Origin of the sequence: Agromyces sp. GXQ0307 (assembly GCF_044769845.1) — a bacterium.
Lineage (GTDB): Bacteria > Actinomycetota > Actinomycetes > Actinomycetales > Microbacteriaceae > Agromyces.
On sequence record NZ_JBIZVY010000001.1, the window covers coordinates 624,228 to 680,176 of the forward strand.

A 55,949-nucleotide genomic window follows, 5' to 3' on the forward strand; every position below is an offset into this window, starting at 1 on the left:
ACGCTCGGCGCCGGACAGTTCTGCACGAACCCCGGCGTCGTGCTCGTGCCGGCCGGGTCGGGCTTCGGCGAGCGCGTCCGCGCCGCGCTCGACATGGCCGCGGCCGGCCCGGTGCCGATGCTCACGGACGGCATCGCCGCGGCCTTCGCGGCGGGTGTCGCCGGAGTCGCCGGCCGCGACGACGTCGAGGTGGTCGCGGGCGACCCGGCCGCGCAGCAGGCCGGCACCGGTTCGCCGGTCGTGCTCCGCACCACGACGGCGGCCGTGATCGCCGACCCCGGCGCGCTGTTCCACGAGTGCTTCGGGCCGTCGACTCTGATCATCGAGTACGCGGATGTCGCCGACGCCCTCGCCGCCGTCCGCGCCGTGGGCGGCAGTCTCACGGCGACCGTGCACGCCGAACCCGGCGAGGAGCTGGCGCCGATCGTCGAGGTGCTCTCGGAGATCGCGGGCCGCGTGCTCTTCGCGGGCTGGCCGACGGGCGTCGCCGTGAGCTGGGCGCAGCAGCACGGCGGGCCGTGGCCGTCGACCACGACGATCCACACCTCGGTCGGCGTGAGCGCGCTGCGCCGGTTCCTCCGCCCCGTCGCCTACCAGGACGCACCGGATGCCGCGCTGCCGCCCGAGCTCCGCGACGGCAACCCGCTCGGCATCCCGCGTCGCGTCGACGGCGTCCTGGTGGCTCCGAGCGGCACCGCGGGTGACGCCGCCGGGGCCGCGGGCGACACCGGGGCCGCGCCAGCGGCCGGCTGAGCCGCCGCGTGGGCGTCGCCTCCTACCTCGTCGCCGCGACCCCGCCGCGGCTCGCCGTCGGCGGGATCACGATCGCGATCCCCGTGCTCGCGGTCGAGCAGGGCGTCGGCGTCGCCGTCGGCGGGCTGCTCGCCTCCGCAGCCCTCGGACCGAGCATCGTCGCGGCCCCCGTCGCCGGGGCGATGCTCGACCGCAGCCGCCGCCCGGGCGCGCTCGTCGCGGGTGCCGGCCTGGTGATCGCGGCCGCGTACGCGTTCGCGGCCTTCCTCGGACCGATGCCCGCGTGGGCCGTCGCGATCGCGCTCGTCGTCGCCGGCACCGTCACACCCTTCGTGTTCGGGGGACTGTCGAGCTTCGTGACCGAGGGCATCCCCGACGAACGCCGGGCGTTCGCGATCGACGCGCTCGCCTACAACCTCGGTGCGGTCGCCGGACCGGCGGTGGTCGCCGCGGCCGCGGCACTCGGCTCGGCGCGCATCGCGACGATCGTGATGGCGGCGAGCGCTCTCGCGGGCGCCGTCGGCACGGTGCCGCTCCGGCTGCATCCGTCCGCGGCATCCCCCCACGACCGGCCGTCGTTCCTCGGCACGATCGTCGCGGGGTTCCGGCACATCGCGACGCACCGACCGCTCGCGGTCATCACGTGGAGCGGCACGCTCAGCCAGTTCGGCTCGGGCGGGCTCGCGATCGCCGCCGTCGCCCTCTCGGTCGCACGCTCCGGCGACGCCGGCGAGGGCGCGATCATCGTCACCTCGTTCGCGATCGGGGGCCTCGTCGGCGCGCTCTGGAACTCCCGCCGTCCGCCACGTCGCTCACCCGAGTGGGTGATGGGCTGGGGCTTCGCCGCGACCGGCGTCTGGACGGTCGTCGCCGCCGCCGACCTGGGCCCGGCCTGGGCGATCGCCGCGATCGGCGCCTCGGGGCTCTTCACGGCGCCGAGCGCCGCCGCGATGCTCCTCATCCGCAAGCAGCAGAGCCCACCCGCGCTCCGCTCGCAGGTGTTCACGGTCGGCGCGGGCCTCCGCGCGGCGGCGGCCGCGGCGGGCGCCGCGGTCGCCGGCCTCGCCGCGGGCGTCGGCGCCGAGACCCTCATCGTCGCGATCGGCGTCGTCTGGATCTCCTCCGGCGCGCTGCTGCTCGCCTACCCCAGGCACGCCCCCGCGATCGATGGGAGCGCCGAGAACGCATCACCCCTCACGTGAGGTGGAAAGGTGAACGCGGAATACCTTTCTCCCTCCGCCACGGAGGGATGATCAGCGACGATCGGCGACGACCTCCCCTGGCTACTGCGGCACGTTCGTGAAGATCACGTCCTCGTACTCGAACGACGGCGCGGTCTGCATCGTGAGCGACGTGGGATCGGCGACCGACCAGGCCTCGTTCCACGTGATCGACGAGCCGGGCAGGATCGCCGTGGTCGGCGGGATGCCGACCTGCCCGCCCTCGGCACCGACGTCGAAGATTCGCGTGGCCTCCGTGCCGCCCGACGAGAGCTGCGAGAACACGACCGGCTGCACGTTCTCGGTCGAGTCGTTCGTGATCGTGAGCGTGAAGACGAGGTTCGCGGCCTGATCGGCGCCGGCCGAGAGGTCGGAGGGTGTGAACGGCTCGGGCGCGGAGACGGTCATCGAGACGTCGTTGCTCCACACCATGGTCTCGCCGAACCGGAGCACCTGCCCCTCGACGGACTCGTCGCCGGGTTCCTCGGTGGCGGGACCGGTGGGCTCGCCGAACTCCTCCTCGAGCTGGCGGTCGATCTCGTCCTGGATCACGCCCGAGTCGACGATCTGCCCGAACACCCCGAGCGCGACCACGGCGAACACGATCGTCCCGATGATCCCGCCAACGACCGAGAGGATCAGGCCCGTGATGGCGGGCCACTTCCGGCCCTTGAGGAACAGGGCGATGATCGCGAGCACGAACGCGATCGGCAGCAGGATGAGCCCCACGACCTGCACGAACGGGATGACCGCGAACACGAACCCGACCGCCGCGATCACGAGCGCCACGATGCCGAGCACGTTCGTGCCGGCCGGTTCGGGCGGCGCGCCGGGCGCGCCCGGGGCGCCGCCGTACGCGGCGTATCCCGTGTACTCCGCGGGCGGCGCCCCGCCGGATCCCGACGGGCCGTTCGTCGGCAGCCCGGCGAACGGCGTCGTCTCCGCATACGGCGAGGAATCGCGCGCGCCCTCATCGCCGAGGGTGGCCGCGTCATACGGCCGGGTGGCGCCGTCGGCGCCGGGGAGCGGCGCGGTGTGCTCGGTCCACTGCGTGCCGTCCCAGTACCGTTGCTGTCCGCGCCCGTCGTCGTACCAGCCCGGAGGCGCGCTCGTCGGATCGCTCATGATCGCGATGATCCCAGCACCCCGAGGCATCCGTGGGGTCCAAAGGCCCGCGCAGCGGGCCCCCGCGCTCGTGCGGCGACGCGGGCGAGCGGATGCCGCGGGGCGGCTCAGGCGCCGAGGTCGAGATCCGCGATCCGCACGGGCTCGCCGGTCTCGAGCGACCGGTTCCCGGCGATGCCGACCGAGACCGCCCGCACGCCGTCGGCGTAGTCGGCGACGCGGCCGAGCGGCGCGTCATCCGTCACCCGGTCGAAGAGGTGCTGCAGCAGGTAGGCGTCGCCGCCGCCGTGGCTGCCGATGCCCTCGGGGATCGGCACGACCTGCGCGCCCTCCCAGTGCCGCTGCAGCACGAGCCGCTCGGAATCGGGGCGCACCTCGTCGACCGGAGAGTGGTCGGGGTGCATGCTCGGGTCGACGACCACTCGGCCGTCCTCGCCGATCAGTACGGCGCCGCGCTCGACGACCTCGAGCTCGGCTCGGCCCTCGGTGCCGTTCACCGTGACGCGGTACCCCTCCCACGGCGCGTGCGCGTTGAGCGAGTAGCTGAGGGTCGCACCCGAGTCGTAGTCGACGAGCGCCGCGAGGTTGTCCTCGATCGTGATGCCGGGATCGAACACGTCGCGGTCGCGCAGATAGCCGTCGTGGTGCTCCTGGTCGAGGTAGAGCTCCCTCATGCGCGGGTCGGCGGCGAGGTCGAGTGCGAAGGGTCCGCCCGCCTCGCCCGCGCCCGTGCCGCGCGCCGGGCGTGCGCCGAGGCCGCGCGCCGCGGCGTTCTCGGCGCCGTAGAAGCGCAGCCCTCCGCTCGCGAACACCCGCACGGGCGCCGCGCCGATCCACCAGTTCACGAGGTCGAAGTGGTGCGAGGCCTTGTGGATGAAGAGCCCGCCCGAGTTCGCCTTGTCGCGGTGCCAACGGCGGAAGTAGTCGGCGCCGTGCACCGTGTCGAGCGCCCACTCGAAGTGCACGCTCGTCACCCGCCCGATGCGCCCGTCGGCGATCACGCGTCGCAGGGTCGAGTTCCGCGGGCTGTAGCGGTAGTTGAACGTCGTGATGACCTCGCGGCCGGTCTCGCGGATCGCGGCGCCGATGCGGCGCACGCTCTCGGCGTCGATCGTGAGCGGCTTCTCGACGACGACGTCGGCGCCGGCGCGCAGCGCGCGCACGATGTAGTCGGCGTGCGTGACATCGGGCGTGGTGATCACGACGCGGTCGAGGCGCTCGTCGGCGATCATGCGCTCGAGGTCGCCGACGGCGTACCGCACGGGGGCCGGATGCCCCGCCGCGACCACCTCGCGCTCGTACACGTCGAGCCGGCCCGGGTTCACGTCCGACCACGCGACGAGCTCGGCGACATCCGGTACCCGCTCGGCGCCGATCACGGTGCCGCTCATCGCGCCGATGTACATGCCGGCGCGGCTTCCCGCTCCGATGAGTCCGTACCGTTCCCGCTGCGCCATCGCTGCTCCACTCGTGCGTCGTGCCTCCCGCCCGAACCGATGGGAAAGCGCTATCTCACTACGGTAGCATTGCGTCATCCGGGCACTCCGCGGCCGCGACGTCCGCGGCATCCGTCACCCTCGGCGATAGCATGGGGCGCCTGCCAGAGCCTCGCGAGAGTGCCTCACGGATACGGAGGACGCATGACCGACGACGCCGTCGAGACCCGGCGCACCGCGCCCGCGACCCTGCACGACGTCGCCCGCGAGGCGGGTGTCTCCCTGGCCACCGCGTCCCGCTCGCTGAACGGCAGCACGCGCAAGGTCAACGAGGAGTACCGCCAGCGCGTGCTCGCAGCCGCCGCGAAGCTGAACTACTCCCCCAACCTGTCGGCGCAGGCCGTCGCGCGCGGCACGACGACGACGGTCGCGCTCCTCGTCGCCGACATCGCCGACCCCTACTTCTCGCAGATGGCGGCCGGCGTCGTCCGCGAGGCCGACCGCGAACGGCTCATCGTCACGATGGCCGCGACCGAGCGCGACACCGAACGCGAGCTCGACCTCGTCCGCACGCTCCGCGGCCAGCGCCCGCGTGTCATGATCCTCGCCGCCTCGCGCCGCGAAGACGACCCGAACAACGACGCCCTCGAGGCCGAGCTGCGGGCGTTCGAATCCAACGGCGGGCGCGTCGCCTTCGTGAGCAGCGCCGCCGGGGGCTTCCAGGCCGTGCAGCTCGACAACCGCGCCGGCGCCGAGGCCCTCGCGCGCGAACTCATCGGGCTCGGCTACCGCCGCTTCGCCGCGGTCACCGGCGCCGAGGGCATCCGCACCGCCGACGAGCGCCTCGCCGGCTTCCGCGCCGGGCTCGAAGCCGGGGGCGGCACGCTCGAGCGCATCGTGCGCCCCGCGTTCACCCGCGACGGCGGCTACGAGGGCATGGCGCAGCTCATCGAGCAGGGCCTCGACGGCATCGAGCTGGTCTTCGCCGGCAACGACGTCATGGCCGTCGGCGCGATGTCGGCCATCCGCGACGCGGGCCTCACGCCCGGCACGGATGTCGCGGTCGCGGGCTTCGACGACATCCCCACGGTTCGCGACGTCACCCCAGCCCTCACGACCGTCCGCATCCCGCTCGAGGAGGTCGGCCGCCGCGCCCTGCGCCTCGCGCTCGACGAGGGTGGCGAGGTCGACGAGTCACCCGTGCAGACCGAGGTGGTGCTGCGCGAGTCGACGCCGCGACGCGGCTGAGGCGCACGGGCTGACGCGGCGCGGGTGACGCCTCGGTCACGAAAACAGGACCAGCCGCCCGATACCCCCGCATCGGGCATCATCACTCGTCTCATCCTGCGTACTCTGCCGGGCCCGCAGGATCCGCCCGCCGTCACGCCACCGCCGCAGGCCGAGCCGGGCACGAAAACAGGACCAGCCGCACGATAGCGCGGTCACGGGCCCCATGACCCGTCTCATCCTGCGAACTCGACCAGGCCCGCAGGATCCGCCCGCAGTCCCGCCACCGCCCCAGGCCGAGCCGGTCACGAAACGCAGGACCAGCCGCACGACAGCGCGGTCACGGGCCCCATGACCCGTCTCATCCTGCGTACTCGACCAGGCCCGCAGCATCCGCCCGTCGCGCCGCCACCGCCGCAGGCCGGACCGGTCACGAAACGCAGGACCAGCCGCACGATAGCGCGGTCACGGGCCCCATGACCCGTCTCATCCTGCGAACTCGGCCGGGCCCGCAGCATCCGCCCGTCGCGCCGCCACCGCCGCAGGCCGAGCCTGTCACGAACGCAGGACCAGCCGCCCGACAGCGCCCCCACGGGCCCCATGACCCGTCTCATCCTGCGAACTCGGCCGGGCCCGCAGCATCCGCCCGCCGCCCCGCCACCGCCCCGCAGTCCTCGCGCGAACTCCGCCGCCCACCCGGAGTGTTGCGCGAACCGCGATCCGTGTCCTACACTCGGGTAAACGCTTTCCCGCAGCGGCGCGGCGGCCGGACCAGAAGGTCAGGCCAGTCGTCCGCTCCCGGCATCGAAGAGGAACCACCGTGGCAGACGAGACCACCCCGCAGACCATCGGCATCATCATGAACGGCGTGTCCGGCCGCATGGGGTACCGACAGCACCTCGTGCGCTCGATCCTCGCGATCCGCGAGCAGGGCGGCGTGCTCCTCGCCGACGGCGAGACCCGCGTGCAGGTCGAGCCGATCCTCGTCGGCCGCAGCGAGAAGAAGCTCGCCGAGCTCGCAGCGAAGCACGGCATCGAGCACTACACCACCGACCTCGACGAGGCGCTCGCCGACGACCGCTGGCCGATCTACGCCGACTTCCTCGTGACCAAGGCGCGCGCCGCCGCCATCACGAAGGCCATCGCCGCCGGAAAGGCCATCTACACCGAGAAGCCGACCGCCGAGTCCTACGCCGATGCACTCGAGCTCGCCCGCCTCGCCGCCGACGCGGGCGTGAAGAACGGCGTCGTGCACGACAAGCTCTACCTGCCCGGCCTTCAGAAGCTGAAGCGCCTGATCGACAGCGGCTTCTTCGGCCGCATCCTGAGCGTGCGCGGCGAGTTCGGCTACTGGGTGTTCGAGGGCGACTGGCACCCGTCGCAGCGGCCGAGCTGGAACTACCGCGCGGAGGACGGCGGCGGCATCGTCGTCGACATGTTCCCGCACTGGAACTACGTGCTCGAGAACCTCTTCGGCCGCGTCGAGTCGGTCTACGCGAAGGCCGTCACCGAGATCCCCGAGCGCGTCGACGAGCGCGGCGACCGCTACGCGGCGACGGCGGATGACGCCGCGTACGCGATCTTCGAGCTCGAGGGCGGCGTGACCGCCCAGCTCAACTCGAGCTGGACGACCCGCGTGAATCGCGACGAGCTCGTCGAGTTCCAGGTCGACGGCACGCTCGGCTCGGCGGTCGTGGGACTCTTCGGCTGCAAGATCCAGCCGCGCAACGCGACCCCGAAGCCGGTGTGGAACCCCGACCTCGCCGACGGCCACGAGTACGCGCAGGACTGGATCGAGGTGCCCGACACCCTCGAGTTCGAGAACGGCTTCAAGACGCAGTGGGAGGACTTCATCCGCCACGTCGTCGAGGACGCCCCGAACACCTACGACTTCCTCGCGGGTGCGCGGGGCATGCTGCTCGCCGAGCTCGGCCTGGAGTCGTCGCGGACTGGCCGGCGCATCGACATCCCCGAGGTGACGCTCGAGGCCGCCGACGAGCCGACGGATGCCGCGGCATCCGCCGCCGCCCAGGCGCCCGTGGCCGCCGACGAACTGAGCGGGGCGCGCTGACGATGACCACGCTCACGCTGCTGGGGGCGGATGGCGCGACCCGCGCCGTCGCGCTGAACCCGCCGCCCGCGTTCGCCAAGCCGCGGAAGCCGCTCGGCTCGCGCGTCGCGTACGCCGCCGCGCACGTCGTGCCGAAGGCGCACGCCGACAACACGCCGGGTCAGCCCGCCGAGATCGACTGGGACGCCACCCTCGCCTTCCGCCACCACGTCTGGTCGTGGGGCCTCGGCGTCGCCGACGCCATGGACACCGCGCAGCGCAACATGGGCCTCGACGCCGCCGCGACGCGCGAGCTCATCTCCCGGAGCGCCGCCGAGGCCGCGTCGGCGGGCGGCAGCGTCGTCGTCGGCGTGAACACCGACCACATCGACGACGAGCGCATCTCGCTCGAGCAGGTCATCGACGCCTACGTCCAGCAGCTGCACCACGCGGAGGACGCGGGCGCCGGCGCCGTGCTCATGGCGAGCCGGCACCTCGCGCGCGCCGCGCAGAGCGCCGACGACTACCGCCGCGTGTACCGCGAGGTGCTCTCGAAGGCCGGCGCGCCGGTCGTGCTGCACTGGCTCGGAACCGCCTTCGACCCGGCGCTCGAGGGCTACTTCGGGTCGACCGACACGGATGCCGCGTCCGCGACGCTCCTGCAGATCATCGAGGCGAACCGCGACACCGTTCGGGGCGTCAAGATGAGCCTGCTCGACGCCGACGCCGAGATCGCCGTGCGGCGCCGGCTGCCGGCATCCGCCCGGATGTTCACGGGCGACGACTTCCACTACGTCGGCCTCATCGAGGGCGACGCGGAGGGTCACTCCGACGCGCTGCTCGGCGCCTTCGCGGCGCTCGCGCCGAACGCGTCGGCCGCGATCCAGGCGCTCGACCGCGACGACGCAGACGAGTACCGTCGCATCCTCGGCCCGACCGAGGAGCTCTCGCGGCAGGTCTTCGCCGCCCCGACGTTCTACTACAAGACGGGCGTCGCGTTCCTGTCGTGGCTGAACGGCCACCAGGCCGCGTTCCAGATGGTCGGCGGCCTGCACGCCGCGCGCAGCCTGCCGCACCTCTCGCGCATCGTCGAGCTCGCGAACGCCTCGGGCGCGCTCGAGCGCCCCGAGCTCGCCGCGGCGCGTTGGCACGAACTGCTCACGATCAACGGGGTCGACACCACGGTGACGGATGCCGCGGCCGCGCTCGCCGCGGCGGACACCCCGGTCGACGCCCCCGCCGAGGCGGCCTCGCAGGCGGTCCCCGCATGAGCGCTCACCCCCGCCTCTCCCTGAACCAGGCGACGATCAAGCACGCGTCGCTCCAGGAGGCGCTCGACGTCACCGCCGGAGGCGGGGTCCGGGCGATCGGCCTGTGGCGCGAGCCCGTCCACGCGGTCGGCGTCGCCGAGGCATCCGCTCGCCTCACCGACTCGGGGCTGCGCTTCACGAGCCTCTGCCGCGGCGGCTTCTTCACGATGCCCGAGGGTCGTGAGCGGCGCGCGTCGATCGACGACAACCGCCGCGCGATCGAGGAGACGGCGACGCTCGCCGCCGCCGGCGCCCCCGGCTCGACGGCGGTGCTGGTGCTCGTCGCGGGCGGCATCCCCGAGGGGTCGACCGACCTCGCCGGTGCGCGCGGCCGCGTCGCCGACGCGCTCGCCGAGCTGGTTCCGGATGCCGCGGCGGCCGGCGTGCAGCTCTCGATCGAGCCGCTGCATCCGATGTACGTCTCCGACCGCGCCGTCGTCTCGACGCTGAAGCAGGCGCTCGACCTCGCCGCGCCGTTCGCGCCCGAGACCGTCGGCGTCGAGGTCGACACGTTCCACGTCTGGTGGGATCCGGAGGTGCTCGACCAGGTCGCACGCGCCGGCCGCGAGAGGCGCATCGCGAGCTACCAGGTGTGCGACTGGGCGACGCCCCTGCCCGCCGACGCGCTGCTCGCACGCCACTACCCCGGCGACGGCGTGATCGACTTCACGACCGTCACCGCCGCGGTCGAGGCGACGGGGTACGACCGCGACATCGAGGTCGAGCTCTTCAACGCCGACATCTGGGCGGCGCCGTTCGCCGACGTGGTCGCCCGCACCGCGGCATCCTTCGACCGCGTCGTCGCGCCGCACCTCTCGGCCGCCCCGGCGCCGACCCCCGCCGGCTGAGCCGGTCGCCCGCACCCACCGTCGAGTGTCCACGGGATTCCGCCTCCCGCCACGGGATGCGACACTTCGTGGACACTCCGGATTCCGACTGCAGTGAGAGAGCGATGACGCAGACCGCCCGCATCACCGTCCACCCGTCCTTCGTCGTCGGCGCGATCGACCGGCGCATCTTCGGCTCGTTCGTCGAGCACCTGGGGCGCGCGGTCTACACGGGCGTCTTCGAGCCGGGGCATCCGACGGCCGACGCCGACGGCTTCCGCGGCGACGTCATCGACCTGACGCGCGAGCTCGGCACGAGCCTCGTGCGCTACCCCGGCGGCAACTTCGTCTCGAACTACTTCTGGGAGGACGGCGTCGGCCCGGTCGACGAACGCCCGACGCGCATCGACCTCGCGTGGCGCACGGTCGAACCGAACACGTTCGGCACCGACGAGTTCATGCAGTGGGCGCGCAAGGCCGACGTCGAACCGATGATGGCGGTGAACCTCGGCACGAGGGGCGCGGATGCCGCGGCGAACCTCGTCGAGTACTGCAACGTGGCCGGCGGCACCGCCTGGAGCGACCGCCGCCGCGCGAACGGCGCCGAGGAGCCCTACGGCGTGAAGCTCTGGTGCCTCGGCAACGAGATGGACGGCCCGTGGCAGATCGGCCACAAGACCGCCGACGACTACGGCAGGCTCGCGAGCCAGGCCGCGCAGGCCATGCGCCGCGTCGACCCGTCGATCGAGTTCGTGGTGTGCGGGTCGTCGAGCCGCGAGATGCCGACGTTCGGCGAGTGGGAGCGAGTGGTCCTCGAGCACACGTTCGACGACGTCGACTACATCTCGGTGCACGCGTACTACCAGGAGCGCGACGGCGACCGGGCGTCCTTCCTCGGCTCCGCGGCATCCTTCGAGGCATTCATGCACGAGGTGGTCGCGACCGCTGACGCGGTCGCCGCCCGCCGTCACTCGTCGAAGCGGCTGAAGCTCTCGGTCGACGAGTGGAACGTCTGGTACATCTCCGATTTCCCGGGCGAGGACGACCTCGACCTGCTCGAGCAGCCGCGCCTCATCGAGGACGTCTACTCGGGCCTCGACGCGGTCGTCGCGGGCGACCTGCTCGCGACGCTCGTCCGCAACGCCGACCGGGTCGCGGTCGCGTGCCTCGCCCAGCTCGTGAACGTGATCGCGCCGATGCTCACCGAGCCCGGCGGCGACGCGTGGAAGCAGACGACGTTCCACCCGATCGCGCTCACCGCTGCGCACGCGCGGGGCGTCACGCTCGACGCACGCGTCGAGGGGCCGACCCTCGCGACGGACAAGCACGGCGAGGTCGCGGGCGTCTCGGCGACCGTCACGTGGGATGCCGAGTCCGGCTCGCTCGTCGCGATCCTCGTGAACCGCACGGCCGAGCCGGTCGCGGCGGCCGTCGAGCACCTCGGCTTCGCGGACGTCTCGCTCGCCGAGGCATCCGTCATCGTCGCCGATGCCAACGAGCGGGGCGCCAGCTCGACGGATGCCGCGGCCCACCTCGCGGCGCGCGGCGCCGCCGCCGCGCCCCGCCCGCTCGCCGGCGTCACGACCTCCGACGACGTCTCGACTGTGCCGCTGCCGCCCGAGTCGTGGGCGCTCGTGCGCCTCGCCGCGCGCGTCGCGTAGCCCGCGGCGCGCGGCGGCGCCCCGCCCGCACCCCGCGCCCTCAGCCCGCACCCGCACCGGCCCCCGCACCCGCCCCCGCACCCGCGGCCCGCGTGGCACCGAGATGCCACCTGCGGTCGTGTGACCGCGGCCGATGCGACCGCAGGTGGCATCTCGCGGGTCGTCGGGCGAGCGGATGCGACCGCAGGTGGCATCTCGCGGGTCGTCGGGCGAGCGGATGCGACCGCAGGTGGCATCTCGCGGGCCGTCGGCCGGCGCGCTAGGCCGATTGCACGCGGTGCAGCTCCGCGTAGCGGCCGCCGCGCGCGACGAGTTCGGCGTGCGAACCCGACTCGACGACGCGGCCGCGCTCGAGTACGACGATCCGGTCGGCCGACCTGATCGTGGAGAGCCGGTGCGCGACGACGAGCGTCGTGCGGCCCCGCATGAGCCGGCCCAGCGCGTCGCGCACGAGCGCCTCCGAGGCCGGGTCGAGCGCGCTCGTCGCCTCGTCGAGCAGCAGCACGCGCGGATCCCGCACGAGCGCGCGGGCGATCGAGAGCCGCTGGCGCTGACCGCCCGAGAGCCGCGCGCCGCGTTCGCCGACGACGGTGTCCCAGCCGTCGGGTTGCGCCTCGACGATCTCGAGCGCATTGGCGTCGCGGAGGGCCGCGAGCACCCGCTCGTCGGAGACCTCGCCGAGCCCGTAGACGATGTTGTCGCGGATCGTCCCCTCGAAGAGGACGGACTCCTGCGGCACGACCGACACGAAGCGGCGGAACGTGCGGAGGTCGAGCTCCTCCATGTCGACGCCGTCGAGCAGCACGCGCCCGCGGGTCGGCCGCAGGAACCCGAGCACGAGGTTGAGCAGCGTCGACTTGCCCGACCCCGACGAGCCGACGAACGCGACGGTCTCCCCCGGCCGGATGTCGAGGTCGACGCCGTCGAGCGCGGGCGGCTCGCCGAACTCGTACCGCACCTCGGCCTCGTCGAGGCGGATGCCGCCGACTACCCGCTGCACGGCGCGCTTGCCCTCGTTGAACTCGAGGTCGGGCTCCTGCAGCACCTCGGCGATCGAGCGGATCGATTCGGTGCCGCGCGCGATGATCGGCAGCAGCATCAGCAGGCCGGTCGCGGCCGACGTGAGCAGCGCGAAGTAGGAGCTGAGGAGCACCACCTGCCCCGCCGTGATGGGCAGCCATCCGGCGATCGAGATCCAGGCGGCGAGCAGGAGGCATCCGACGCCCAGGAGTTGCAGCGTCACCCACGACAGGGACGCGAAGCGGCCGTTGAGCAGGTCGAGCCGGAGGCCGGCCGAGCGCACGCCCTCGGCGCCCGTGGCGACCCGATCGACCGCGACGTGCTCGAGCCCGTGCGCCCGTGTGATCGGCAGCAGGGTCGCCATCTCGCCGACCCGTGCCGAGAACTGCTCCACCTCGAGCCGGAAGCGCTCGTTGCGGGCCCGGCTGCGGCGGTTCAGGATGGCGCGGAGCAGCACCGCGAGCGGGATCGCGAGCGCGTACACGGGCAGGAACTGCGGGACGTTGATCGCGGTCATCGCGATGGCGCCGATGAGCACCATCGTCGCCGACAGCAGCGGGTGCGCGGTCTGCTGCAGCATGACCTCGATGTTCTCGACGTCGCGCACGACCTTGGTCTGCACGATGGCCGAGTTCGACCGCGTGTGGAACCCGATCGAGAGCGACTGGAGTCGCGCGGCGAGCGCGTTGCGCAGGTCGCGGCCGATGTCGCGCACCGCGCCCATGAAGAGCTTCGTGTACGCGACGTGGTTCGGGTAGTTCTGCAGGAGCGCGACGATCGCGATCCCCGCCCAGAGCGCGAGTTCGCGGAGCGGGCCGCCCGCCACCACGACGTCGATGATCTCGGCGGTGACGGCCGGCATGAGCCAGAGGGGCGTGTCCTTCAACGCGAAGAAGAAGACGGATGTCGCGACCCGGCGCCGGTGCATGCCGAGCAGTCGCAGCACGGAGCGTCCCGGGCGTCGTCCGTCGATCGTCCGCTCGATTTGGGAAAGCGCTTGCCCATGCATGTTCCGATTCTGCCGTCGTTCGGGCGTGGGCGCCAGTCGCGGAGCATGTCCCCTGAACGGGTGGGAGCGCTCTCCGCCCCGAATGCCGGGAGTTACGGAAGCGTTACCCACATATGTTGGGGACTCCCGCAAACAGGAGGATCATGTCAATGCCTCCGCCGACGATGACGGAGGAACCCGGAGGGGTCGACCTCACCTGCAAGGGGGAGAGACATGAGAAACAGATCCATGGTCTCCGTCGCCGCAGTCGCCGGGGTGTCGGCACTGCTGCTGGCGGGCTGCGCGAGCGGCGACTCGGGTGGCGACGGCGGCGACGACGCCACTGCGGCCCGCGCATGCGTCATCCTTCCCGACGCGGCCTCGTCGCCGCGCTGGGAGAACTTCGACCGGAAGTACCTCGAGGAGGGCCTCTCCGAGGCCGGCTTCGAGACCGACATCCAGAACGCCCAGGGCGACACCAACAAGTACGCGACGATCGCCGACCAGCAGCTCAGCAAGGGCTGCGGCGTCATGCTGCTCGTCGACTACAACGGCGCCGGCGCCGCGGTGGCCGAGAAGGCGACCGCCGAGGGCATCCCGGTGATCGCCTACGACCGGTCGATCGAGGGCGCGGACTACTACGTGTCGTTCGACAACGTCGAGGTGGGCCGGCTCGAGGGCCAGTCGATCCTCGACGGCCTCGAGGCCGCGGGCAAGGACCCGGCCGAGGCGGTCGTGGTGTACATGGGCGGAGACCCGTCCGACAACAACGCCGCCATGTTCAAGGAGGGCGCGGTCGAGGTCATGGAGGCCGCGGGCATCACCCCGGCCGCCGAACCGCCCGGCGTGTGGGACGGCGACAAGTCCGCGACGAACTTCGAGCAGGCGCTGACCTCGCTCGACGGCAAGGTCGACGCGGTGTGGGTCGCCAACGACACGAACGCCGCCGGCGTCATCACGGTGCTCGACAAGAACAACCTCGTCGTGCCGGTCTCCGGCCAGGACGCGTCGATCGCGGGCCTGCAGAACGTGCTCCTCGGCAAGCAGACCGCCACGGTCTACAAGCCGGTCGCACTCGAGGCCGAAGCCGCGGTCGAACTCGCGGTCCAGCTGCTGAACGGCGAGACGCCGGAGGACCCGGGCCTCGAGGACCCGTACGGCACGCCGTACTTCGCGGTCACCCCGCAGCTGGTCGGTCCCGAGGAGGTCATCACGGTGGTCGAGGCCGGCGACGCCGACCCCGCCGAGCTCTGCCAGGGCGAGGTCGAGGCCAAGTGCGCCGAGTACGGCATCCAGTAGTGATCCGCCGCCGCCGGCGCTAGTCGGCTGCATCATCCAGACGTCCCGGGTCGCGGCACGCCGCCGCGACCCGGGACCGATTCCCTCTCCCGCCGCCGCGTCGCGCGTGCCACGCTGGGAGCGACGACGACGATGTCGGAAGGAACGCCCATGGAAGCGCCACTCATCGAACTGAGCGGGATCATGAAGAGCTTCGGCCCGGTCAGCGTGCTGAAGGGGGTCGACCTCAAGGCCTACCCGGGCAAGGTCACCGCACTGGTCGGCGACAACGGCGCCGGCAAGTCGACCCTGATCAAGGGCCTGGCCGGCGTGCAGCCGTACGACGGGGGCGAGGTGACGTTCGACGGCGCGCGGGTGTCGCTGCATCATCCGCGTGACGCGTCGCGGCTCGGGATCGAGGTCGTATACCAGGACCTCGCGCTGTGCGACAACCTCGACATCGTGCAGAACATGTTCCTCGGCCGTGAGGAGACCGAGTTCGGCACGTTCGACGAGGGCCTCATGGAGAAGGAGGCCTCCGACACGCTCCGCTCGTTGTCCGTGCGCACGGTCAAGTCCGTCCGGCAGAAGGTCTCGAGCCTGTCCGGCGGGCAGCGGCAGACGGTCGCGATCGCCCGTGCGGTCCTGAAGAAGGCGCGCCTGGTGATCCTCGACGAGCCGACCGCGGCCCTCGGCGTCGCCCAGACCGAGCAGGTGCTGAACCTGGTCCGTCGCCTGGCCGATCAGGGCGTCGCGGTGATCCTGATCAGCCACAACCTCGCCGACGTCTTCGAGGTCGCCGATCACATCGACGTCCTCTACCTCGGCCAGATGGTCGCGCACCTGGACGCCGACCAGACCTCCCGCGACGACGTCGTCGGGTACATCACCGGTGCCAAGGTCCAGCAGGGAGCCAGCGCATGAGTACGTCGCAGACGCCGCAGACGACCGGACCGGCGCCCGACACGAGCGTGAACGACGTCAACGACCTCATCGGCTCGGGGCAGGAGGGGTCGGTCGCCGACCAGGCCCGCGCCTACCTCCAGCGCATCCAGCACGGCGACATGGGCGCCCTGCCCGCCGTCGCCGGCCTCGTGGTGCTGACCATCCTGTTCAGCTTCCTCAGCCCGTTCTTCCTCACCGAGCGCAACTTCGCCAACCTGCTCACGCAGGCCGCGACGCTCGTCATGCTCGGCATGGCGCTCGTCTTCGTGCTGCTGCTCGGCGAGATCGACCTGTCCGCGGGCGTGACCAGCGGCATGACGATGGCCCTCTTCATCGTGCTCGTCAACGTGCACGCGATCGCCTGGCCGATCGCCCTCGCGATCGCGTTCGCCGCGGGCATCCTCACCGGAACCCTGATCGGCTTCTTCGTCGCCAGGGTCGGCATCCCGTCCTTCGTGGTCACGTTGGGCCTGTTCCTCGGCTACCAGGGGCTGACGCTCATGATCATCGGGTCGGGCGGCCTCTACCGGGTGCAGATCCCCGAGATCCGCGACATCCAGAACTCCAACATGCCCGTCTGGGCCGGCTGGCTCATGCTGGGCGTCATCCTCGCGGTCTCCGCGGGCATGTCCTTCTGGGACCGCGCCCGCCGCACCCGCGCCGGAGTCCCGAACCGCACGATCGCGCTCGTGTGGATCAAGCTCGGCGTGATCGCCGTCATCGGCGGCGCCGCGATCGCGGTCCTCAGCCGCAACCGCGGACAGTCCGTCGGCATCGTCGAGGGCGTGCCCATCGTCGTGCCGATCGTCCTCGTGATCCTCTGGATCGGCACCTTCGTGCTCGACCGCACCCGGTTCGGCCGGTACCTCTACGCGATCGGCGGCAACGCCGAAGCCGCCCGCCGCTCCGGCGTCAAGGTCATGCTGATCCGGTGGTCGGCGTTCATCGTCTGCTCCACCCTCGCCGTCGTGTCCGGCCTGTTCTCGATCAGCAAGGTCGGCTCGATCGACGCCGCAGCGGGGCGCGAGATCGTGCTCTCCGGCGTCGCCGCCGCCGTCGTCGGCGGCGTCAGCCTCTTCGGCGGCCGCGGTCGCCTGATGCACGCCGCGATCGGCGCCCTCGTGATCGCCGTCATCACCAACGGCCTCGGCCTGCTCAACCTCCCGGCCGGCGTCAACCTCATGGTCACCGGCGGCGTGCTCATCCTCGCGGCCACGGTCGACGCGGTCTCCCGCGTGCGGGCCGGCGGATCGCTGATGCGGACCTGAGCAGGAGCTCCACGCCGACCCGTGCACCCGACCCCGTCGTCGGGAGCCTCGGTAGGCTGGATCGGTGTCGTTCGAACCCCGCTCCATCCCGGTCGATCCCGATGCCAAGGGCGCGCTCGCGTCGAAGGGACTCGACTACCGCCTGATCGACCCGAGCGACTCCGAGGCGCTCGAGGGCTGGATCGACGCCGACCACCGCGGGTTCCACCACGCCCGCCCGCGCGAGGTGACGCGCGAGTACGAGCGCCGCGTCATGGGCGAGCGCCGGTTGCACGGCGTCTTCGACCCCGGCGTCCCCGCCCCGTCCGTGCCGGTCGCGACGGTCTCGAGCTGGCCGACCGGCCTCAGTGTCCCCGGCGGCCGGAGCGTCGACGGCTGGGCGGTCAGCTCGGTCACGGTCTCCCCCACGCACCGGCGCCGCGGGATCGCCCGCGCGATGATGGAGGCCGAGCTCCGCTCGGCGCAGCGTGCCGGCGCCGCGGTCGCGATGCTCACCGTCACCGAGGCGACGATCTACGGGCGCTACGGTTACGCGCCCGCGGCGCGGGCGACGACCCTCGAGGTCGACCGCCGGCGCGCCCGGTGGGTGGGCCCGACGGCGCCCGGCCGCGTCCACTTCGTCGAGCCGGCCACGCTCCCCGATGCCGCCGCGGCGATCTCGCGACGAGCGGTGGCGCGCACGCCCGGTGAGATCGACCGCTGGCCGGGCCTGCTCGACAAGATGCTCGGCCTCGTCGATCCGGAGTCCGACGCGTCGCGTGCGCTGCGCGCCATCCGCTACGACGACGAGCACGGCCAGCCGCAGGGCTTCGCCACGTTCCGGGTCACGCGCGAGCCGAACGAGCCCGGGTGGGCCGAGTTCGACGTGTTCGCCGCCGCGACGGATGACGCCGAGCGTGCGCTCTGGCGTGTGCTGGTCGAGCAGGACTTCGTCACGGGCGTCCGCGGGCGACTCCGTTCGGTCGACGAGCCGATCGAGTGGCTCCTCGAGGACCCGCGGGCCGTGTCGGTGCGTGAGACGACCGATCACCTGTGGGTGCGCATCGTCGATGCGGCCGCCGCGCTCGGCGCCCGCCGGTACGGCGCGGCGGGCGAGCTCGTGCTCGACATCGACGATCCGCTCGGCTACGCCGCAGGCCGTTACACGCTGCTCGCGTCGGCCGACGGGCGTGCGGTCGTGCACGTCCCTCGCTCCGACGGGTCGACGGATGCCGCGGGCGACGGAACCCCGGCCGCCTCCGCCGCACCGAAGCGCGAGCGGTCCCGTGCCCGGGCCGCGGGTGTGGAGGGCGCGGGTTCCCGCGCCGCGGCGCGGGCGGCGGAGCCGCGGTCGCTGAAGTTGGACGTGCGCGACCTCGCGTCGATCTACCTCGGTGGCGTGCGTCCGTCGGTGCTCGCCCGGGCGGGGCGGATCGCGGCGTCGTCGAACGGCGCCCTCGAGCTGGCCGACCGGATGTTCGCGTCGACGCGAACGCCGCACCTCAGCATCTGGTTCTGAGCGAGCTCGTCACGCTGCGTCCTGCCGGGGGAAGATCACCTTCTCGACGATGATGATGAGCGACGCGGCGACGGGGATGGCGACGAGCGCGCCGAGCACGCCGCCGAGCGTCCCGCCCGCGACCGCCGCGATCACGACGAGCGCGCCCGGCACCGCGACGGCGCGACTCATGATCCGCGGGCTCAGCACGTAGGCCTCGAGCTGCATGTAGACCAGGTAGTAGATGCCGGCGGCCAGGCCGGTCGCGGGCGACGCGGTCAGGCTCACGAGGGTGATGATGACGGCGCCGGTGAGCGTGCCGACGAGCGGAACGAGCGAGCAGATGAACGCGACGAACGCCAGGAAGATCGGTGCGGGCGCACCGATGATCGAGAGGAAGATCAGGCTCAGCACGCCGTTGATCGACGCGAGGCCGACCTGCCCGATCACGTAGCGGCCGACCGAGCCGGTGACCTCCTGCGAGACGTCGACGAAGCCGTTGCGGGAGGATGCCGGGACGAAACGCGCCGCGTACCGCTTCATCGCGTCGAGCGAGGCGAGGAAGTACAGGGTGAGGATCAGGACGATCGTCGCGCCGGTGAACCCGCCCGCGATGCCGGCGCCGACCGCCAGGATCCCCCCGGTCAGCGCACCGATGTTGTCCGGGTTGCCCAGCCAGTCGCCGATCGACGCGATGCCGTCCTCGATCCAGGTGCTGCTGCCGGTCAACGAACCGATCCACGCCACGAGGTCGCTCTGCTTCAGGTCGTCGACGATCTGCTCCCAGTTCGTGACGACCTCGGTGATCTGCGTGACGACGATCGGCACGATGGTGGCGATGAGCCCGATGAAGAGGCCGATGACGAATGCGAACACGATGAGGATCGCAACCCATCGCGGCATCCCCCGGCGCTGCAGCCAGCTCACGATCGGGTCGAGGCCGAGCGCGAGGAAGAGCGCGAGCGCGATGTACAGGATGACGGTGCTGAGCTGTCCGACGATCCCGCCCACGAAGAGCGCGACGAGCACGCCGAGGGCGCCGATGAACCCGATCCGGAAGGCGCGTACGCGCACCTCCGGGGCGCTCGGGTCCCGATCGGCGGTCACCTCGGCCTGCACCGCCGGCTCGGGCTTCTGGATGGCACCGGCCACGCGTCTCCACATGGCTGCGACGCTACGCCTGAGACCCGTCGGGGTGCGGTCGGCTCGCCGCGCCGACCACCGCGATGGCCGTCACCCGATGAGGCCGGTGCTCGCGGCGATGCCGACGACGATCGCGATGCCCACGCCGATCACGCCGAGCACGATGCCCACGATGCCCGCCGAACGCCGGCGTCGGTCGGCCCCTGCGGCGGCGTCGCCGTTCGCCCGGGCCCACACGGGCAACCGGCCCTTGCGCACCTGCGTCTGCAGGATCATCAGCCGGATGAGATCGCGCATGGTGCTCGCGACGTCGTGGGCATTCGGCCGGACGGCCGGATCGTCGGCGGTCATGGCCCCCAGGATCGAGCGCCATTCGGGGCTGAGGTCGTCGGGGATCTCCGGCGGTCGGTGCAGTCTGGCGAGCGCAGCCTCGATGGGTGTGCCGGTGTACTCGCGTTCGCCCTTCAACGCCTCGAGGAGTACCAGGCCGAGCGAGTAGATGTCCGTCGCCGCCGTGACCTCCTCGCCGCGCGCCTGCTCGGGCGAGATGTACGCGGCGGTGCCCATGATGGTGCCGTGGCCGGTGAGCCTCGTCCCGTCGACGAACTGCGCGACGCCGAAGTCGGCGAGGCGGGTCATCAGCGTGTAGCCGAAGGTGGGCACCTCGCTGACGAGGATGTTCTCCGGCTTGACGTCGCGATGGACGACGCCGCGGCCGTGCACGTAGCTGAGGACGTCGGCGACCTGCGCGCCGATGTCGGCGACCTGGCGGGGCTTCAACGGCCCCTCGGCGATGCGGTGCGCGAGCGAGAGTCCGTCGACGAGTTCCATCACGAGGTAGCGACGCTCGATGCCGGCATGGATCAGGCGGCCGGCGTCATGGACGGGCACCAGGCCGACATGCGTCAGCCCGCTGAGCAGCTTGATCTCGCGTTCGCGTCGCTGCTGGTCGGCGACGGTCTCCTCGCCCTCGCGGAAGAGCTTGACGGCGACGTGCCGACCGAGTTCGTTGTCGCGCGCGCGATAGACGTCGGCCATGCCGCCGGAACCGATGTGCTCGAGGAACTCGTACCGCGGGGCGGGCTCGGCGGGGCTCGCCTGCTGCGGGGCGGGCGCGTCGTAGCCGGGCGCGGGAGCCGGGCGCGGCGTCACGGCGGGGACGACGGGCATGGCGGCCGGATCGGTCCGGACGCTCGGGTCGAGCGGCCGGAGCGGCCCGGAATCGTGTCCGATCGCGGGATCGGTCCGGCGCGTCGGATCGGTGCGGACGCCCACGCCGGGCAAGCCGACCGGACCCGGCGGCGAGGCCGGGCCGTCAATGGGGTTGGACCCGTGCATCCGCGGCCTCTTCTCCTCGGCCGTCGGCCGACTCAGGTGCTGTCCGACTGCTGTGTGACAGTTTCGCTAGTTTATCTAACTAGCATCTTCCGGGACAACTGCTTTCGAGAAGTATCAGCCACCGCGAGCGGCACGACAATTCCCGCATGCGGGGTTGACAGAACGACCGCGGGGCAACAGCGTCGTCAGCGGGCCGTGGCCGAGCGCGCCGCGTCGATCGCGGTGACCGGCGCGGCCTGCGCCTCCTCGCCGCGCACGTCGCGCACACTGTCGACCGCCTCGCGCATCGACCCCAGGAAGTCGAGCACCGCGACGGCCTCGTCCGGCTCGAGTCCCTCCGCCACCTCGATCATCCGGCGGTGCATGTCGCCGAGGGTGGCACGCACCTCGTCGTCGCTGGCGATGGTCGGCGCGATCACGAGCGCGCGACGGTCGGTCGGATGGGGGCGGCGCTCGACGTGCCCGCTGCGGACCAGTCGGTCGATGAGGACCGTCGTCGACGCCGAGGAGATGCCGAGGTAGGCGGCGAGGTCCTTCGGACTGACCGTACGGCCCTCCCCCTCCCGCTTCAGCAGATGACGGATGGCGAGGAGGTCCGTCTCCCCCATGCGCATCGCCGAACGGGTTCTTCGGCGCATCGCCGCTTCGGCCGCGCGATAATCGCGCAGCGCATTCAGGACCGCGACCCCTCTTCGGGTGCGATCGGCGGAATACCAGTACCCCGAGGATCGCTCGTCAGACATCCCGCCGATACTACACGAACTCGTTACTAGACCGTCTAGCGAATCCGGTCGCCCAGAGCGCGTTCGCGACGATGGTCAGAAGGAGTGCAGGTACACCCAGGGCAGCCGGTCCATCATCAGCCGGTGGCGCGGACCGTCGGCATCGGGCCCGTCGTCGGGCACCGCGCGATGCGCCCGGTCGTCCGTGTGGAAGTGCTCGTCCTCCTGCCAGTACAACGTGGTCCGATCGTCGTCGAAACGACCGACGTAGGCGCGCAGCTCGTGCGCGTCGAGCTGCGCGAGCGCCGCACCCACATCCGTCGCGTTCCGGAGTCCGTGCAGCGTCACCCAGGTCGGCGGGAAGAGGGTCATCGCCCCGTCGGCGTGGTGCTCGAGCGCCTCGGTCGGCGTCAACCATTCGACCCGGAGCAGTTCGTCGGTCGCGAGCCGGACCTCGGCCTCGGGCGCGCGCGCCGCGAAGAACCGCGTCCGCATCCGCTTCGGCACACCCTTCGGCGGGCTCCACAGCGCGAACTCGACGAGGTCGTCGACGCCGAGCTCGAGCCCGACCTCCTCGAACGTCTCCCGCACCGCGGCCCGCCGCGCCGCGGCCGGCGAGTCGATCGGATCACCCGCCGCATCCGCCTCGTCGACCGCCCCGCCCGGGAACACCCACGCCCCCGCGAACGATCCTCGGTGATTGCGTTCGCCGAGGAGCACCTCGACACCTCGGACGCCCTCGCGCAGGATCACGACCGTGGCCGCCGACCCGACGGTCGGTTCGCCGTCGGAGTCCACCTCGCCCTGCATGCCGATCAGGATACGCCGGTGGCTACACTTCGGACATGGCCGAGACCGCCGCTGCTCCCCCGCTCCCCGACGGCGTGGCCCTCGTGCGAGCGCCGAACCCGGGGCCGATGACGCTGGACGGCACGAACTCCTGGGTGCTGCGGACCGGCGGCGCGGGCGGCTCGGTCGTCGTCGATCCGGGGCCGGCGGATGCGGCGCACCTCGAGCGGCTCGCCGAGGGCGGCGTCGAGCTGGTGCTCGTCACCCACCGCCATCCCGACCACACCGACGCGGTCGACCGGTTCGCCGAGCTCACCGGCGCGCCCGTCCGGGCGATCGACCCGGTCTGGTGCCGCGCCGCCGAGCCGCTCGCCGACGGCGAGACCATCACGGCCGGCGGCTTCCGACTCGAGATCCTCGCGACGCCGGGTCACACGTCGGACTCGATGTGCGTGGCACTCCGCAGGCCCGATGAGACGGATGCCGCGCCGCTCGCCGTGCTCACCGGCGACACCGTCCTCGGGCGCGGCACCACGATCATCGCCCACCCCGACGGCGCGCTCGGGCCGTACCTCGAGGCCCTCGACCGGCTGCTCACGATCGGCATCTCCGCCGCCGCCTCGGGCGACCGGGTCGCGGTGCTGCCCGGGCACGGTCCAGCGCTCCCCGACCTCGCGGCGATCTGCGACGCCTACCTCGCCCATCGCGCCGAGCGGCTCGACCAGGTCCGGGCCGCGCTCGCGCGGCTGGGCGATGCCGCGACCGTCGAGACCGTGACCGACACGGTGTACGTCGACATCGACCCCGCGGTGCGGGGCGCCGCCGAGGCATCCGTCAGGGCGCAGCTCGACTACCTGCGCGGCGCCTGAGCCGGCCGCGACGGCGGGCGCCGGCGCTCAGTCGCGATGCGCGGGCTCGAGCGCCGTCCCCGTGTCGTCGACGTACTGCTGATGCAGGTGCACCGGCTCAGCCGGCTTCTCACCCGCACGCTTCCGCTTGCGGGCCGCGGCTGCGAGGTTCAGCGCCTCGACGAAGATCGCGAAGGCCATGGGCACGTAGATGAGCGCCTTGTCGATCTTGACGCCGAACCCGTCGGCGACGAGGAACACGCCGATGAGGAGGAGGAACGACAGCGCGAGCATCTTCACCGTCGGGTGGCGGTTGACGAACGCGAAGATGTAGCGCGCTGCGACGAGCATGATGCCGAACGAGAGCACGACGACCGTGATGATGACGATCATGTTCTCGGTCATGCCGACCGCGGTGATCACGGAGTCGAGCGAGAACACGATGTCCAGCGCGAGGATCTGCGCGATCACGGCGCCGAACGTCGCCGTGCCGGCGCCGGTCGTGTGCTCCTCGTCGCCCTCGAGCTTGTGGTGGATCTCGGAGACGGCCTTGTAGACGAGGAAGACACCGCCCGCGATGAGGATCAGGTCGCGACCGGAGAAGCCCATGCCCCAGAGCTCGAACAGGTCCTCCTTCAGCGTGATGATCCAACCGGCGGCGAACACCAGTCCGATGCGCATGAGCATCGCGAGCGTCAGGCCGAGGTTGCGGGCCCTCGCCTGCTGCTCGACCGGCAGCTTCGCGGCGAGGATCGAGATGAAGATCACGTTGTCGACGCCGAGCACGACTTCGAGCACGAACAGGGTCAGGAACACGGCCAGCAGGTCGGGCGTGAACTCGAGGGAGAAGTCCATTCGGCCATTCTCTCCGACGCGAGACCGGATTCATGCCGGTCGATGCATGGTGTTCATCCGACGTCGCGGTCGGGGCCGGCGGGTTCGTCGAGCGTGAGCGGCGGTATCGCGGTGCCGAGCGGATGTCGCATCCAGACCTGCCCCGTTCGGCGGCGCTCCGATCGCGTGCTGAACCGGTAGAGCTCGGTGCGGGCCCGCACCGATCGCGGCCGTGCGCCGTCGAACGGGTCGTGCGCGAGCAGGCGAAGCGTCGCGGCATCCGCCTCGAGCAGTCGCTCGAGGAACCGCTGGAACCACGCCTCCTCGATGCGGCCGAGCGGCAGGAACCACATGAGCCAGTCCAGGCGGAGGTGGTACGGCGCGTACTGGCGCGGAATCCGGCGCGCATCGCCGGGTTTGCCCTTGAAGCCGTACTCGCGCCACTCCGCGGCCGGGTTCCGAGGGTCGTCGGCCGTGCCTTCGACGACGACCTCCACGCGTTGCCGGGTCACGGAACCGAACGCGCCGTATGCGTTGACCAGCATGTACCGGTCGAAGCTCGCGTTCATGAGCTGCCGCTTCGAGACGAGGTTCATGAGCGGATGGCGGCTGAGCCAGAGGATGAGCGCGGTGACGAGCAGCACGGTCGCGATCCACCACGGCGGGCTCGCCGCATCCGTCGGCGCCTCGATCGCGTCGCGCGGCGACCACGGCAGCAGCCACCGCACGACCCCGTCGCCGACCGCTCCGAAGGCGAGCACGATCGTGATCCAGTTCAGCCACGCGAAGTTGCCGGTGATCACCAGCCACAGCTGCGTCCCGATGATGATCGCCGCCGCGATCGTTCGGACGGGCTGCGGGGCGAACAGCAGGAACGGCACGACGAGCTGCGCGGCGTGGTTGCCGATCACCTCCAGCCGGTGGAACCACGCGGGCAGGAGATGGGCCTGGCGGCTGAGCGGTCCCGGCATCGGCTGGGTCTCGTGGTGGTAGTACAGCGCGGTGAGATCGCGCCAGGCCCGGTCGCCGCGGATCTTGATCATGCCCGCACCGAACTCGAGGCGGAAGACGAGCCACCAGACGAGCACCATCGTCGGCAGCGGCGGCGGAACCTCGCGCGACCCGAGGAAGGCGACGAGGAACCCTGCTTCGCAGAGGAGCATCTCCCAGCCGAAGCCGTAGAAGGTCTGGCCGACGCTCACGATCGACAGGTAGAGCGCCCACATGGCCAGGAAGGCGAGCATCGGCACCCACGGCGGGCCGAGCTGGGGCAACCCGATGACGACGGATACCGCGAGCACCATGCCGACGACGCACACCGCGACGAGGCGGGCGTCGGTGTAGCCCCATCGACGGAAGATCGTCGGCCCGAGGAACCCGCGACGTCGGGTGCGCCCGAGGCGGCCCACGTGCTCGCCCGCACGCTCCGCGCGCTCGCGCAGGCGCCGTTCCGCGTCGTCGACCGCACGCAGCAGGGTCGGGACCGGAAGCAGTCCGCGGTCGCCGAGCAGTGGCCGGAACTGGTTCAGTGTCGACAGGAACGCGACGAGGAAGAGGGCCGCGATGCCGCGCTGCAGCACCTCGCGCGCGAGGTCGGCGTCGCGTGCGTCGAACCAGGCGAACCAGTCGGTCCAGTCCACGCGCTCACGCTAGCCGCGCTGCCCGGAGCCGCCCGGGTCGAACGGCCTCTCAGGCCGGCGGGTTCGCGGGGTCGACCGTTTCGACGGTCTCCTCCTCGACTTCGTTGTCGGCCTCGAGGTCGTTCGCGTCGGGGGCGGGCTCCGGGCCCGTGTCGCCGACGCCGCCGGCCGCGGTCTGCTCGGCATCGCGCGCCTCGCGCTCCGCCGCCTCTTCGCCGGGGAACGCGCTCGCGAGGCCCGCGGTGTTGATCGTCCCGGTGAGGTCGGGTGTGTCGGGGTTGAGGTCTCCGGCTGGTCCCAGTCGGTCCTGCCCCTCCCAGGGGTTCAGCGGGTCGCCGTTCATGTCGTGCTCCTCCCGGCGTTCGGTGCTTCCGGCATCGCGGTCGCAGACCGCGATCCGTCTCCTCAACGTTCCTCCCGGCCGGGAATGGAGTCAACGGGTTGCGTCGGCGTGGCTCGGAAGGCAAGGGCAGCGCCCCCGGAGCCGATGACTCCGAAGGCGCTGCGCGAGGGACCGGCTCAGGCGACGAGCGCGACGCCGGCGTTCCAGCCGACCTTCTCCTGCACGGCGAGCGTGAGCTGCAGGAAGCCGACCGACTCGAGCTCGCGAGCGCGCGCCAGCGCGCCGGCGTCGACCGCGTTCACGCCGCCGGCGCGAACGACGTCGAGGAGGGCCCGCTTGGCGAGCTCGTCGTCGCCGGCGACCAGCACCGTGGTGGGCTGGGTGCCGCCGACGGTCTTCGCGGCGAGCGTCGCGGCGAAGTTCGTGTTGAAGGCCTTCACCACGCGCGCCTCGGGCAGGGCTGCGGCGATGACGGCCGCGGCCGAACCGTCGGCGGGGACGACGAGCGAGTCGAAGGTCTCGAAGTCCAGCGGGTTCGTGATGTCGACGACGACCTTGCCGACGAGCTGCTCGCGGCGCGCCTCGATGATCTCGCCGACCGCCGGGTACGGCACGGCGAGGACGACGATGTCGCCCGTCACCGGCTCGGCCGCGTCGCGGCCGAGGTACTCGACGGTGTTTCCTCCGGCCGCCACGATGCCGCCGATGGCGGTGCCCATGTTGCCGTTCCCGATGATGCTGACGGTCGTCATGATGTCCTTCCCGCGCCGTGCGACGCGATAACTTGTCGCAACAAGCTTGTCGCGACAACCAACACGATAGCCACATTCAGTTGTCGCGTCAACTGAATGTGCGAGGATGTCGGACATGACGGATGACACGCGCTGGCTCGACACCGAGGAATCGGCCGCCTGGGTGCGGCTCGTCGCGCTCACCGAGCTCCTGCCCGGCGTCCTCGACCAGCAGCTCCTGCACGACGTCCAGTTGACGCACTTCGAGTACGCCGCCCTCATGGCGCTCGCATCGGCACCCGACCGGACCATGCGGATGACCTCCCTCGCCGCTCGCACGAACGCGACGCTCCCCCGGCTCTCCCACGTCGCCCGACGGCTCGAGGAACGCGGGTTGATCCGGCGCTTCCCCTGCCCGACCGACCGCCGTGCGACGAACGCGACCATCACCGACTCCGGCCTCGAGCTCATCACGGAGGCGGCGCCAGGCCACGTCGAGACCGTGCGGCAGTACGTGCTCGATGCGCTCTCGCCCGACCAGCTCCGGCAGCTCTACGAGATCGCCGGCGCCGTGCTCGGCCGACTCGATCCCGACGAGCGACTCACCGCGACCGCGTGCCAGTTCAGCGAGGGTCCCGCGGTCGCGCGCGCCGGCTGAGCGCCCGGCCGGGAGGGGCCAACCGGATCGCGCATCCGGTGAAGGCCGGTCCATCGCCCGGGTCGCGGAATGGTCACGATCGCGGTCGCACCCCCAGTACGCGGGTCGTGGCGAGACGGACGCGTCGATAGCATGAGCGCATTCGTGACCTCGGGTGCCATCCCCGCGCCCGGATCACCTGCGCTCCAGGAGGCCCAGGATGAACACGGCTCGATCACTCGCACTCCTCGCTGCGGCGTCCGCGGCGCTCGCCCTCGGCATCGGAGCCACGGCGCTGAGCGCAACCGGGACGACCGAGGAGACCCTCCGGCTGCATCTCGGCAGCGACGGCACACGGTTCGTCTACAGCAACGGCGGCGACCCGATCACCCAGACCATCGGCACGCCGAAGAACTGCCAGATCACCGTGGAGGGTCCACTCGCCTCCATCGACGGCAGCGACCGCGGTCCGGGCCTGAAGGACGGCTCCATCGGCATCAAGACCGGCGGTTCCACCGGCGTGCCCTGCGCGCGCGTGGACACCACCGAATTCCTGGCCGTCGAGCTCGACGGCGTGCCCGATGCGGTGCGCGCGAGCCTCGACCTGGAGTTGAAGGGGTCGGTCCGGGTCGACGTCGTCGCCTCGAAGGGCGGCGTCGAGGTCGATACCTTCCAGGTCCGTTCCGGCGGCGGCATCATCTCCGGCGAGGGAACCGACGGGACCACGACCGCGCCGTACACCGCGACCGCGACGTCGGCAGCGCCGATCGTCAACTGCCGCAATGCGTCGGACTCCGGACCGGACTCCGGCCCGAATGACAACTGCTACGTGACGATCGAGCCGTCGTCCGAGTTCGACTCCGTCGAGTTGCGCCCGCTGAGCGGCGAGGTCTCGCTCGAGGGCAGCTGGGACTTCGGCAACGACCCCGCGTTCGACACCGTCTTCACCCTCGGCTCGGGCTTCGACGGCGAACTCGGCTGCACCGAGGAGAACAGCACCGCGACGATCGACGTCGGCACCGTCTACGGCAGCTTCACGCGGCTGGAGAACACCGACGGCTCCGAGTGCGTGCTGAAGCCGTACACGCTCGACGTGGACGTCGAGGCCGAGACGCTGAGCTTCGTGCCGATCGACGTCGTTCCGCCGCAGCCGGCCGCCTACGAGGGGACGGTGGCATTCGCGCCGAAGCCCTCGGCGAGCCCGTTCACCAACCGCCTGGAGTACGACCAAGACGACGACGGCCCGCTCGACTTCGTCGACATGCCCTGGTGCGCGGGCGATCCGTACGCGACCCCGGATGTACCCGGCTCGATCGACACCGGAGTGATCCCGTCCGGCCACACCTGGTGCATCGTCCAGGAGACCACCGGCATCTACTCGGCGACCGAGATGCGAACGACCTGGAGCGTCGTCGGCATCGGCGACCCGAAGATGCGCTGACCCGCCGCTCGCGATCGGCGACCGTCACCCTCGAGGGTTCGGCGTGGTGCCCACCACGCCGAGCCCTCGGAGGACCTCCTCCGCCTCGGCGCGGATCATCCGCGCCGCCGACGGATCCTCGCTGAGATCGGCCTCGATGATGCGGAGTTGCGCGATCTCGAACTCCAGCCCCTGCTCGCGCGCCTGCGCGAGTCCGACCGCGACCACGTCCCGCGCCTCCGCGGCACGACCGAGGGCGGCGAGCGCCAGCGCTCGCGTGCGCGCGATGGTGCTTCCGTAGAGCTCGGCCTCTCCACCCGCGCCCTCCTCCGCCTCGGCGAGCGTGCCCAGCGCCTCCTCGGGCCGCCCGTCGAGCACGAGCCCGTGGGCGACGAGGATCGCCGCCTCGATCGCCGACTGGACCTGGCCGGTGCGGACCGCCTCGGCATGGATGGAGACGAGGCGCTCCAGCGCCCCGTCGTCGCCTCGGAGCAGGAGCAACCGCGCCAGCTGGATCTCCGCGAAGATCGCGGCATCCACCAGTCCGTGCGCGCGGAGCACGCGGACCGAGGGCACGAGCACCTCCTCGGCCTCCGCGAACCGCGCCTGGCTGACGAGCACCTCGCCGATGTTCGCCCCGCACGTCGCCGCCTCCGCCTCGTTCCCCGCGCGGAGGAACGCATCGCGGGCGCGGGCGTAGAAGCCGACGGCGTCCTCCCACCGTCCCTGCCAGTAGGCCTGCCCCCCGAGGTTGTTCGTCACGACAGCCGTACCCGGCAGGTCGCCGAGCTCCTCGTAGATCGCGAGGGCACGCTCGCCGTAGACCGCCTTCGACGACTGGCCCAACATCACATAGGCCGCGTCGAGCACCTGGTACGACCTCGCCAGGGCCTCGCGCTCCCCGGACGCCTCGGCCTCCACCATCGCCTGCTCGGCGAGACGCACTGCGGCGGGCATGTGCTCCTGCAACTGCCGGATCTGCGCGTTCAGGGCGTTCAGCCGGGCGGTCGCGCCGAGCGCCTCGGCGCTCCCGATCTCCGCGACGAGGCGCCGACCGGTCGTGAGGTCCCGATACGCAGCGGCGTAGGCACCCGTGCGCGCCCGGGCGCGGGCGCGCTTCAACAGGACACCGGCGGAACGGATCGGATCCTCCCGGACGAGACGGCCGGCCTGCCGATAGGCCTCGACGGACTCCTCGAACAGGCCGGCCTGCTCGAGCACATCGCCGAGGGCCTCGGAGACGTCTGCGACCTGAGCGGGTGCCAGGTCGGCGACGTAGCGCGACGCGTTCATCGCTCGGCGATAGAAGGTCGCCGCTTCGAGGTTGGCGTAGATCTCCTTCGCGTGTTTCCCGGCATCACGCGAGGAGCTCCACGCCTCCGGCCATCGGTGGGCCTCCGAGTAGTGGATCGAGAGGAGCTCGACCTGCCCGGAGGTGTTCCCGGCGGATGCCGCGGCGATCGCGTCGCCGACCTGCGCGTGCAGTTCCCGACGAGTCTTGAACGGCAGGCCCGCATAGGCGACGTCGCGGATGAGGCTGTGCTGGAACTGCACCCATCCGCTCCGGTCGACGGAGAGGAATCCGCTGAGACGTCGCAGGGTCGTCACCTGCCGGCCGACGTCGGTCACGATCGCACCGAGCACGGCCGGCATGTGCTCCTGTCGGAAGCCGGCGCCGAGCACCGCGAGGCGCCGGAGGAGGTTGCGGTCGGCCGGCGGCAACCGGTCGATCCGCGCGGCGATGAGTCCCTCGATGGACTGCGGGAGGTAGTCGACCGCGGCGCCGCCGCGGAGCACCTGGAGCAGCTCGAGCAGGAAGAGCGGACTCCCCTCCGCTCTGGCGGCGAGCGCGGCCACCTGGTTCGGCAGCAGTGGGGTGCCCACCGTGGCCCGTTGGATCAGCTCGGTGGCCTGCGCGACGTCGAGCGGCGGCAGGTCGACGTGGGCGACCGCCGGCCCCTCGTCGGCCACGAAGCCCTGGTCGCCTGGCTGCCGGCTGACGATGATGAGCCAGGGTACGTCCTCGACCTGGGCGATGAGCGTCCCGAGGAGGTCCCTGGACGCCTCGTCCATCCACTGGCCCTCCTCGATGAGGAGGAGCGTGGGCTGGCGCACGGTGGCACGGAGCAGCTGCGCCACCGCAGCGCGGGTGCGGGCGGGGCGGAACTGGTCGTCGAGCTGCGCGACCTCCGGCGACTCCGGCAGCGTGAGCCCCAGCGGCGTGCCGATGAGCGCCAGCCAGGGCTCGAGATCGGGAGCGTGGGTGCGGACCAGCTCGGCGAGCGCAGCCCGGGTCGCCTCCGGGTCGAGGCCCTCCAACCCCCAGGCGGCCCGGAGCAGCGTTCGGAAGGGGAAGTACGGCGTCGCCTTCTGGTAGAGCCGGCACTCCGCGGTGATCACACGCTCTGGTCTGGCGGTGGCGCGCAGTTCCGCGAGGAGGCGGGACTTGCCCATGCCGACGTCGCCCGTGACGTCGATCATCCGACCGCGCCCCTCGCGGGCGTCGGCCCATGCCCCGGTGAGGACCGCCAGCTCGGCATCGCGGCCGATCAGCGGGGTGCCGCCGAACTGCTCGTTGGCACGGCTCCCTCTCGGCTCGCCCACGGAGTACGCCTGCACCGGCTGCTGCTTGCCCTTGACCGGGAACGGCTCGCACTCCGTGATCCGGAAGGTCGTGCGCGACGCCTCGAGCACGTTGCTCGTGACGAACGCCTCACCGGCCGGCGCCGCGGCCATGATGCGGGCGGCGAGGTTCACCGCGTCGCCCATGATGGTGTACGTCCGTCGGTACGCGGGACCGACGGCACCGGCGAAGACGTGCCCCGACGTGATGCCGAGCCGGACCGGAAGATCCTTGGGCGCTCCGTGTCGGATCTCCCGCGCTGTGAGCAGCATCTGCTCCTCGTTGTTCCCTGCGGTGTCGGGAACGCCCGCCGTGAGGATGATCTTCCCGCCGTCGGGGGCGATGTCGGTCGCGAGGAAGGTCACGCCGTGGTCGTCGACGCACCGCTGGACTTCCGCGACGAGGTCGTCGAGCACCTCGGCCGCGTGCTCCGGGTCGTCCGCGACCAGCCGGTCGAACCCCGCGTAGTGCAGGAAGGCGATGGCCGCGGGTCGGTGCTCCGGATCGATCGTGCCGCTCTGCAGCGTGCGGCGGAGCCCGACCGGCACGAACTGCCGCAGGTCGACCTCCGGCGACTCGGCGGCCAGGAATCCCGACTGCTCGACCTCCGGTCGGTGGCGCAGCAGTCGGCCGGGCCCACGCACGGCGCCCACGCTCGAGCGCGGCAGCAGGGCGGCGGTCTCGGGGCTCAGCAGGATCTGCGAGGCGGTCGCCGCCCCCTCCATCTCCACGGTTCGCGTGGCGCCCGGCCCCGCGACGATGAACTCCCGGTGCGAGCCGCCCACGAGGAAGAAGTCGAAGGTTCCGCTGTGCACGCCGATCGACATGCGCAGCGAGACGTTCCCCGCGCTCGTCGCGAACCCGTCGATCCGCCGCAGCTCGGAGCGCATGTCGTGCGCCGCGGCCGCCGCACGCAGGTGGTGGTCCTCCCCCGTGAACAGCAGGAGCTGGGCGTCGCCGCCGAACTTCAGCAGGTTCGCGCCGAAGGCGTACGCGGCGGGGAGCAGGCGGTCGAAGGTGCCGTCGATGACCTCCGTGACCTCCTCGGCACCGACGTTGCCGTACCGGGCGAGACGCTCCGACATGCGGGTGAATCCCGAGATGTCGACGAGCGCCATCGTCCCGTGCACCGATCGGTGCCGACGGCCGGGCGTCTCGTCATCCCAGTAGCGGACCATGCGCGGCACGTACGGCTGCAGCACGTCGACCCCGTCCGGGTCGGACGCGGCACGTCCGGTCGCGTTCATGTGGGAGACCTCCCTCCGTGTCAATCTAAGCCACGACCACGCGCGCTGCCCTGAGCAGCGCTGCCCTGAGCGGCATCGGCCCCGGACTGGGGGCGCGGAGGGCGAGGCTGGGCCCATGACCGATCGAGAGAGCCCACCCGTCCAGCCCATCGACGCCGAACTGACCCGGCGGCTCTTCCACGAGCGCATCATCGTGCTCGGCGACGAGCTCGACCAGGCCGGCGGCAACCGGATCTGCGCGCAGCTGGTCGCGCACGCGGCCGACGACCCGCGCCGCGACATCCGGTTCTGGATCAACTCGCCCGGCGGGTCGGTGCCCGCCATGCTCGCGATCCACGACGTGATGCGCGCCATCCCGAACGACGTGGCGACCATCGCGGTCGGCATGGCGGCGAGCGCGGGCCAGTTCCTGCTCACGGCCGGCACGCCCGGCAAGCGGGCCGCACTGCCGCACTCGCGGATCCTGCTCCACCAGGGATCGGCGGGCATCGGCGGCACCGCCGTCGACATCGAACTGCAGGCCGACGACCTCAGGTACACGCGCGACACCGTGCTCGGCCTGATCGCCCGGTACACCGGGCAGTCCGTCGAGCGCGTGCGCGAGGACTCGCTCCGCGACCGGTGGTACACCGCCGAGTCGGCCGTCGACTACGGCTTCATCGACCACGTGACGGAGCGGCTCGACGAGCTGTTCCCGCTCGAACCGCGCGCCGTCGCGGGGCTGGGGGTGCCGGCATGACCTCGTTCACGATCCCCTACGTCGTCGAGAAGCGCGGCGGTGTCGAGCGCTCGCTCGACGTGTACAGCCGGCTGCTCTCGGAGCGCATCGTCTACCTCGGCACCGAGATCGACGACGGCGTCGCGAACGTGCTCATCGCGCAGTTCCTGCACCTGGCCTCGGAGTCGAGCGAGACGCCGATCAGCCTGTACGTGAACTCCCCCGGCGGTTCGCCGAGCGCCGCGCTCGCGGTCTACGACACGATGCGGCACATCAGGGCGGATGTCGCGACGACGTGCGTCGGCCGTGCGGGCGGTCCCGCGGCCGTCCTCCTCGCCGGTGGTGCCCCCGGGCAGCGATCGATGCTGCCGCACAGCACGGTGACGCTGCACCAGCCGTCGACGCAGGGCCGCGGCACCGTGCCCGACCTGATCCTGCACGCCGACGAGGTCCTGCGGGTGCGCGCAGAGCTCGAGGCGGCGCTCGCGGCCGACACGGGTCGCAGTGCGGCATCGATCCGGACGGACACCGATCGCGACCTCATCCTGCCCGCGCGGGCCGCGGTCGACTACGGCCTCGCCGACCACGTGCTCAGCGCGCAGGTGCCCGTCGGTCTCGGTCAGGCGGCGAGGAGGTAGGCGTTCGTCGGCGCACCGCTCCCCGGGGCGACCGACGGGGCGATGTCGGACCGGTGCATCCCGGCGATCCCGCTCGCGGGGACACCGTGGATCTCGCGGAGCGCGAGCCGGCCGGCGACGCGGCCGACGACGTCGACGAGCTCGAGTCCGAGGGCGTCCGCGACGGCGCCGAGCACCTCCGACGAGGCCTCCTTCCGCCCCCGCTCGACCTCCGACAGGTACTGCGGCGACACCCCGGCGGTCCGTGCGACCTCCGTCAGGATGCGCTCCTGCTCGAGCCGCTCGTCGCGCAGCACGTCGCCGAGCACGTCCCGCCAGAGCGGCCTCGCCCGGCGCGGAACCCTCGTCTCGATGTGCTCGCCCGGGAACTCGATCGTCTCGCCCATGAGCCGAGGCTACGCACGGGGACGGTCGCGTGACAGGGCGATCCGCTCACAGCAGAACCGTCGCCACCGCGCGCCCGCGCGCCGTCTCGTACGTGAGGCCGCCCTTCGTGCCGGGCGGGATGAACGTCGCGCACTCGGCATCGCGGACGGCTCCGGCGATCGCGATCCCGGCAGTGCCGGGCGTTCAGAGCAGCCAGGGATCGATGCCCGGATCGTCCGCCCGCGGCGGGTCGGGGAGCGCGGGCGGCGGCGGCGTGCGGCGTCGCACGCGCGCCGTCATCCATCCCCGCAGGGCGCCGGCGGCGCCGGTCGACCCCGCGCCCATCCGCACGAACCCGCGCACGTCCGGCCCGGTCGGGATCTCCCCGGGCAACGACGCCGAGGCGACGATCCATCCCGGCATCCCGAGCAGGTCGAGCACGCGGGAGAGCCGCTCCGACTCGAACACGCTGTCGGAGTCGAGCGTCTCCGCGAGCACCTCCCCCAGCTCCTCGGAGGAATCCGGACGCCCGGCCGCCGTCGCGAAGGCCGCGGCGTACTCGGCGCCGAAGGGGTCGTCCAGCACCTCCTCGTCGGCGCCCGGCTCCCGCGAGGGGTCGCTCGAGTAGCGCCCGAGCTCCTCGTCGGCGCTCCACGCCGCGATCACGAGCTGGCGGTCCAGCCGCACGCGGAATGCGAACACGGTGGCGGCCAGCGCCTCGGCGAGCGCCGCCGCGGCGTCGAGCACGCCGCGTCGCCCGGAGGTGATCGTCCCGTCGCCCGGCACCGCGATCGCGACGAGCCAGCCGCGGTCGGGAGGAGCGAGCCATCCGCTGAACCCGAGCCGGCCGAGCGCCGCGAGGACCGCATCGCGCGACGCCGCCGGCGCCGGGACGAGCAGCGCCGCGTAGCTGTCGCCGCCCGGTTCGTCCGATTCCGCGGGGACGCCGGGCACGGGGAGGGTCATGTCCCGATCATCCCACCGGCGCAGCCGTGCCGCGGGCGTCGGCGTGAACCGGCGCCCGCGGCACGGGAACGGATCTCGAGCTCCGGCTACTCGGCGACCGGGATCGACTGGGCCTCGAGCGCGGAGATCGTCGACGACTGGCCCTTCTCGAGCGCCTCCTGCAGCGTGCCGCTGCCGGATGCCGCGGCCTTGAACCCGTCGGACACGTCGGCGTAGGTCTGCGTCATGGTCGGACCCCACACGAAGTCGGGGTCGACCTGCGCCGACGCCTCGGCGAACACGTCGTAGATCGCCTGGCCGCCGTAGAACTCGACGCCCTCGGTGAGGGTCGGCAGCTCGAGGCCGGCCTTCGTCGCCGGGTAGATCGCCGCCTGCTCGTTGAGGATGGTGAGGGCCTCGTCGGAGGTGTTCAGCCACAGCGCGAACTTCGCGGACTCGTACAGGTGGTCGGTGCCCTTGAAGACCGCGATCGACGAACCGCCCCAGTTGCCGGCGGCGGCGCCGCCCGACTCCCACTGCGGAGCGAGCGCGACCGACCAGTTCCCCGCCGTGTCCGGCGCACCCGACGCGATCGAGTTCGCGCCCCAGACCGCGGAGTTCCAGGTCCAGACCTCGCCCGAGTTGTAGGCGTTGTTCCACTCGTCGGTCCAGGCCGGGTAGGTGGAGACGAGGTCGTTCTCGATGAGGTCCTGCCAGTACTCGGCCACGGTCATCGACTCGTCGCTCGTGAGCTCGACGGTCCACGCGTCGCCGTCGTTGGCGAACCACTGCCCGCCCGCCTGCCAGACGAAGCCGGCGAACTGGTTGATGTCGGTCTGCGAGAAGTTCGTGATGTAACCGCCCTGCTCGCGGATCGTCACCGCTGCCTCGCGGTACTCCTCCCAGGTGGTCGGCACGTCGATGCCGGCCTGCTCGAACAGGTCGCTGCGGTAGAAGAGCGCCATCGGGCCCTGGTCCTGCGGGATGCCGTACACCTGGTCGTCGGTGCCGAGCGAGACCTGCCCCCAGGTCCACTCGAGGAACTGGTCCTCGGCCGCCACGACGTCCTCGCACGCGGCGAGGTCCTCCAGGCCGTCCTGCACGCGGAAGTTCGGCAGGGCGTCGTACTCGATCTGTCCGAGGTCGGGCGCGTTGCCCGCCTCGAGCTGGTTGAAGAAGTTCTGGTACGTGCCGGAGTTGCCGTTGGGTCCGGTCTGCACCTCGACCTGGATGTCGGGGTTCTCCTCGTTCCAGGCCGCGACCGCGTCCTCGATGCCGGGGATCCAGCTCGTGAACTCGAGCGTGACGTCCTCGCCGGCCGGCTCGCACGAGGCGGCGTCGCCGCCCGAGGACGCGTCGCCGGCGGCGCACCCGGTCAGGGCGAGCGCGGCGGAGGTGAGCAGGGCTGCGGTGACCGCTCGTTTCGTGTGTCGCATGGTTTCCTCTTCTCGGTGGGGTGGTTCGCCCGGATGCCCCGGGCGGGGTGTCTACTTCAGGGCTCCGGTGCCGAGGCCCGTGCGCCAGTAGCGCTGAAGCAGCAGGAACGTGATGATCAGCGGGATGATCGAGAGCAGCGAGCCGACGAGCACGTACGTGCGCAGCTCGGGGAACTGGTTGATGGTCGAGTTCCACGCGTAGAGGCCGTAGGTCACCGGGAACAGCTCCTCGCTGCGCAGCATGATCAGCGGCAGGAAGAAGTTGTTCCAGATGGTCACGAACTGGAACAGGAACACCGTGATGAGCGCCGGGAACATCAGCCGGATCGACACGGTGAAGAACGTGCGGACCTCGCCCGCGCCATCCAGCCGGCTCGCCTCGAGCAGTTCGTCGGGCACGGATGCCTCGGCGAAGACGCGCGAGAGGTACACGCCGAACGGGCTCACGACGCTCGGCAGGAAGACCGCCCAGAACGTGTCGGTGAGCTGCACCCGGCTGAACAGCAGGAACAGCGGGAGCGCGAGCGCCGTGGCGGGCACGAGCACGCCGCCGAGCACGATGTTGAAGATCGTCTCGCGGCCAGGGAAGCGGTACTTCGCCAGCGCGTAGCCGCACATCGCGGCGAGGATCGTCGCGACGACGGCGCCGAGCCCGGCGTACAGCAGGCTGTTGAGGATCCAGCGGAGGTAGACGCCGTCGCGGTACGCGACGAGGTTGCCGATGTTCTCGAAGAGCTGGAAGTCGGCGAACCACAGCGGGTTCGTGCTGAAGAGCTGGCCTCGGTCCTTCGTGGAGGCCACGAGCAGCCACCAGATGGGCACGAGGAAGTACAGCGTGAAGACCGCCATCACGAGCATCGCGCCCGTGCGCGAGAAGAGGCTCTCGCGCGGGCCGCGGCCGCGCGCGGTGCCGGGGTGGGCGTCGCCGCCGCGGCCGATGCCGCGGGGGTTCACGGCGGGCGTCGCCGAGGTCTCGTCAGGACCGATCACGGTGGTCATGCGTCCGCCCCCTTCCGTCGGGTGAATCGCAGGAATGCGAACGAGAGCACGAAGGTGGCCAGGGCGAGCACGACCGAGAACGCCGCGGCGAGCGACACGTTCGGGACCGCGCTCGTGGCGTAGATCGTCATGTTCGGCGTGTACGTGCTCGTGACCGCCGAGCTGAACGATCGGAACGTCTGCGGCTCGGCGAGCAGCTGGAGGGTGCCGATGATCGAGAGCACCGCGGTCAGCACGAGTGCGGGTCGCACGAGCGGGATCTTGATCGACCACGCGATGCGCGCCTGCCCGGCGCCATCGATGCGCGCCGCCTCGTAGACCTCCTGGGGGATGGCCAGCAGGGTCGAGTAGATGATGAGCATGTTGTAGCCGACGAACACCCAGGTGACGACGTTCGCGATGGCCCAGAGGACGAAGTCGGCGGAGAGCAGGTCGACTCGGCTCGTGAGCGCCTCGAACGGCGAGAGGTTCGGCGAGTAGAGGAAGCCCCACATGATCGCCGCGATGACGCCCGGGACGGCGTAGGGCGCGAAGAACGCCAGCCGGAAGAACTTCTTGCCCCGGATGAGCGGCGAGTCGAGCAGGAGTGCGAAGAGCAGGGCGAGGCCGAGCATGACGGGCACCTGCACGATGCCGAACAGCAGCACGCGGCCCACGGACGTCCAGAACGCCTCGTTCTGGAACACGAGGACGTACTGCTGGAGGCCGCCGAAGACCTCACGGGCCTCGCCGAAGGTCCCCTCGCGCTCCACGACGAGCAGCGACTGCCAGACGGCGACCCCGATCGGGACGAGGTAGAACACCGTGAACAGCAGGGCGAACGGCGCGACGAACGCGACGATCGCACCGGGGTGCTGGACCCGGCGACGACGGCGGCTCGACCGCCTCGACCCGCCGTCGCGCGCTGCGGTGCGCGCGACGGCCGGGCTGGTGATGGGTGCGGTCATGCCGCTCCCTCCTCTCTGATCACGCGGACGGCGCCGCCTGGCACTGCGAGGCGCCCGTCGACGTCGGTTGCCGTCACGAGTTCGGTGCCGTGCGCGTCGACCTCGGCGTCGTCGGCACCGTGGTTGACGACGAACAGGTAGGCGCGTCCGTCGCCGGATCGGCGGGTGATCTCGACGTCGGCCGAGGCGCCGGCGACGGGGGCCGCCCCCGCGCCGTCGAGCGCACGGCCGACGAGGTCGCGCAGGTCGCCCTGCCCGAGCAGCGTCGCGAGGTACCACGCGTCGCCGGCCCCGTCCGCGCCCGTGCGTCGGGTCACAGCGGGTCGTCCGGCAGCGGGGCCGTCCGCGAAGCGGTCGATCACCGCGGCATCCGTCGCCTCGAGCCGTTCGGCCCAGAGCGATGCGGTCGCACCGGATTCGAGTCCGAGGGTCGTTCCGGGGAGCACGGGCGCGAACTCCTCGACGCGGACGCCGAGCAGGTCGCGCCAGGCGCCCGGGTAGCCGCCGGGACGCACCCGGTCGTGTTCGTCGACCACGCCGCTGTAGAAGGTCACGAGGGCGTGGGTGCCGGATGCCACGGCCGCGTCGAGCGCGGCGGCATCCGCATCGGAGACGAGGTAGAGGCCGGGAGCCACCACGAGCCGGTAGCCCGTCAGGTCGGCGCCCGGGCGGACCACGTCGACGGTGACGCCGAGATCGTGCAGCGCGCCGTAGAGCGCGTGCACCTGGTCGAGGTACGCGATCGCGTGCGTCGGCCGGTTCTCGGCGTCGGACGCCCACCACGACTCCCACGAGAACAGCAGCGCCACATCGGCGTGCACGCGCGTGCCGGCGACCTCGTCGAGTGCGCCGACGATGCGGCCGAGCTCGACCACCTCGCGCCACAGGTCGGAGTCGGTGCCGGCGTGGGGCACGAGCGCGGAGTGGAACTTCTCGGAGCCCTGCAGCGAGGCGCGCCACTGGAAGAAGCACGCCGCGTCGGCGCCGCGCGCGACGTGCGCGAGCGTGTTGCGCAGCAGCTGGCCCGGCTCCTTGGCCAGGTTGACGGGCTGCCAGTTGACCGATCCCGTCGAGTGCTCCATGAGCAGCCACGGCTCGCCGTCCGCGAGGCCGCGGGTGAGGTCGGCCGCGAAGGCGAGCTCGGTCCGGGGCTCGCCGAGTCGATGGTCGAGGTAGTGGTCGTTCGCGATCACGTCCATCTCGGGCGCCCACGACCAGTAGTCGAGGTCGCGGATGTGCGCGGTGACCATGAAGTTGGTGGTGATCGGGAGGGCGCTGTGCCGGCGGATCGCCTCCGCCTCGGCGCGGTAGTGACCGAGCAGTTCGTCGGAGGAGAACCGGTGGAAGTCGAGCACCTGCCCGGGGTTGCGGCTCGAGATCGTGAGCTTCGGGGTGAGGATCTCGTCCCAGTCGGTGTAGCGCTGGCTCCAGAAGCTCGTGCCCCACGCGCGGTTGAGCTCGTCGATCGTGCCGTGGCGCTCGCGCAGCCAGCGCCGGAAGGCGAGCGTGCTCTCGTCGCAGTGGCAGAGGGCGTTGTGGCAGCCGAGCTCGTTGGAGACGTGCCAGAGCTCGACGGCGGGGTGGGTGCCGTACCGCTCGGCGACCGCGTCGACGAGCGCGAGCGCGTACCGGCGGAAGACGGGCGAACTGGGGCACCAGGCCTGGCGGCCGCCGGGGAAGCGGGTCGTGCCGTCCTCGACGACGGGGAGGATCTCGGGGTGGCGTGCGGTGAGCCACGGCGGCGGCGAGGCCGTGCCGGTGCCGAGGTTGATCCGGATGCCGGAGGCGTGGAGCAGTTCGATGACCTCGTCGAGCGCGGCGAAGTCGACGGCGCCGTCGGGGCCCTGGAGTGCGGCCCAGCCGAAGACGTTGATCGCGACGAGGTCGACGCCCGCCTCTCGCATGAGCGCGACGTCCTCGTGCCAGACGGCCGGCTCCCACTGCTCGGGGTTGTAGTCGCAGCCGAACGCGATGCCCCGGTGCTGGAAGCGTGGGCGGGAGGCGGCGGGTGCAGGCTCGGCCTGCAGCGGCGGGATCGGCGCCAGCGTCGTCGCGGGGTGGTCCACGGTGCTCCCGGTGATCGTCGTTGATTCTGTGAACGTGCACACATCTGCCCGCCGAAACCTCGCGGGCATTTTCTGTGAACGTACACAGAATGCCATCGCGCCTCCCCCGTGTCAACACCCCGCCGCAGTACAGTGAGTCGCATGACGACGAAGCAGGCCCGTTCCAAGCGGGCCACCGTGCACGACGTCGCGCTCGAGGCGGGGGTCTCCCGCGGCACCGTGAGCCGCTACGTCAACGGTGAGCGCTACGTCTCCGCGGCGGCGCGCGAGGCCATCGAGGCCGCGATCGCGAAGGTGGGCTACGTGCCGAACACCGCGGCGCGGAACCTCGTCATGCAGCGCACCCAGGCCATCGGCTTCATCGTGCACGAGCCGCACTCGCTGTTCGTCGAGGACCCGAACATCGGCGAGATCCTCCTGGGCGCGAACACGCGGCTGTCGGAGGCCGACCACCAGATGGCCGTGCTGATCGTCGACACCGAACGCGACACCGACCGGGTCGCGCGCTACCTCTCGGGCGGGCTCGTCGACGGCGTCATCATCGTCTCCGCGCGCGCCGACGACCCGGTCACGCGCGTCGTCGAACGACTCCAGCTCCCCGCGGCGTACGTCGGCCACCCGCCCGGAGCCGCCGGCTCCGCGTCGTTCGTCGTCATCGACAACGTCGGCGCGGCCGCGTCGATCACTCGTCGACTCGTCGAGACGGGGCGCCGGCGGATCGGCATGGTCGCCGCGGCGCTCGACCGCGACTCCGGCGCCGATCGGCTCGCGGGGTTCCGCGAGGCGCTCGGCGACGCGTTCGACGAGGCGCTCGTCGAACCCGTGCCGCTGTACTCCTACTCGGCCGGCCGCGACGGCATGCGCCGACTGCTCGAACGTGCGCCCGACCTCGACGGCGTCTTCGCGGCATCCGACGCGGTCGCCGCCGGCGCCATCGAGGCCATCAAGGAGAGCGGTCGGAGCGTGCCCGACGACATCGGCGTCGTGGGCTTCGACGACAGCGCGTGGGCGCTGCGCACGACACCGGCGCTGTCGACGGTGCGCCAGCCGGCGGCCGGGCTCGGCGCCGAGGCCGCGCGCCTCGTGCTCGCCCGCCTGCGCGGCGACGAGCCGCCGGCCGAGGTGCGCCTCGACTGCGACATCGTCTGGCGCGGCTCGGCCTGATCAGCGGAGCGCGTCGGCGATCGGGGTCTGCCCGCGGTTGAACCGGATGGTGCGGCCGACCGTCGCGGGCTCGACGAGGGTCGCCGCGATCGTCTCCGCGACGTCGGCGCGGTCGACGTCGGAGCTCTCCTCCGCGGTCGCGTCGATGCGGCCCGTACCCGGCCCGTCGGAGAGCGTCGACGGCCCCAGGATCGTGTAGTCGAGCCCCGACGCGCGGAGGTGCTCGTCGGCGTCGGCCTTCGCGTCGGCGTAATGCCGGAACGCGCTGTCGGCGGGCACCCGGTGGTCGACGCGCGACCCGAAGTACGACACCATCACGTACCGGCCGACGCCCGCCTGCGCCGCGGCATCCATCGACCGCACCGCAGCGTCGTGGTCGACCGCGCGCGTGCGCACCGGGTCGCCCCCGCCCGCGCCCGCCGACCAGACCACCGCGTCGTGCCCGGCGATCACGTCGGCGAGTCCCGGGACGTCGAGGGACTCGACATCGGCCACGACCGGATTCGCGCCGGTCGCCCCGACCTCGGCGGCGTGGTCGGGATTGCGGATGACCGCATCGACCTCGTCGCCGCGCTCCGCGAGGATCCGCGCGAGCTGCAACGCGACCCGCCCGTGCCCGCCGATGATCAGCACCTTCGCCATGAGCAGCCTCCCCGCCGTTCGAGATCCCCACGCTACCGACGGACGCCGCGGGCGGCCACCGTCCGTCGATGCCGGCCGCATGCTGGCGCCGCGCCCGTGTGCGCGCCAGAATGAGGCCACGGACACACACGGAGGTGCGCATGTCGGTCGAAACGGTGCTCTGGGGGGCGATCTTCGGGATCATGGCGGTCGGCGGCGTCGGCCTCGCCGCCTGCCTGTGGGTGTTCGCGCGCGCACCGAAGCGGTGACGTCGCCCGCCGCCGCTCGCGCGGTGCCCCGCCGATGACGACGCTGCAGAGCGCGGGCGTGCTCCTGTACCGTCGCGCTCCCGGGCTCGAGGTCTTCATCGCGCACATGGGCGGGCCGTTCTGGTCCGGGCGGCACGAGCGCGCCTGGTCGATGCCGAAGGGGCTCATCGAACCGGGCGAGGACCCCCGCGTTGCGGCGTTCCGCGAGTTCGCGGAGGAGGTGGGAGTGCCGGCGCCCGAGGCCGCCTACGTCGATCTCGGAACCGTCCGGGCGTCGGCGAAGAAGGTGCTGCACGTGTACGCGGGCGAGGCGCCCGACTTCGAGCCGGCGGAGCTGCACCCGGGGACCTTCGAGCTCGAGTGGCCGCCGCGGTCGGGTCGGACGGAGACGTTCCCCGAGATCGACGAGGCCCGGTGGGTCGCCGTCGATGAGGCCCGCGTACTGCTGGTCAAGGGACAGGTCGCCGCACTCGACCGGCTCGAGACCGGGACCATCGCCGGCGACCACCGCGCCTGAACCGGCCCACCGTCAGGCGACGGGCACGCCTTCTCCGATGTCGTCGGTCGATCTCCGGCGCCTGAGGTGCAGGTGCTTGCGCTCGTCGAGCGAGGGGTCGGGTGCGTCCCACACCTTCACGATCGCCCACCCGACCGCCGTGAGCGGGACCGCGAGCACGGCGCCGGCGATGCCGCCGAGGATCGTGCCGGCCGTGAGGGCGATCAGCACGACGAGCGGATGCAGCTTCAGCGACTGGGCCATGACGACGGGTTGCAGCAGGTCGCCCTCGAGCTGGTTCACGGCGATCACGATCGCGACGACGATGAGGGCGACGATCGGGCCGTTCGCGACGAGGGCGACGAGCGCCGCGAGGATGCCGGCGACCGTCGCGCCGACGAGCGGGATGAAGGCCGTGAGGAACACGATGACCGCGAGCGGCAACGCCAGCGGCACCTGCAGGATCGCGAGGCCGATGCCGATCGCGACCGCGTCGACGAGCGCGACGATCGCGGTGCCGCGCACGTAGCCGCCGAGCACCTTCACGCTCGTCTCCCCGACGCGGCGACCGCGCTCGAGCCGCTCACCGCGGAAGGGCCGCATGAAGAACGCCCAGATCCGGTCTCCGTCCTTGAGGAAGAAGAAGAGCACGACGAGCATCAGCACGAGGCCGGTCACGAACTCGGTCGCCTGCGACACTCCGGTGAGCGCGCTCTGGCCGAACTCGGCGCTCGTGACGAAGTCGAGGATCCCGTCGCGCCATTCGTCGAGCTGCGACTGCTCGATCGGGATGGGCAGCGTCCGGACCCAGTCGACGAGGTCCTCGAAGCCCGCGACGGCCGAGTCCGCGAGGTCGTTCCACTGGGAGCGCACGGCGAACACGATCGCCGTGACGATCCCGCCGAGCACGAGGATGCCGCCGAGGAGCGCGGTCCAGGCTGCGAGGATCGGCGGCATGAACCGCCGGAGCCACTGGATGAGCGGGGCGGCCGCCGCGGCGAGGATGAGGGCGACGAGCACCGGGATCACGATGAGCGTGACCCTGGTGAGCGCCCACACGCCGAGCGCCCCGAGCGCGATGACGATGAGGACCTGCAGGCTCCGGATCGACCACCTGCCGAGGCGGTCGTTCCAGATGGGCCCGCCCGCGCCGCGCCGCGCGTGCTCGGTGGGAGGGGCGCCGGAGTCGGGCTCGGGGTCGCGTGCTGGGCGGCGTCGGAGGACCATGGCTCGACCCTAGGCGCGGCGCACGCGGCGGTGAAGGCCTTGACCCGGTGCGTCCGCGACGCACGCGTCGGCGTTCCGCGCCACCGCGCCCGGTCGGCTCGGCCTAGCATGCAGCATGCCCCCGCCGACCGTGCGCGACCTCAGCCACCCGATCGTCGACGCCATGACGGTCTACCCCGGCGACCCGCCGGTGCACCTCTCCCCCGCGCTCGCGATCGGCCGCGACGGCGTCGCCGTCACCGCACTCGGGCTCGGATCGCACACCGGCACGCACGTCGACGCCCCGGCGCACGTCATCGCCGGCGGCCGGACCATGGCCGAGGTCGCCCTGGACGAACTCGTCGGCGATGCGGTCGTGTTCCACCTCGACGGGCTCGCCGACGGGCAGAGCTACGGACTCGGCGAACTCGCCGCCGCGCTACCCGGCCGTGCGCTGCCCGACGTGCTCCCCCCGATCGCGATCATCGACACCGGGTGGTGGCGGTGGTTCGGCGACGAGCACGCGCTGCGACATCCGTCGCTCGACCCGGCCGCGGCGGCCGAGCTCGTCTCCCGCGGCGTGCACGTGCTCGCGGTCGACACCCTGAGCCCCGATCCGACGGACGCCTCGGGCACGACGTCGTTCCCGGTGCACGAGCTGGTCCTCGGCACCGACCACCTCATCGTCGAGAACGTCGCGGGGATCGAGGGGCTGCCGACGCGCGTGCGCGTCGGCTTCTTCCCGCTCCGGCTCGGCGTCGACGGCGCGCCCGTGCGGGCGGTCGCGTTCCTCGACTGATCGGGGTTCCGCGGCGCGGGGAACGCGAGCAGACTGGGGCGATGGACCTCGGTGCGTTCTCCGTCAGCCTCGCCGTCAGCGATCTCGCCGCCTCGCGGGCGTTCTACGAGCGGCTCGGCTTCGAGGCGTTCGGCGGTGACGCCGACCAGGGGTGGCTGATGCTGCGCAACGGCTCGCACGTGATCGGGCTCTTCCACGGCATGTTCGAGCGGAACCTCCTCACGTTCAACCCCGGCTGGGACCAGTCGGCCGCCGAGGTCGACCCGTTCACCGACGTCCGCGAGCTGCAGCGGCGCCTCCGCGAGACCGGTGCCGAGTTCGTCTCGGAGGTCGACGAGAGCGGCTCGGGTCCGGGGAGCTTCATCATCGTCGATCCCGACGGCAACCCCGTGCTCGTCGACCAGCACCGCTGACGGGCGCGGCGATGGACCCGGTACAGGCGCTGGAGGAGATCGCGTCGCTGCTCGAGGTGCAGCTCGCGTCGCCGTTCAAGGCGAAGGCGTTCCGCCGCGCGGCGGGCGTCATCGGCCCGCTCTCCGACGACGAACTCCGCGCCCGCGCCGCCGACGGCCGGCTGAAGAGGACCGCCGGAATCGGCGATTCGAGCTTCGGCGTGATCGTCGAGGCACTCGACGGGAGGGTGCCCGGCTACCTCGCCGACCTCCGCGAGAAGGCGGGCGTCGAGACCGCGACGGGGCTGCGCGCCCTGCTGCTCGGCGACCTGCACGCGCACTCCGACTGGTCCGACGGCACGACGAGCATCGCCACCATGGCGCGCGCCGCGGCATCCGCCGGGCTCGAGTACTTCGCGCTCACCGACCACTCGCCGACGCTGCGCGTCGCGAACGGGCTCTCCTCGGAGCGACTCGAGTCGCAACTCGAGATCGTGGGCGCGCTGAACGCGGGGCTCGGCGAGCCCGACCGCGACGACGACTCACGAGGCGGCCGCGACCGCGGCGACCTCGGCGTGCGGATCCTCACCGGGATCGAGGTCGACATCCTCGAGGACGGCGTGCTCGACCAGCGCCCCGACCTGCTCGACCGCCTCGACGTGGTGGTCGCGAGCGTGCACTCCAAGCTGCGCTCGCCGCGCGACGCGATGACGAAGCGGATGCTGCGTGCCATCCGCGACCCGCGCATGAACGTGCTCGGGCACTGCACGGGCCGGCTCGTGCAGGGCTCGCGCGGCACCCGCCCGCAGTCGGAGTTCGATGCGGAGGCCGTCTTCGCCGCGTGCGCCGAGCACGACGTCGCGGTCGAGATCAACTCGCGACCCGAGCGCCAGGATCCGCCCGACGACCTCATCGCCGTCGCACTCGAGGCCGGCTGCCGGTTCTCGATCGACACCGACGGACACGCACCCGGCCACTTCGGCTTCCTCGCGCTCGGCGCCGCGCGCGCCGAGGCGGCCGGGATCCCTCCCGAACGGATCGTCACGACCTGGGACGCCGACCGTCTCGTCGACTGGGCGGGATCGAAGAAGCGGGTCGCCCGCTAGCCGCCGGATCGGTCGCCGCCGACCCGTCCGGGAGCCGGGCTCCCGCCGGTGCGCTCGGCCAGCCAGTCGAGGACCTCGGGCACCACGCGTAGCACCGCGACGTGCCCGTCGTCGAGCCGCATCCAGAGGCGGGCGTCGGGCAGACCGGCGACGAGGCGCACGGCGTGCGCACGCGGGATCACGCGATCGAGCTCGCCCTGCACGAGCAGCACGGGGACGCGCACGTCGGCGAGGTCGAAGCCCCACCCACGCGTGAACGCCACGTCGTCGTCGACGAGTCCGCCCGGCCCCGCCGACTCGGCACGACCGGCGTCGTGACCAACCGCGCCCCACTCACCCCCGAGCACAGCGAAATCGCTGTCGATGAACTGCGCAGGGTCGAAGACGTCGGTCTCGGCGAACCGCACCCGCTCGTCGCGGGAGTCCGCCGCCGCCCGCAGTGCGCCGGGTGCGTGCATGCCGGCGAACCAGGCGTCGCCGCCGTCATAGGGTGCGGGACTCGCGAGCGTCGCGACGGCGATCACGCGATCGGGAAGCAGTGCCGCGCACGCGAGCGCGTGCGGCCCTCCGCCCGAGTACCCGACCACGGCGAAGCAGTCGATTCCGAGGGCGTCGGCGATCGCCGCGACGTCGGCGGCGACGGAGGCCACGTTCCGGCCCGGTCGCGGCGTCGACCCGCCGTAGCCGGGGCGCGCGAACGTGACGAGCCGGATGCCGCGCGCCCGGGCCGCGTCCGCGAGGGGCTCCAGCGGCTCACCCGTGTGCGGCGATCCCGCGTGCCAGACGATGACGGGCGCCCCCGGATGCGGCGGACCGGAGTCGTACGCACGGATGATTCCACCGTGCGACGACGGCACGTCGACGGTCGTCGCCGCCACGCGGTCGTCCGCTATCGTTCGACCGCCCGTCGGTCGTCGCGGCGGGTCACGAGCCACTTCAGCCAGAAGAAGACGGCGACCGCGACGACGGCCACGATGGCCAGCTTCACGACGAACCAGAGCACGCTGAACACCACGTCGACGAGGAACCACGCGATCACGACGGCGGCGATGACGCCGAGGACGGTCCAGACGGTGCGGCTCATCCTTCGAGCCTAGCCCGGCGCGGACTCACCGGGCCCGCTCGTCGCGCGGCCGGGTCGACCAGAGCGCGAGCCCGATGAGCACGGGCTGGAAGAACAGGCGCACGAACCGCGCGCGGTCGGTCGTGAGTCCGAACGCGTCGCGGCGCTCGCGCCACTGCGCGATGTTGCCGGGGAACACCGCCGCGAAGAACGCGGCGACGACCCAGCCGATGCGCGAGCGCTCGCGCGGGAGCGCGACGAGCGCGGCGCCCAGCCCGACCTCGACGACGCCCGAGCCGACGACCACCGCGTCGGCGTCCATGGGCACCCACGGCGGAACCTGGGCGCGGAACTCCCGGCGGGCCCAGAAGAGATGACTGACGCCCGCGAACACGAGGCTCCCGGCGAGGAACCAACGGCCGGCGGTGCGCGCGGGCGTCGAACGCGGCACGGAGGGGGAACGGGTCATGCGCTCGAGCGTACGAAGGGGGACGCTCCTCCGTCACCCGCTCCTCGGGCGTTCGCAGGGAACCGTCAGCCCTGCACACGCCCCGACTTCGCGGCGACGCGCTTCAACAGGGGCGGCTTCGCGACGAGCCAGGCCGCGACCGTCACGACGACCGACAGCGCGAACACTGCCGCACCGATCCAGTCGTCGGCGTCGCGGGCGGCGTACATCTGGTTGAGCTTGCGCAGCGCACCCGTCGAGAGCACGAGCACGACGTGCACGAACGTGAAGGCGAGGAAGAACAGCATGACCGGGTAGTGGACGGCACGCGCCATCCGCTCGGTCTTCGCCGACGCCCAGCGCCCGTCGACGGGCCAGATCGACGACAGTCGCAGGCCCGTGACGAGCGCGAGCGGCGCGGCGATGAACACGACCGCGAAGTACGCGAGCTGCTGCAGCGCGTTGTAGACGATCCACGAGTCCTCGGTCGGCCAGTCGAGGGACGCGTACTGCAGCGCGGCCGAGATCGCGTTCGGGACCACGGCCCAATCGGTCGGCACGATCCGCAGCCACTGGCCGGTCGCGAAGAGCAGCACCACGTAGGTGAGGCCGACGAGCACCCAGAGGGCGTCGAGCCAGAGGTGGAACCAGAGCCAGATGCCGAGGCGGCGAGGCGCGCGCTTCGTGCGCGGCCAGCGGGTGTTGTCGCGCGTCCAGAACCCGGGCGGGCGACGCCTGCCGCGGAGCTCCAGCCCCGTCTTGACGAGCAGCACGAGGAAGAACGCGTTGAGGAAGTGCTGCCAGCCGAGCCACCACGGGATGCCGACCGGCGTGCCCTCGGGCGGTGGCACGATGCCCGGGTAGGTGTCGATGAACGCCTCGACGGCCGGCTGGACGACCAGGATCCGGGCGATGACGACGGCCACCACGAACGCCACCACCGCGATCGCGGCACCCCACAGCACGCGCGTGCGCTGCGCCTTCCACCATTCGGCGGCGCGGGCGGACGTCGTGGGGGTCGTGGTCATGCGGCGTCGGGTCCTTCTCCAACGGATGCCGGCGGCGGCCGGCTGCCGGGCGACGTGCTCGTGCGCCGGGCGGTGAAACGGATGCCTCCGACGATATCGCCGTCGGCTGGGAGCGTGCGACGCGCGCGCAACACCGCGTCGCACCGTGCGGCGTCGGACGCGGCATCCGTCGCCCGACCTATGCTGGCCCGGTGCTGCACGATCTCGTCGACGGGGCCCGCATGCTGCTGCGCGGCTTCGCGTTCTGGCGGCGCGACCCGGGCGTGATGCTGCTCGGGCTGGTGCCCGCGGCCATCGTGTTCGCCGCGCTGGTGTGGGGCCTCGTGGCGCTCGGCGTCGGGCTGCCCGGCATCGTCGACTGGGCGACGCCGTTCGCGGACGCCTGGATCGAGTTCTGGCGCCTCGCGTTCCGCACGATCATCGCGGTCGTGGTGTTCGCCGGCGCGGCGGTGCTCGCGTTCGTGACCTTCACCGCGCTCACGCTCATCGTCGGCGACCCGTTCTACGAGCGCATCTGGGCGGCCGTCGAGACCGACACCGACGGCACGCCGCCCGGCGAAGGTCCCGGCTTCTGGAGCGGGGTCCGCGGGTCGCTCGTGCTCGTCCTGCAGGGCCTCCTCTCCGCGGTGCTGGTCGGGCTCGTCGGGCTGGTCCCCGTCGTCGGCGCGGTCGCGGCCGCGATCCTGGGTGCCGTGCTCACCGGCCGACTGCTCGCGCGCGAGCTCACGGCACGCGCGCTCGACGCGCGCGGCATCCCGCCGGAGCGCCGTCGCGCGCTGCTGCGCGCGAACCGATGGCGGTTCCTCGGCTTCGGCGTCGCGACCCAGCTCTGCTTCCTCGTCCCGCTCGGCGCGGTCGCGACCATGCCGGCCGCGGTCGCGGGTGCGACGCTGCTCGCGAGATCGGCGCTTGACAGCCCCGGGAGCCCGCGGGAGGCTCACCCCGAGCACTGACGACCGCGACGGGTGAGGGGGTCGCCGATGTCGCAGACCGCCGACGCGCCCCCGGCGCACCACGCGCGCTGGGTCGTGGCGGCACTCTGCACCGGCACGCTGCTCAGCGCGCTCAACTCGGGCATGGTCGCGGTCGCGCTGAGCACGCTCCGACGCGAGTTCGGCGTCGACGTCGCGACCGTCACGTGGGTCATCTCGGTGTTCTACCTCACCTCGGCGGTGCTGCAGCCGGTCATGGGGCGGCTCGCCGACCGGTACGGACCCCGGCGCGTGTTCGCGATCGGGATGTGGATCGTGGCCCTCGCCGGGGCGCTCGGACCGTTCGCGCCGAACCTCGTCGTGCTCTGCGCCGTGCGGGTGCTGCTCGCGATCGGCACCGCGACCGCGTTCCCGTCGGCCGCCGCGATGCTGCGTGCGGTCGCGGCGACGAACGGCGGCAACGCGACGAGGATGATCGGGCGCATCCAGCTCGTCGACACCTCGTCCGCCGCGATCGGGCCGGTCCTCGGGGGCCTCCTCATCGTCGCGTTCGGCTGGCCCGCCATCTTCTGGATCAACATCCCGCTCGCCGCGCTCGCGCTCGTGAGCACCGGCATCCTCGCGCCTCGCGACGCGCCGCGACCGCACGTCCCGCTGAAGCGCACGCTCGCCGAGTCCGACCTCCCGGGCGTCGCCCTCTTCGTCATCGCCGTCGCGACGCTGCTCGTGTTCCTGCTCGAACTCGCCCACGATCCGCCGTGGTTCCTGCTGCCGGTGGTCGCGGCCGCGGTCGCCCTGTTCGCCTGGCGCGAGCTGCGCGCAGCGACCCCCTTCATCGACCTGCGTCTGCTCGCGGCGAACACGCCGCTCGTCCGCGTGTACGCGCTGTTCATCCTCGCCAACCTCGTGTTCTACGGCGCCCTGTTCGGCATCCCCCAGTACCTCGAGGACCACGCCGGGTACCGAACCGACCTCATCGGCGTGCTGCTGCTCCCGCTCGCCGCCTTCAACATCGTCACGGCGCCGCTCGTCGAGCGGCTCATCGACCGGAGCGGCCTGCAGCGCACGCTCGTGATCGGGCTGGCCGCGCTCACCGTCGGAGCCCTCGCGCTGCCGCTGCTCGGCGCCTCCACCGCGGCCTGGGTGGTGCTGGCCGCGACCGCGGCGGTCGGCATCCCCTACGTCTTCGTGCTCGTCTCGATCACGCAGTCGCTCTACGTCGCCGCACCGCGTGAGCACGTCGGCCAGGCGGCCGGCCTGTTCCAGACCGCGAGGAGCCTCGGCTGCATCGGCGCGGCGGTCGTCGTCGGGCTCTCGTTCTCGGCCGGCACCGACCCCGCCGACTGGCTGGTCCTCGCGACGGCGACGGTCGTGCTCGCGGTCGCGACGCTCGTGGTGGCGCTCGCGTGGCGACCGCACCGGAAGAATCCCGCACCGGTGCATCCGAATCCGCCCGACCCCGCGAAGTAGCTGGTGAGGACCCGGCGGATGCCGCGGCGGCCGCCCACGCACCGCGGCATCCGTCGTCGCTCGACTCAGCGCCGGTCGGCGAGCACCTCGCCGACCCACTCGGGCACGAGCACGCTCGCGAGCCCGACCCGCGTCGCACCGAAGAACGGCGTGATCTCGCTCTCGGCGAGGTTCAGCTCGAGGGTCGACGCGCCGAACGCGGACGCCGTGAGCACGAAGCCCGCGGCCGGGTACACGGCACCGGACGTGCCGATCGCGACGAACGCGCCGCACACGGCGAGCGCGACGTCGATCTCGTCGAGCCCGTACGGCATCTCGCCGAACCAGACCACGTCGGGGCGCAGCATCCGCTCGCCGCAGGCCGGACACGGCGGCCCGGGGAGCAGGTCGCCGGGCGCCTCGGTGCGAGCCTCGCACGCCACGCAGCGCGCGCGGCCGAGCTCGCCGTGCATGTGCAGCACGCGCGTCGACCCGGCGCGTTCGTGCAGGTCGTCGATGTTCTGCGTGACGACGAACAGGTCGTCGCCGAGTTCGCGCTCGAGTGCCGCGAGCGCGTGGTGCGCGGGGTTCGGGGCGACGGATGCCACGGCCCGGCGCCTCGCGTCGTAGAAGCGCTGCACCGTCTCCGGGTCCGCTTCGAACGCCTCCGGGGTCGCGACGTCCTCGACGCGGTGGCCCTCCCAGAGTCCTCCGGCGTCCCGGAAGGTCGGCACGCCGCTCTCCGCGGAGATCCCGGCGCCGGTCAGCACGACGAGGCGCGGGCGGCCGCCGAGACCGGGCGTCACGCGACCCCGCCGGGCAGGTGCCCGCGGAACACGAGGACTCGGGTCGGCCCGAAGGGGAACGACGGCACCCGGACGAGGCGCGCCTCGTCGGCCTCGAAGCCCGCGGCGGCGAGCGCGGCGCCGGTGTCTCGGTCCCAGTGGCATCCGTGGCAGAACCGTCTGGAGAACGGGGTGACCGCCCGCTGGATGCCGCGCTTGAACGTGCCCGGCGGTGCGACGACGTGGTCGACGAAGACGACGGTGCCGCCGGGGCGGAGGACCCGTCGGACCTCGGCGAGCGCCGCCGCCTGGTCGGTCACCGAGCAGAGCACGTACGTGCCGACGACGGCGTCGACCGACGCGTCGGGCAGCGGGATGCGCTCGGCGACGGCATCGAGCGGCTCGCCCTCGTGCCGCCACTCCCGCGAGCGCGTCGCGAGTTCGTCGCGCCGCTCGGCGTCGGGTTCGAGCCCGATCCATTCGATCCCGGCATCGAACGCGCCGAAGTTCTCGCCTTCGCCGGCACCGATCTCGAGCACGCGGCCGCGGACGCGCCCGATCGCCGCACGCTCGAGGTCGTCGAGTTCGTCGTCGGTGATGAGCGGGGGTGCGGCGGCATCCATGACGTCATGCGACCACGCGGCGCCCGGATCGTCAAGCGGGCGGGAGGTGGGCGCGGTCAGCGGGCATGATGGTCGGCATGAGCTCCCTCGCCGACCTGCACGCCGTCGTGGAGGCGTTCGTGCGCGAGGCCGCGAACACCGACCCCGAGGCGCCGGTGCGGTCCGCGATCTGGCCGACCGCCGGCCGGATCATCGACCACCTCGGCACCATCCAGCGCTGGGCCGCCGAGCAGGTGCGGTCGGGAGCACCCGCCGACCGTCGCGAGCACCGGAGACCGGAGGACGCGGACCGAGTGGCGTGGTTCCGCGAGGGGTCGCGTGAACTGCTCGACGTCCTCGAGGGCGCGGACCCCGAGCGCACCGTGCCCATCCTGTACGGCGCAACCGGTACCGTGCGCTTCTGGCAGCGGCGGATGGCGCACGAGGCGACCAAGCACCTGTGGGACCTCCGCTCGGCGCGCGACCCGGAGCCGCGGTTCCCGGCCGAGGTCGGCGTCATCGGCCGGGCGGACGCCATCGACGAGTTCGGCGAGGTCTTCATGGCCGAGGCGCGTCGCCGCGGCATCCTGCCCCTGCCCGGGCCGGTCGCCCTCGCCGCCGCCGACAGCGAGGACGTCTGGCGGGTGAGCCCGGACTGGCGACTCGCGCGCGAGCGGCCGGGAGCGACATCCGACGCGGTCGCGACCATCACGGCCGATGCGGGCGACCTCGCGCTGCTGCTCTGGGAGCGGGCCGCGCTGGAGGCGGCGGATCGGTTCCGGGTCGAGGGCGACGCCGAGGCGGCGCGGGCGCTCGCGACCACTCCCGTGCACCTCTGAGCAGGTTCGAGCACCTCCGCTCGTTCGCGCGAGGTTCTTCCGGACGTCACCGGAACGGCCTACCGTGGGCGGCAACCGGATCCGAGCGCATCGATCCCGCCAGCAGAGGAGCTCGCATGTCCATGAGACGACCACGCCCCCGCACCGCCCATCGCGCCTCGACGATCGCCGTCGCGGCGGCCGTCGCCCTCGGAGCCGGCGCCGCCGCTCCCGCGCAGGCCGCTCCGGGCGGTGAGCCCGGCCGGGCCGACACCGTGCGCGTCGCCACGTACAACCTGTCCCTCAACCGGAACTTCGAGGGCCAACTGGTCGCGGACCTCTCGACGCCCGACAACGCGCAGGCGAAGACGGTCGCCGAGATCATCCAGCGCGCGAACCCCGACATCGTGCTGCTGAACGAGTTCGACTACGTCGAGGGCGGCGTCGCGATCGACCTGTTCCGCGACAACTACCTCGAGGTCGCCCAGGGCGGGGCCGACCCGGTCGAGTACCCGTACGCGTTCGTCGCGCCCTCGAACACGGGCGTGCCGAGCGGCTTCGACCTCAACAACAACGGCGTGGTCGGCGGCGGAGACGACGCATTCGGGTTCGGCTTCTTCCCGGGCCAGTACGGCATGGCCGTGCTGTCGAAGCACCCGATCGACACCGACGCGGTGCGGACCTTCCAGCACTTCCTGTGGAAGGACATGCCGGGCGCGTTGCTGCCCGACGACCCGAACACCGCGGCGCCGGCCGACTGGTACTCGCCCGAGGAGCTCGACGTGTTCCGCCTCTCGAGCAAGTCGCACTGGGACGTCCCGGTCGAGGTGAACGGCCGCACGGTGCACGTGCTCGTGTCGCACCCCACGCCACCGACGTTCGACGGGGCGGAGGATCGCAACGGCACGCGCAACCACGACGAGATCCGGTTCTGGGCCGACTACGTCTCGCCGGGTGCGGGGTCGCGGTACATCTACGACGACGAGGGCACGACCGGCGGCCTGAAGCCCGGCTCGTCGTTCGTGATCCTCGGCGACCAGAACGCCGACCCGCTCGACGGCGACTCGGTCGACGCCGCGATCGACCAACTGCTCGACCACCCGCGCATCACCGACCCGATGCCCACCTCGGAGGGCGCGGTGGAGGCCGCGGCGCTGCAGGGCGGTGCGAACCTGACGCACGAGGGCGACCCCGCACTCGACACGGCCGACTTCAACGACAACCCGGCGCCCGGAAACCTGCGCGCCGACTACGTGCTGCCGTCGAAGGACCTCCGCGTGGCCGATGCGGGCGTGTTCTGGCCGGTCCAGGCCGACCCGCTCTCGGCGCTCACGGGCACGTTCCCGTTCCCGTCGAGCGACCACCGGCTGGTCTGGGTCGACGTGCACGTGCGCGGCTGACCCGCGCTCGACGGAGTGCGATTCCTGCGGTGGAGGGCCGGTTCATTCCGCACTCCATCGCAGGAATCGCACTCGAACCGTGCGCGCGGGCGCGCGGGCGCGCGAGCGCGCGGGCGCGCGGTCCGCTCAGCGGAGCCAGACGGTGGTCTCCCCGGGAAGGACACCGCGCGCGCCGGGCGCCGCAGGCGCGCCGTCGCTCGACAGCACCACTTCGCGCTCGGCGAGCGCTGACGGAAGCGCGACCGGTTCGGTGCCGAAATTGGTGACCACGGTCCATCCGGTCGGTCGCTGGAAGGCGAGCACGTCGGGCCCGTCCAACGCGATCCACGCGAGCTTCTCGGCGCCCTGCAGTTCGT

At 72.2% G+C, this 55,949-nt stretch carries 52 protein-coding genes (2 of these 52 cut by a window edge); 25 read left to right on the forward strand and 27 right to left on the reverse strand.

Translation table 11 applies throughout. The features are described 5' to 3' along the window. Both ACIQH8_RS02895 and ACIQH8_RS02900 read left to right on the forward strand, forming a co-directional pair. Positions 1-753, forward strand: partial view of an aldehyde dehydrogenase (NADP(+)) gene (locus ACIQH8_RS02895; protein WP_400994538.1) — the 3' end only. Its footprint begins 807 nt before the window's first position; 753 of the gene's 1,560 nt are visible here — the last part of the coding sequence; its start codon lies beyond the left edge, outside the window; the stop codon is at positions 751-753. A gap of 8 nt (positions 754-761) precedes the next feature. Beyond that, positions 762-1,955: an MFS transporter gene (locus ACIQH8_RS02900; RefSeq protein ID WP_400994541.1), complete on the forward strand. Its 1,194-nt coding sequence runs from the start codon at positions 762-764 to the stop codon at positions 1,953-1,955. An 81-nt stretch (positions 1,956-2,036) separates the two neighbouring features. On the opposite strand, the gene ACIQH8_RS02905 is transcribed toward ACIQH8_RS02900, so the two are convergent. Both ACIQH8_RS02905 and ACIQH8_RS02910 read right to left on the reverse strand, forming a co-directional pair. Further along, positions 2,037-3,098, reverse strand: a complete 1,062-nt coding sequence (locus ACIQH8_RS02905) for a DUF2510 domain-containing protein (protein WP_400994543.1) — start codon at positions 3,096-3,098, stop codon at positions 2,037-2,039. A gap of 107 nt (positions 3,099-3,205) precedes the next feature. After that, complete coding sequence (locus ACIQH8_RS02910; protein WP_400994545.1) at positions 3,206-4,555, reverse strand: Gfo/Idh/MocA family protein; 1,350 nt, start codon at positions 4,553-4,555, stop codon at positions 3,206-3,208. Between the two features lie 183 nt (positions 4,556-4,738). Here ACIQH8_RS02910 and ACIQH8_RS02915 point away from each other — a divergent pair, with 183 nt between their 5' ends. From ACIQH8_RS02915 to ACIQH8_RS02935, 5 genes are all read left to right on the forward strand, one after another. Beyond that, the gene (locus tag ACIQH8_RS02915; protein WP_400994548.1) at positions 4,739-5,782 is read left to right on the forward strand and encodes a LacI family DNA-binding transcriptional regulator; all 1,044 of its coding nucleotides are present in this window, start codon (positions 4,739-4,741) and stop codon (positions 5,780-5,782) included. Between the two features lie 838 nt (positions 5,783-6,620). Beyond that, positions 6,621-7,832: a Gfo/Idh/MocA family protein gene (locus ACIQH8_RS02920; RefSeq protein WP_400995691.1), complete on the forward strand. Its 1,212-nt coding sequence runs from the start codon at positions 6,621-6,623 to the stop codon at positions 7,830-7,832. A 2-nt stretch (positions 7,833-7,834) separates the two neighbouring features. Next, positions 7,835-9,082, forward strand: coding sequence for a DUF993 family protein (locus ACIQH8_RS02925; RefSeq protein ID WP_400994551.1), 1,248 nt, complete (start codon positions 7,835-7,837; stop codon positions 9,080-9,082). Further along, complete coding sequence (locus ACIQH8_RS02930) at positions 9,079-9,969, forward strand: sugar phosphate isomerase/epimerase family protein (RefSeq protein ID WP_400994553.1); 891 nt, start codon at positions 9,079-9,081, stop codon at positions 9,967-9,969. The genes ACIQH8_RS02925 and ACIQH8_RS02930 overlap by 4 nt, the downstream gene beginning before the upstream one ends. A gap of 104 nt (positions 9,970-10,073) precedes the next feature. Continuing rightward, positions 10,074-11,609: an alpha-N-arabinofuranosidase gene (locus ACIQH8_RS02935; protein WP_400994555.1), complete on the forward strand. Its 1,536-nt coding sequence runs from the start codon at positions 10,074-10,076 to the stop codon at positions 11,607-11,609. Between the two features lie 259 nt (positions 11,610-11,868). Here the strand turns inward: ACIQH8_RS02935 and ACIQH8_RS02940 are convergent, their stop codons facing one another. Beyond that, a complete protein-coding gene (locus ACIQH8_RS02940) occupies positions 11,869-13,638 on the reverse strand; it encodes an ABC transporter ATP-binding protein (protein WP_400994557.1) in 1,770 nt (589 codons plus the stop codon). A 213-nt stretch (positions 13,639-13,851) separates the two neighbouring features. Here ACIQH8_RS02940 and ACIQH8_RS02945 point away from each other — a divergent pair, with 213 nt between their 5' ends. From ACIQH8_RS02945 to ACIQH8_RS02960, 4 genes are all read left to right on the forward strand, one after another. Further along, the gene (locus ACIQH8_RS02945; RefSeq protein ID WP_400994559.1) at positions 13,852-14,916 is read left to right on the forward strand and encodes a sugar ABC transporter substrate-binding protein; all 1,065 of its coding nucleotides are present in this window, start codon (positions 13,852-13,854) and stop codon (positions 14,914-14,916) included. Positions 14,917-15,066: 150 nt separating this feature from the next. Then, complete coding sequence (locus ACIQH8_RS02950; protein WP_400994561.1) at positions 15,067-15,819, forward strand: ATP-binding cassette domain-containing protein; 753 nt, start codon at positions 15,067-15,069, stop codon at positions 15,817-15,819. Next, on the forward strand, positions 15,816-17,108 hold the full coding sequence (locus ACIQH8_RS02955) for a sugar ABC transporter permease (RefSeq protein WP_400994563.1): 1,293 nt from the start codon (positions 15,816-15,818) through the stop codon (positions 17,106-17,108). The genes ACIQH8_RS02950 and ACIQH8_RS02955 overlap by 4 nt, the downstream gene beginning before the upstream one ends. Before the next feature lie 64 nt (positions 17,109-17,172). Next, positions 17,173-18,606, forward strand: a complete 1,434-nt coding sequence (locus tag ACIQH8_RS02960; RefSeq protein WP_400994565.1) for a GNAT family N-acetyltransferase — start codon at positions 17,173-17,175, stop codon at positions 18,604-18,606. 9 nt (positions 18,607-18,615) lie between these two features. Here ACIQH8_RS02960 and ACIQH8_RS02965 read toward each other — a convergent pair whose 3' ends face one another. The 4 genes from ACIQH8_RS02965 to ACIQH8_RS02980 all read right to left on the reverse strand — a co-directional run bounded on the left by ACIQH8_RS02965 (position 18,616) and on the right by ACIQH8_RS02980 (position 22,598). Further along, positions 18,616-19,749, reverse strand: a complete 1,134-nt coding sequence (locus tag ACIQH8_RS02965; RefSeq protein ID WP_400994568.1) for an AI-2E family transporter — start codon at positions 19,747-19,749, stop codon at positions 18,616-18,618. 69 nt (positions 19,750-19,818) lie between these two features. Further along, positions 19,819-20,898, reverse strand: a complete 1,080-nt coding sequence (locus tag ACIQH8_RS02970) for a serine/threonine-protein kinase (RefSeq protein WP_400994570.1) — start codon at positions 20,896-20,898, stop codon at positions 19,819-19,821. 353 nt (positions 20,899-21,251) lie between these two features. Then, positions 21,252-21,674 (reverse strand): MarR family winged helix-turn-helix transcriptional regulator, encoded by a 423-nt coding sequence (locus ACIQH8_RS02975; protein ID WP_400994572.1) that lies wholly within the window; start codon positions 21,672-21,674, stop codon positions 21,252-21,254. Positions 21,675-21,884: 210 nt separating this feature from the next. Next, entirely contained in the window at positions 21,885-22,598 is a 714-nt protein-coding gene (locus tag ACIQH8_RS02980; RefSeq protein ID WP_400994574.1) for an NUDIX hydrolase, read from the reverse strand. A 35-nt stretch (positions 22,599-22,633) separates the two neighbouring features. Here ACIQH8_RS02980 and ACIQH8_RS02985 point away from each other — a divergent pair, with 35 nt between their 5' ends. Then, entirely contained in the window at positions 22,634-23,446 is an 813-nt protein-coding gene (locus ACIQH8_RS02985; RefSeq protein ID WP_400994577.1) for an MBL fold metallo-hydrolase, read from the forward strand. Positions 23,447-23,473: 27 nt separating this feature from the next. Here ACIQH8_RS02985 and ACIQH8_RS02990 read toward each other — a convergent pair whose 3' ends face one another. From ACIQH8_RS02990 to ACIQH8_RS03005, 4 genes are all read right to left on the reverse strand, one after another. Continuing rightward, on the reverse strand, positions 23,474-24,280 hold the full coding sequence (locus tag ACIQH8_RS02990; RefSeq protein WP_400994579.1) for a TerC family protein: 807 nt from the start codon (positions 24,278-24,280) through the stop codon (positions 23,474-23,476). Positions 24,281-24,333: 53 nt separating this feature from the next. Next, positions 24,334-25,899 carry a lipase maturation factor family protein gene (locus ACIQH8_RS02995; RefSeq protein WP_400994581.1) on the reverse strand — a complete coding sequence of 522 codons (1,566 nt, stop codon included), beginning with the start codon at positions 25,897-25,899 and terminating at the stop codon, positions 24,334-24,336. 49 nt (positions 25,900-25,948) lie between these two features. Next, on the reverse strand, positions 25,949-26,242 hold the full coding sequence (locus ACIQH8_RS03000) for a hypothetical protein (RefSeq protein ID WP_400994584.1): 294 nt from the start codon (positions 26,240-26,242) through the stop codon (positions 25,949-25,951). Positions 26,243-26,418: 176 nt separating this feature from the next. Next, positions 26,419-26,994: an NADPH-dependent F420 reductase gene (locus ACIQH8_RS03005; protein ID WP_400994587.1), complete on the reverse strand. Its 576-nt coding sequence runs from the start codon at positions 26,992-26,994 to the stop codon at positions 26,419-26,421. A gap of 115 nt (positions 26,995-27,109) precedes the next feature. On the opposite strand from ACIQH8_RS03005, the gene ACIQH8_RS03010 reads away from it, so the two are divergent. Beyond that, positions 27,110-27,631 carry a MarR family winged helix-turn-helix transcriptional regulator gene (locus ACIQH8_RS03010; RefSeq protein WP_400994590.1) on the forward strand — a complete coding sequence of 174 codons (522 nt, stop codon included), beginning with the start codon at positions 27,110-27,112 and terminating at the stop codon, positions 27,629-27,631. 199 nt (positions 27,632-27,830) lie between these two features. Beyond that, positions 27,831-29,051, forward strand: a complete 1,221-nt coding sequence (locus tag ACIQH8_RS03015; protein WP_400994592.1) for a hypothetical protein — start codon at positions 27,831-27,833, stop codon at positions 29,049-29,051. Between the two features lie 24 nt (positions 29,052-29,075). Here the strand turns inward: ACIQH8_RS03015 and ACIQH8_RS03020 are convergent, their stop codons facing one another. Then, positions 29,076-32,900: an adenylate/guanylate cyclase domain-containing protein gene (locus ACIQH8_RS03020; RefSeq protein WP_400994594.1), complete on the reverse strand. Its 3,825-nt coding sequence runs from the start codon at positions 32,898-32,900 to the stop codon at positions 29,076-29,078. Positions 32,901-33,015: 115 nt separating this feature from the next. Between ACIQH8_RS03020 and ACIQH8_RS03025 the strand changes: the two genes are divergently transcribed. After that, complete coding sequence (locus ACIQH8_RS03025; protein ID WP_400994597.1) at positions 33,016-33,639, forward strand: ClpP family protease; 624 nt, start codon at positions 33,016-33,018, stop codon at positions 33,637-33,639. After that, positions 33,636-34,256 (forward strand): ClpP family protease, encoded by a 621-nt coding sequence (locus tag ACIQH8_RS03030; RefSeq protein WP_400994599.1) that lies wholly within the window; start codon positions 33,636-33,638, stop codon positions 34,254-34,256. Before ACIQH8_RS03025 ends, ACIQH8_RS03030 begins: the two co-directional genes overlap by 4 nt. Here ACIQH8_RS03030 and ACIQH8_RS03035 read toward each other — a convergent pair. The 6 genes from ACIQH8_RS03035 to ACIQH8_RS03060 form a co-directional block, all read right to left on the reverse strand. Beyond that, positions 34,238-34,642, reverse strand: a complete 405-nt coding sequence (locus ACIQH8_RS03035; protein ID WP_400994602.1) for a helix-turn-helix domain-containing protein — start codon at positions 34,640-34,642, stop codon at positions 34,238-34,240. The two genes, ACIQH8_RS03030 and ACIQH8_RS03035, sit on opposite strands and share 19 nt — an antisense overlap. A gap of 184 nt (positions 34,643-34,826) precedes the next feature. After that, positions 34,827-35,588: a hypothetical protein gene (locus ACIQH8_RS03040; protein ID WP_400994605.1), complete on the reverse strand. Its 762-nt coding sequence runs from the start codon at positions 35,586-35,588 to the stop codon at positions 34,827-34,829. Positions 35,589-35,674: 86 nt separating this feature from the next. Next, on the reverse strand, positions 35,675-37,003 hold the full coding sequence (locus ACIQH8_RS03045) for an ABC transporter substrate-binding protein (RefSeq protein ID WP_400994607.1): 1,329 nt from the start codon (positions 37,001-37,003) through the stop codon (positions 35,675-35,677). A gap of 51 nt (positions 37,004-37,054) precedes the next feature. Then, complete coding sequence (locus ACIQH8_RS03050) at positions 37,055-37,861, reverse strand: carbohydrate ABC transporter permease (protein ID WP_400995693.1); 807 nt, start codon at positions 37,859-37,861, stop codon at positions 37,055-37,057. A gap of 137 nt (positions 37,862-37,998) precedes the next feature. Then, a complete protein-coding gene (locus ACIQH8_RS03055; protein ID WP_400994610.1) occupies positions 37,999-38,949 on the reverse strand; it encodes a carbohydrate ABC transporter permease in 951 nt (316 codons plus the stop codon). Next, entirely contained in the window at positions 38,946-40,976 is a 2,031-nt protein-coding gene (locus ACIQH8_RS03060; protein ID WP_400995696.1) for a beta-galactosidase, read from the reverse strand. The genes ACIQH8_RS03055 and ACIQH8_RS03060 overlap by 4 nt, the downstream gene beginning before the upstream one ends. A 180-nt stretch (positions 40,977-41,156) precedes the next feature. Here ACIQH8_RS03060 and ACIQH8_RS03065 point away from each other — a divergent pair, with 180 nt between their 5' ends. After that, the gene (locus ACIQH8_RS03065; RefSeq protein ID WP_400994612.1) at positions 41,157-42,179 is read left to right on the forward strand and encodes a LacI family DNA-binding transcriptional regulator; all 1,023 of its coding nucleotides are present in this window, start codon (positions 41,157-41,159) and stop codon (positions 42,177-42,179) included. On the opposite strand, the gene ACIQH8_RS03070 is transcribed toward ACIQH8_RS03065, so the two are convergent. Then, positions 42,180-42,821 (reverse strand): SDR family oxidoreductase, encoded by a 642-nt coding sequence (locus tag ACIQH8_RS03070; protein ID WP_400994615.1) that lies wholly within the window; start codon positions 42,819-42,821, stop codon positions 42,180-42,182. Between the two features lie 282 nt (positions 42,822-43,103). Between ACIQH8_RS03070 and ACIQH8_RS03075 the strand changes: the two genes are divergently transcribed. Next, the gene (locus ACIQH8_RS03075) at positions 43,104-43,586 is read left to right on the forward strand and encodes an NUDIX domain-containing protein (protein WP_400994617.1); all 483 of its coding nucleotides are present in this window, start codon (positions 43,104-43,106) and stop codon (positions 43,584-43,586) included. Between the two features lie 12 nt (positions 43,587-43,598). Here the strand turns inward: ACIQH8_RS03075 and ACIQH8_RS03080 are convergent, their stop codons facing one another. Continuing rightward, the gene (locus ACIQH8_RS03080) at positions 43,599-44,792 is read right to left on the reverse strand and encodes an AI-2E family transporter (protein ID WP_400994619.1); all 1,194 of its coding nucleotides are present in this window, start codon (positions 44,790-44,792) and stop codon (positions 43,599-43,601) included. Positions 44,793-44,907: 115 nt separating this feature from the next. On the opposite strand from ACIQH8_RS03080, the gene ACIQH8_RS03085 reads away from it, so the two are divergent. From ACIQH8_RS03085 to ACIQH8_RS03095, 3 genes are read left to right on the forward strand one after another with little or no spacing between them, the layout of a single operon-like run. Beyond that, complete coding sequence (locus ACIQH8_RS03085) at positions 44,908-45,570, forward strand: cyclase family protein (protein ID WP_400994621.1); 663 nt, start codon at positions 44,908-44,910, stop codon at positions 45,568-45,570. Between the two features lie 41 nt (positions 45,571-45,611). After that, positions 45,612-45,983, forward strand: a complete 372-nt coding sequence (locus tag ACIQH8_RS03090; RefSeq protein ID WP_400994624.1) for a VOC family protein — start codon at positions 45,612-45,614, stop codon at positions 45,981-45,983. A gap of 11 nt (positions 45,984-45,994) precedes the next feature. Continuing rightward, complete coding sequence (locus ACIQH8_RS03095) at positions 45,995-47,068, forward strand: PHP domain-containing protein (RefSeq protein ID WP_400994627.1); 1,074 nt, start codon at positions 45,995-45,997, stop codon at positions 47,066-47,068. Here the strand turns inward: ACIQH8_RS03095 and ACIQH8_RS03100 are convergent. From ACIQH8_RS03100 to ACIQH8_RS03115, 4 genes are all read right to left on the reverse strand, one after another. Next, entirely contained in the window at positions 47,065-47,946 is an 882-nt protein-coding gene (locus ACIQH8_RS03100; RefSeq protein WP_400994629.1) for an alpha/beta fold hydrolase, read from the reverse strand. The two genes, ACIQH8_RS03095 and ACIQH8_RS03100, sit on opposite strands and share 4 nt — an antisense overlap. An 11-nt stretch (positions 47,947-47,957) precedes the next feature. Next, complete coding sequence (locus tag ACIQH8_RS03105) at positions 47,958-48,152, reverse strand: hypothetical protein (protein WP_400994632.1); 195 nt, start codon at positions 48,150-48,152, stop codon at positions 47,958-47,960. Between the two features lie 25 nt (positions 48,153-48,177). Beyond that, positions 48,178-48,600, reverse strand: a complete 423-nt coding sequence (locus ACIQH8_RS03110; RefSeq protein ID WP_400994634.1) for a hypothetical protein — start codon at positions 48,598-48,600, stop codon at positions 48,178-48,180. Between the two features lie 65 nt (positions 48,601-48,665). Beyond that, positions 48,666-49,607: a cytochrome b/b6 domain-containing protein gene (locus tag ACIQH8_RS03115; RefSeq protein WP_400994636.1), complete on the reverse strand. Its 942-nt coding sequence runs from the start codon at positions 49,605-49,607 to the stop codon at positions 48,666-48,668. Between the two features lie 191 nt (positions 49,608-49,798). Here ACIQH8_RS03115 and ACIQH8_RS03120 point away from each other — a divergent pair, with 191 nt between their 5' ends. Beyond that, positions 49,799-50,560, forward strand: coding sequence for an EI24 domain-containing protein (locus ACIQH8_RS03120; protein WP_400994638.1), 762 nt, complete (start codon positions 49,799-49,801; stop codon positions 50,558-50,560). A gap of 27 nt (positions 50,561-50,587) precedes the next feature. After that, a complete protein-coding gene (locus ACIQH8_RS03125; protein ID WP_400994640.1) occupies positions 50,588-52,009 on the forward strand; it encodes an MFS transporter in 1,422 nt (473 codons plus the stop codon). A 65-nt stretch (positions 52,010-52,074) separates the two neighbouring features. Here the strand turns inward: ACIQH8_RS03125 and ACIQH8_RS03130 are convergent, their stop codons facing one another. Continuing rightward, positions 52,075-52,794, reverse strand: coding sequence for an NAD-dependent deacylase (locus ACIQH8_RS03130; RefSeq protein ID WP_400994643.1), 720 nt, complete (start codon positions 52,792-52,794; stop codon positions 52,075-52,077). Then, positions 52,791-53,396 (reverse strand): class I SAM-dependent methyltransferase, encoded by a 606-nt coding sequence (locus tag ACIQH8_RS03135; protein WP_400994646.1) that lies wholly within the window; start codon positions 53,394-53,396, stop codon positions 52,791-52,793. Before ACIQH8_RS03135 ends, ACIQH8_RS03130 begins: the two co-directional genes overlap by 4 nt. A 77-nt stretch (positions 53,397-53,473) precedes the next feature. Between ACIQH8_RS03135 and ACIQH8_RS03140 the strand changes: the two genes are divergently transcribed. Together ACIQH8_RS03140 and ACIQH8_RS03145 are read left to right on the forward strand one after the other, a co-directional pair. Continuing rightward, on the forward strand, positions 53,474-54,214 hold the full coding sequence (locus tag ACIQH8_RS03140) for a maleylpyruvate isomerase N-terminal domain-containing protein (protein ID WP_400994649.1): 741 nt from the start codon (positions 53,474-53,476) through the stop codon (positions 54,212-54,214). A gap of 122 nt (positions 54,215-54,336) precedes the next feature. Further along, a complete protein-coding gene (locus tag ACIQH8_RS03145; protein ID WP_400994652.1) occupies positions 54,337-55,593 on the forward strand; it encodes an endonuclease/exonuclease/phosphatase family protein in 1,257 nt (418 codons plus the stop codon). A 126-nt stretch (positions 55,594-55,719) separates the two neighbouring features. Here the strand turns inward: ACIQH8_RS03145 and ACIQH8_RS03150 are convergent, their stop codons facing one another. Beyond that, a protein-coding gene (locus ACIQH8_RS03150) for a glycoside hydrolase family 13 protein (protein ID WP_400994655.1) crosses the window boundary here: on the reverse strand, positions 55,720-55,949 show its final stretch. 1,471 nt of this gene lie beyond the right edge of the window; the window shows 230 of its 1,701 coding nt (coding positions 1,472-1,701); the start codon falls outside the window, past its right edge; it ends in the stop codon at positions 55,720-55,722.

What these genes read in the sequence shown, in the direction of transcription:
- ACIQH8_RS02905 (WP_400994543.1), bottom strand. Translation starts at nt 3,098, where the DNA reads ATGAGCGATCCGACGAGCGCGCCTCCGGGCTGGTACGACGACGGGCGC.
- ACIQH8_RS02910 (WP_400994545.1), bottom strand. Translation starts at nt 4,555, where the DNA reads ATGGCGCAGCGGGAACGGTACGGACTCATCGGAGCGGGAAGCCGCGCC.
- ACIQH8_RS02915 (WP_400994548.1), top strand. Translation starts at nt 4,739, where the DNA reads ATGACCGACGACGCCGTCGAGACCCGGCGCACCGCGCCCGCGACCCTG.
- ACIQH8_RS02920 (WP_400995691.1), top strand. Translation starts at nt 6,621, where the DNA reads ATGAACGGCGTGTCCGGCCGCATGGGGTACCGACAGCACCTCGTGCGC.
- ACIQH8_RS02925 (WP_400994551.1), top strand. Translation starts at nt 7,835, where the DNA reads ATGACCACGCTCACGCTGCTGGGGGCGGATGGCGCGACCCGCGCCGTC.
- ACIQH8_RS02930 (WP_400994553.1), top strand. Translation starts at nt 9,079, where the DNA reads ATGAGCGCTCACCCCCGCCTCTCCCTGAACCAGGCGACGATCAAGCAC.
- ACIQH8_RS02935 (WP_400994555.1), top strand. Translation starts at nt 10,074, where the DNA reads ATGACGCAGACCGCCCGCATCACCGTCCACCCGTCCTTCGTCGTCGGC.
- ACIQH8_RS02940 (WP_400994557.1), bottom strand. Translation starts at nt 13,638, where the DNA reads ATGCATGGGCAAGCGCTTTCCCAAATCGAGCGGACGATCGACGGACGA.
- ACIQH8_RS02945 (WP_400994559.1), top strand. Translation starts at nt 13,852, where the DNA reads ATGAGAAACAGATCCATGGTCTCCGTCGCCGCAGTCGCCGGGGTGTCG.
- ACIQH8_RS02950 (WP_400994561.1), top strand. Translation starts at nt 15,067, where the DNA reads ATGGAAGCGCCACTCATCGAACTGAGCGGGATCATGAAGAGCTTCGGC.
- ACIQH8_RS02955 (WP_400994563.1), top strand. Translation starts at nt 15,816, where the DNA reads ATGAGTACGTCGCAGACGCCGCAGACGACCGGACCGGCGCCCGACACG.
- ACIQH8_RS02965 (WP_400994568.1), bottom strand. Translation starts at nt 19,749, where the DNA reads ATGTGGAGACGCGTGGCCGGTGCCATCCAGAAGCCCGAGCCGGCGGTG.
- ACIQH8_RS02970 (WP_400994570.1), bottom strand. Translation starts at nt 20,898, where the DNA reads ATGCCCGTCGTCCCCGCCGTGACGCCGCGCCCGGCTCCCGCGCCCGGC.
- ACIQH8_RS02975 (WP_400994572.1), bottom strand. Translation starts at nt 21,674, where the DNA reads ATGGGGGAGACGGACCTCCTCGCCATCCGTCATCTGCTGAAGCGGGAG.
- ACIQH8_RS02980 (WP_400994574.1), bottom strand. Translation starts at nt 22,598, where the DNA reads ATGCAGGGCGAGGTGGACTCCGACGGCGAACCGACCGTCGGGTCGGCG.
- ACIQH8_RS02985 (WP_400994577.1), top strand. Translation starts at nt 22,634, where the DNA reads ATGGCCGAGACCGCCGCTGCTCCCCCGCTCCCCGACGGCGTGGCCCTC.
- ACIQH8_RS02990 (WP_400994579.1), bottom strand. Translation starts at nt 24,280, where the DNA reads ATGGACTTCTCCCTCGAGTTCACGCCCGACCTGCTGGCCGTGTTCCTG.
- ACIQH8_RS03000 (WP_400994584.1), bottom strand. Translation starts at nt 26,242, where the DNA reads ATGAACGGCGACCCGCTGAACCCCTGGGAGGGGCAGGACCGACTGGGA.
- ACIQH8_RS03005 (WP_400994587.1), bottom strand. Translation starts at nt 26,994, where the DNA reads ATGACGACCGTCAGCATCATCGGGAACGGCAACATGGGCACCGCCATC.
- ACIQH8_RS03010 (WP_400994590.1), top strand. Translation starts at nt 27,110, where the DNA reads ATGACGGATGACACGCGCTGGCTCGACACCGAGGAATCGGCCGCCTGG.
- ACIQH8_RS03015 (WP_400994592.1), top strand. Translation starts at nt 27,831, where the DNA reads ATGAACACGGCTCGATCACTCGCACTCCTCGCTGCGGCGTCCGCGGCG.
- ACIQH8_RS03020 (WP_400994594.1), bottom strand. Translation starts at nt 32,900, where the DNA reads ATGAACGCGACCGGACGTGCCGCGTCCGACCCGGACGGGGTCGACGTG.
- ACIQH8_RS03025 (WP_400994597.1), top strand. Translation starts at nt 33,016, where the DNA reads ATGACCGATCGAGAGAGCCCACCCGTCCAGCCCATCGACGCCGAACTG.
- ACIQH8_RS03030 (WP_400994599.1), top strand. Translation starts at nt 33,636, where the DNA reads ATGACCTCGTTCACGATCCCCTACGTCGTCGAGAAGCGCGGCGGTGTC.
- ACIQH8_RS03035 (WP_400994602.1), bottom strand. Translation starts at nt 34,642, where the DNA reads ATGGGCGAGACGATCGAGTTCCCGGGCGAGCACATCGAGACGAGGGTT.
- ACIQH8_RS03040 (WP_400994605.1), bottom strand. Translation starts at nt 35,588, where the DNA reads ATGACCCTCCCCGTGCCCGGCGTCCCCGCGGAATCGGACGAACCGGGC.
- ACIQH8_RS03045 (WP_400994607.1), bottom strand. Translation starts at nt 37,003, where the DNA reads ATGCGACACACGAAACGAGCGGTCACCGCAGCCCTGCTCACCTCCGCC.
- ACIQH8_RS03050 (WP_400995693.1), bottom strand. Translation starts at nt 37,861, where the DNA reads ATGCTCGTGATGGCGGTCTTCACGCTGTACTTCCTCGTGCCCATCTGG.
- ACIQH8_RS03055 (WP_400994610.1), bottom strand. Translation starts at nt 38,949, where the DNA reads ATGACCGCACCCATCACCAGCCCGGCCGTCGCGCGCACCGCAGCGCGC.
- ACIQH8_RS03065 (WP_400994612.1), top strand. Translation starts at nt 41,157, where the DNA reads ATGACGACGAAGCAGGCCCGTTCCAAGCGGGCCACCGTGCACGACGTC.
- ACIQH8_RS03070 (WP_400994615.1), bottom strand. Translation starts at nt 42,821, where the DNA reads ATGGCGAAGGTGCTGATCATCGGCGGGCACGGGCGGGTCGCGTTGCAG.
- ACIQH8_RS03075 (WP_400994617.1), top strand. Translation starts at nt 43,104, where the DNA reads ATGACGACGCTGCAGAGCGCGGGCGTGCTCCTGTACCGTCGCGCTCCC.
- ACIQH8_RS03080 (WP_400994619.1), bottom strand. Translation starts at nt 44,792, where the DNA reads ATGGTCCTCCGACGCCGCCCAGCACGCGACCCCGAGCCCGACTCCGGC.
- ACIQH8_RS03085 (WP_400994621.1), top strand. Translation starts at nt 44,908, where the DNA reads ATGCCCCCGCCGACCGTGCGCGACCTCAGCCACCCGATCGTCGACGCC.
- ACIQH8_RS03090 (WP_400994624.1), top strand. Translation starts at nt 45,612, where the DNA reads ATGGACCTCGGTGCGTTCTCCGTCAGCCTCGCCGTCAGCGATCTCGCC.
- ACIQH8_RS03095 (WP_400994627.1), top strand. Translation starts at nt 45,995, where the DNA reads ATGGACCCGGTACAGGCGCTGGAGGAGATCGCGTCGCTGCTCGAGGTG.
- ACIQH8_RS03105 (WP_400994632.1), bottom strand. Translation starts at nt 48,152, where the DNA reads ATGAGCCGCACCGTCTGGACCGTCCTCGGCGTCATCGCCGCCGTCGTG.
- ACIQH8_RS03110 (WP_400994634.1), bottom strand. Translation starts at nt 48,600, where the DNA reads ATGACCCGTTCCCCCTCCGTGCCGCGTTCGACGCCCGCGCGCACCGCC.
- ACIQH8_RS03115 (WP_400994636.1), bottom strand. Translation starts at nt 49,607, where the DNA reads ATGACCACGACCCCCACGACGTCCGCCCGCGCCGCCGAATGGTGGAAG.
- ACIQH8_RS03125 (WP_400994640.1), top strand. Translation starts at nt 50,588, where the DNA reads ATGTCGCAGACCGCCGACGCGCCCCCGGCGCACCACGCGCGCTGGGTC.
- ACIQH8_RS03135 (WP_400994646.1), bottom strand. Translation starts at nt 53,396, where the DNA reads ATGGATGCCGCCGCACCCCCGCTCATCACCGACGACGAACTCGACGAC.
- ACIQH8_RS03140 (WP_400994649.1), top strand. Translation starts at nt 53,474, where the DNA reads ATGAGCTCCCTCGCCGACCTGCACGCCGTCGTGGAGGCGTTCGTGCGC.
- ACIQH8_RS03145 (WP_400994652.1), top strand. Translation starts at nt 54,337, where the DNA reads ATGAGACGACCACGCCCCCGCACCGCCCATCGCGCCTCGACGATCGCC.